Here is a 54,429-nt window from a genome sequence, read left to right as displayed (position 1 = left end):
CGATCGTCTTCGGCTGCCAGGCGCCGGACACGGGCAACGCCGAGATCCTCGCCCACTACGGCACCGAGGCGCAGAAGGAGCGCTACCTGCGCCCGCTGCTCGACGGCGAGATCTTCTCCTGCTACTCGATGACGGAGCCGCAGGCGGGCGCCGACCCGAAGGAGTTCACCACCCGGGCGGTACGGGACGGCGACCAGTGGGTCATCGACGGCTGGAAGTACTTCTCGTCCAACGCGAAGACCGCCGCCTTCTTCATCGTGATGGCCGTGACGGACCCGGACGGCGACCCGTACAAAAGCATGTCGATGTTCCTGATCCCGGCGGAGACATCCGGCATCGGCATCGAGCGGAATGTCGCGCTCGCCGGTGAGCCCGAAGAACGGGGTTCTCACGCACTGGTGCACTACGAGGACGTACGCGTGCCCGCGGACGCGCTGCTCGGCGGGGAGGGTCAGGCGTTCGTGATCGCGCAGACCCGGCTCGGCGGCGGGCGGATCCATCACGCGATGCGGACGATCGGGCTCGCGGGCAAGGCGTTCGACATGATGTGCGAGCGGGCGCTGAGCCGGCACACCCAGGGCACGGTCCTGGCCGACAAGCAGTTCGTGCAGGGGCACATCGCCGACTCGTGGGCGCAGCTCCAGCAGTTCCGGCTGACCGTGCTGCACACCGCGTGGAAGATCGACAAGTACAACGACTACCGCAAGGTCCGCAAGGACATCGCGATGGTGAAGGTGCTGCTGCCGGGTGTGCTGCATGACATAGCACACCGCGCGATCCAGGTGCACGGCGCGCTGGGCGTCAGCGGCGACATGCCCTTGTTCCGGATGCTGCTGGGCGCGAGCGTGCTGGGCATCGCGGACGGGCCGACCGAGGTGCACAAGGTGACGGTCGCCCGGCAGGTGCTGCGGGACCACCGGGCCGGCGAGGACCTCTGGCCGAGCGGATATCTCCCGAAACGGCTGGCCGCGGCCCGCGCCAAGTACGCCGAGTTCCTGGAGCCGGACTCGAAGGCGGAGGCACGGTGATCGACGTCGAGCGGCTGGCGGCCTGGCTGGACGAGTCCGGTCTCCCCGGCAAGGGCGAGCCGGTCGAGCACCGGTACGTGTCGGGCGGCGCGCAGAACGAGATCTACGAGGTCCGGCGCGGCGAACTGCACTGCGCCCTGCGCATCCCGCCGCCCACCGCGCCGCCCGCCCGCGACGAGGGCATCCTGCGGGAGTGGCGGATCACCGAGGCGCTGAACGGCACGGACGTCCCGCACACCGAGGCGATCGCCGTCTGCACGGACGCCGCCGTCCTAGGCCGCACCTTCTACCTGATGGAGTTCGTCGACGGCTGGTCGCCGATGGGGCAGCGCGGCTGGCCGGCACCGTTCGGCACGGACCTCACCGCACGGGCGGACCTGGCCTACCAGCTCGCCGAAGGGGCGGCCTTGCTCGGCCGGGTGGACTGGCAGGCGAAGGGGCTGCACGACCTGGGCCGCCCGGACGGATTCCACGAGCGGCAGGTCGACCGCTGGACCCGCTACCTGGAGCGGGCCAAGGGCCGCGAGCTGCCCGGCTTCGAGACGGCCGCCGCCTGGCTGCGCGCCCACAAGCCCCTCGACTACCTCCCGGGACTGATGCACGGCGACTACCAGTTCGCCAACGTCATGTTCCGGCACGGCGCCCCGGCCCGTCTCGCCGCGGTCGTCGACTGGGAGATGGGCACGATCGGCGACCCCAAGCTCGACCTCGCCTGGATGCTCCGCGGCTGGCCCGAGGACACCGGCGCCCCCGAGGCGGCCACCGCGTCCTACGTCGACCTGTTCGGCATGCCGTCGCGCGCGCAGTTGATCGAGCACTACGCGCAGGTGTCCGGCCGTCAGGTCGACGACATGGACTACTACGACGTCCTCGCCCAGTGGAAACTCGCCATCGTCCTGGAACAGGGCTTCCAACGGGCCGGTGACAATGAGAAGTTGCAGGCCTTCGGCCCGATGGTGCTGGAGCTGATGAAGTCCGCGGCGGACCTCGCGGAGACAACCGCCTACGGAGCCTGAGCCGCACGCGAGCACCGCGGCCGTACGTCGACGGCCGCGGTCCTCTCACCTCGCCGTCACCACCGCCCTCACAGTCCCAGCGACTTGGCGATGATCACCTTCATGACCTCGCTCGTTCCGGCGTAGATGCGGGTGATCCGGGCGTCGGCGTACAACCGCGCTATCGGGTACTCCGTCATGTAGCCGTAGCCGCCGAAGAGTTGCAGACAGCGGTCGACCGCACGGGCCTGCGTCTCCGTGCAGAAGAGTTTCACCTTGGCCGCGTCCGCGCCGGAGAGTTCGCCGGCCACGAGATCGAGGACCGCACGGTCCAGCATGGCCTGGGCGGCCTCGATCTCGGCGGCCACGGCCGCGAGTTCGAACTTGGTGTTCTGGAAGGCCGCCACCGGCCTGCCGAAGACCTCGCGCTCCTTGACGTAGCCGATCGTCGTGTCCAGGGCGGCCCGTGCCTGCGCGACCGAGCCGACCGCCACCGTCAGCCGCTCCTGCGAGAGGTTGTGGCCCAGGTAGCCGAAGGCCGCGCCCTCCTCCCCCAGCCGGTTGGCCACCGGGACGCGCACGTCGTCGAAGGCCAGCTCGACGGTGTCCTGGACCTTGATGCCCAGCTTGTCCAGGACCCGTCCCCGGGTGAAGCCGGGCATGCCGTCCTCGACCACCAGCAGCGTCAGTCCCGCACGCCGGTCGGCGGGGTCCGCCGACGTCCGCGCGACGACGATCACCAGGTCGGCGAGGAGCCCGCCGGTGATGAAGGTCTTGGCGCCGTTGAGGAGGTAGGTGTCGCCGTCGCGTACGGCGGTGGTGCGGATGCCCGCCAGGTCGGAGCCGGTGCCGGGTTCGGTCATGGCGATGGCGGTGAGCAGCCGGCCGGCGGCGAGGCCGGGGAACCAGCGCTGCCGCTGTTCCGCGTCGGCGTAGGCGAGGAAGTAGGGCAGGATGACGTCGAGTTGAGTGCGTACGGTACCCAGGGTGACCAAGGCCCGGGACGCCTCCTCCTGGAGGACGACGTTGTAGCGGTAGTCGGCGATGCCCGACCCGCCGTACTCCTCGGGGATCGCCATGCCGAGGACGCCCAGCGCGCCCAGCCGCTCGAAGAGCTCACGGGGCAGGCGGCCCTCCTGCTCCCAGGAGGTGTAGTTCGGGACCACCTCCTTGGCCACGAACTCCCGGACCAGCGTGCGGAATTCCTCGTGGTCGGCGGTGAAGATCTGTCGGCGCACCGAAACCCCCGGTCAGTCGATGAGTTCGACGAGGGTGGCGTTGGCGGTGCCGCCGCCCTCGCACATGGTCTGCAGGCCGTAGCGGATCCCGTGGTCGCGCATGTGGTGGACCATGCGGGTCATCAGGACGGCACCGGACGCACCCAGCGGGTGGCCGAGTGCGATGGCGCCGCCGAGCGGATTGAGCAGGGCCGGGTCGGCGCCGGTCTCGGCGAGCCAGGCGAGCGGGACGGGCGCGAAGGCCTCGTTCACCTCGAAGACACCGACCTCGGAGAGGCCGACACCGGCTTTCGCGAGCACCTTCTCCGTGGCCGGGATCGGGCCGGTCAGCATGAGCACCGGGTCGGCGCCGACCACCGCGCCCGAGCGGTAGCGGGCGACCGGGGTGAGCCCCAACTCCCTTGCCTTCGCCGGGGTGGTGACCAGGAGGGCCGCCGCGCCGTCCGAGATCTGGGAGGCGTTGCCCGCGTGGATGAGGCCGTCGTCGAGGAAGGCGGGCCTGAGCCGTGCCAGCTTCTCGGCGGTGGTGCCGCGCCGTACGCCCTCGTCGGCCTTGACCCCCTCCACCGCCACGATCTGCGCCTCGAAGGCACCGCTGTCCTGCGCGGCTGCGGCGCGTTCGTGGGACAGGGCCGCGAACTCGTCCAGGCGGGTGCGCGTGAAGCCCCACTTCTGCGCGATCTTCTCGGCGGAGAGTCCCTGGTTGAAGGAGAAGTCGTGGTAGCGGGCGAGGACTTGGGGCCCGTATGGAGTCCCGGTGGCCCGTGCCGAGCCGAGCGGCACCCGGCTCATGACCTCGACCCCGCCGGCCACGACCACGTCCTGCTGGCCGGACATGACGGCGTGCGCGGCGAAGTCGAGGGCCTGCTGGCTGGATCCGCAGGCCCGGTTCACGGTGGTGCCGGGGACGGTCTCGGGCCAGCCGGCGGCGAGGACGGCGTAGCGGCCGATGTTGCTGGACTGGTCGCCTACCTGGGAGACGCAGCCCCAGACGACGTCGTCGACGAGTGCCGGGTCGAGGCCGGTGCGTTCGGCAAGGGCGTTCAGGACGACGGCGGAGAGGTCGGCCGCGTGCGCACCGGACAGGCCGCCGTCGCGTTTCCCGACCGGGGTGCGGACGGCCTCGACGATCACTGCTTCGCGCATGAAGGGTCCTCCGTTGCGGGCTTGCGGAACCAGCGGCCGGTGAAACGCGGTTCTCGCTTCTCGGCGAAGGCGGCGTAGGCCTCGGTCACGTCGGTCGAGGCGAAGTTCGCCGTCTGGGCGCGGGCCTCGGCGGCGAGCGCCTCGCGCAGGGTGCGGCCGGTGCCCTCGTTGAGGAGCGCCTTGGTCTGTGCGAGGGCGACCGGCGGCCCGGCCGCCAGCCGGTCGGCCAGGTCGGCGACGTACGCGTCGATCTCGTCGGCGGGCACCACCCAGGTGACGAGGTTCAGCGACCGGGCCTCCTCGGCGTCGATCGTCTCGGCCAGCAGGGCGAGTCGTTTGGCCTGCTGGAGGCCGGTGAGCCGGGGCAGGAGCCAGGAGCCGCCGCAGTCCGGGGAGAGGCCCCGGCGGGCGAAGATCTGCGAGAACCGGCTCTCCGGCGTGGCCACCACCAGATCGCAGCCCAGCGCCAGGTTCCACCCCGCGCCGACCGCCGCGCCGTCGACCTTGGCGACGGTCGGCACCGGCGACTCGTGCAGCAGCAGGGCGACCTCGTTGAGATCGCGCACCTTGTCCAGGGGGTGCCGGGTGTCGGCGGCGCCGCTCGTGAGATCGGCGCCGGAGCAGAAGGCTCCGCCGGCGCCGGTGAGGACCAGGGCCCGTACGGCGGGGTCGTGGGTGGCCTCGGTGAGCGCCTGCCGCAGCAGTCCCCACAGTTCTCGGTCGACGGCGTTCCTGCGGTGCGGGCGGTTCAGGGTGAGGGTCCGTACGGCACCGCTGTCGCCGGTCAGGAGGGCGGGCGGGGCGCTCATCCGCCGCTCCCGGACTCCGGGTCAGCGGCATCGCCACTCCTCGGCTCCCGGTCGCCGACACCGCCGCTCCCGGACTCCGGTTCCCGGACGCCGAGTTCGGCCAGAATCCGCTCGGTGTGCTCGCCGAGCGCGGGGACTGCGCCCATCGGCGGGTCGTAGCCGGCGATGACCGGGGGTGGCAGCAGTGCCGGGACGGGTCCGGCGGGGGTGTCGATGCGGCGCCAGCGGTCGCGGGCCGCGAGGTGGGGGTGGGCGAGCACGTCGTCCGGGGTGTTGTAGCGGGAGTTGCCGATGCCCGCGTCGTCGGCGCGCCGCTGGACGTACACCAGTTGGTGACGGCCGCACCAGGCGCCGATCTCGGCGTCGAGCAGGTCGCGGTGGGTGACGCGGTCGGGGTTGGTGCGGAAGCGGTCGTCGGCCGCGAGGTCGGGGCGGTCCAGCAACTCCAGTGCCAGGCGCTGCCATTCGCGGTCGTTGGTGGTGCCGAGGACGACCGTGTGACCGTCGGCGGTGCGGTAGGCGCCGTACGGGGCGACGGCGGGCGAACTCATGCCGAGCGGCTGCTGCCAGTGGCCCGCGTGCCGGGTGTAGGTGAGCGGATAGCCCATGAGCTCGGCCATGGTGTCGAACATGCTCACCGCGACGGCTCCGCCCCTCTCTCCGCGGCGCTCACCGGCGTACAGCAGCGCCACGATCGACAGGGCCGTGTAGAGGCCGGTGCTGGCGTCCGCGATGGGCGGGCCCGGTTTGGCCGGGGCACCGGGGTGGCCGGTGATGGCGCAGACGCCGGACTCGGCCTGGACGAGGAGGTCGTAGGCGCGTTTGTGGGAGAGCGGTCCGCCGGGTCCGTAGCCGTCGATCTCCACGGCGATCAGGTCGGGGTGGCGGGTCGCCAGGTCGTCGGGGGCCAGGCCGAGTTTGGCCGTGGTGCCCGGGGCGAGGTTGGAGACCAGCACGTCGGCGCGGTCGAGGAGGCGGTGCAGGATCGCCGTCCCGGCCTCGGACTTGAGGTCGAGGGCGATGGACTCCTTGCCCCGGTTGACCCAGACGAAGTGGGCGGCGAGGCCGCCGACCACGTCGTCGATGTGGCGGGCCGAGTCGCCGCCGTCCGGGTTCTCCACCTTGATCACCCGGGCGCCCAGGTCGCTCAGGACCCGGGTGCACAGGGGCGCGGAGACGGCCTGTTCCAGGGCCACCACCATCACGCCGGAGAGGGGTCCCTCGGTCATCAGATCACCAGGCCGCCGTCGACCGGCAGGACCTGGCCGGTGACGAAGGAGGCCGCGTCAGAGGCGAGGAAGACGAAGGCCCCGGCGACCTCGTCGGGTTCGGCCCAGCGGCCGAGCGGGATGCGGGCGAGCATGGTGGCGGCGAACTTCTCGTGGGTGCGGATGGTCTCGGTCATGGGAGTGGCGGCCAGCGGTGCGAGGGCGTTGACCTTGATCTGCCGCCTCGCCAGCTCCCTGGCCATGGACTTGGTCATGCCGATGACCGCCGCTTTGGCGGCCGAGTAGTTGACCTGGCCGAGGGTGCCGGTCAGGCCCGCGGACGAGGTGACGTTGACGATGCGTCCGGTGCCGTCGGTGGGCAGGTACGGGAGGGCGGCCTGGGAGCAGGTGAAGGTGCCCAGGACGTGGATGTCGAGCAGGCGGCGGAAGGCGTCCTCGTCGAGGTCGGGGAACATGGCCGGCGCGGTGACGCCGGCGTTGTTCACGAGGATGTGCAGGGTGCCGTCGGCGAGGTCGGCGGCCCGGGAGACGGCGTGCTCGGCGGCGGTCCGGTCGCGGACGTCGAGGGGCGCGCTGTCGGCGGTGCCGCCCGCCGCCGTGATCTTCCCGGCGACGGCCGCGGCGGCGGTCGGATCGACGTCGGTGACGAGGACGGCGGCGCCGGCCCGGGCGAGCGCGTGGGCGACGGCGGCGCCGATGCCGCCCGCGGCTCCGGTGACCAGCGCCGAGCGTCCCGTGAGGTCGAACAGCTCGTTGCCGTACGCCACTACTTGCTCGCCGCCGCTACGGCCGCGCGGGCCCGGGCGCGGAACGCCTCCAGCTTGTCGACGGGTTCCTTGAGCTGGCGGCTGCGGGCCCGGATGCTGACGTCGTGGCCCGCGGCGGCCCGGCGCAGGGCGCCGACCGTGGCCTGGTCGCGCGGGATGTGCGAGAACGGGTCGAAGGAGTACCAGCGCATGGCGTTCTCGTGGGTGATCTTCACGGTGTCGGCGTCCGGGACGGCGAACTCGTCGAGGACGCCGTGCAGTTGCTCGGGGGCGTCGGGCCACAGCGAGTCGCTGTGCGGGTAGTCGCCCTCCCAGCAGATGTTGTCGATGCCGATCTCGTGCCGCAGCTTCACGCCGAGCCGGTCGGTGATGAAGCAGGTCAGGAAGTGCTCGCGGAAGACCTCGGAGGGGAGCTTGCCGCCGAAGTCCTGGAGGGTCCAGGCGGCGTGCATCTCGAAGGTGCGGTCGACCCGCTCCAGGAAGTAGGGGATCCAGCCGGTGCCGCCCTCGGAGAGCGCGATCCTCAGGTCCGGGAAGTCCTTGAGGGTGCGGGACCAGAGCAGGTCGGCGGCGGCCTGGACGAGGTTGATGGGCTGGAGGGTGATCATCACGTCGGGCGGCGAGTCGACGGCCGGGATGGCGAGGCGGCCGGAGGAGCCGATGTGCACCGACAGGACGGTGTCGGTGTCGCAGGCGGCCTGCCACACCGGGTTCCAGTAGGGGTCGTGGAAGCTGGGGTAGCCGAGGGCGGCGGGGTTCTCGGGGAAGGTCATCGAGTGGCAGCCCTTGGCGGCGACCCGGCGCAGTTCGCCCGCGCAGAGTTCGGCGTCCCAGATGGCGGGCAGGGCCATCGGGATGAAGCGGCCCGGGTAGGCACCGCACCACTCGTCGATGTGCCAGTCGTTGTAGGCGCGCACCAGGGCGAGGGAGAAGTCGGAGTCCTCGGTGGCGAACATGCGGGCCGAGAAGCCGGGGAAGGACGGGAAGTTCATCTGGGCGAGGACGCCGCCGGCGTTCATGTCCTTGACGCGTTCGTGGACGTCGTAGCAGCCGGGGCGGATCTCGTCCATGCCCTGCGGGTCGAGGCCGTACTCCTCCTTGGGCCGCCCGGCGACCGCGTTGAGGGCGGCGTTTCCGACGGTGTTGTCGCGGAACTGCCACACGTCGCTGCCGTCCTCGCGGTGGACGAGCTTGGGGGCGTCGTCCAGGTACCGCTTCGGGAGGTGGTTCACGAAGATGTCCGGCGGCTCGATGACGTGGTCGTCGACGCTGATGAGGATCAGGTTGTCCTTGTTCATGCGAGGTCCCTTTCGCTGTGAAGCCGGTGGGTGCGGGTCAGTCCGAGGCGGGGAGGGGTTTGGCGGCCTTGAGGGTCATGGGGACGCCCGCGCAGGCGAGTTCGCCGGTGCCGGGGCTGGTGCAGAGCAGTTCGAGGGTGTCGTCGGCGTCGGTGTAGCGCTTGCCGAGGATGGTGACCGGGTCGCCGGTGGTGGCGGGCGGGGGCGGTGCGGTGGCGGCGGGGACCATGGGGGCGCCGCCGCAGGTCAGGGCGGGCTGGCGGGCAGCGGGGGCGCGGACCACGACGACGCGGGTGGTGCACACCGTGCTGGCGAGCTGGTCACCGGGGCGCAGCGTCGGTGCTGGTGAGGTCATGGTTCGGGTCCCTTTCGGACAGGCGGTCGGCGAGCACGGCGAGGTCGTAGGACTGGCGGGCCATCCAGAACCGCAGGAAGCCGGTGAGCGAGTAGCGCAGGAACAGCGCGGCGCCGACGACCGTCCCGGCGATGCCGCCGAGGCCGAGGGCGAGGGCGTCACGCTGGTCCAGCGGGTTCTGGGTGTTGTGCGAGACGAAGTACGCCGACACCGCGAGGACCAGACCGACGGCCATCAGGGCGGCGCCGAGGCGCAGCCACAGGCCCGCGCGGGCGGCGGCCGGGTCGGGGATCCGGAGGTCGGCCAGCTCGCGGACGAAGCGGTCCGCACGGGAGTCGGTGGGCGGCTCGGTGGGTGTCATGCGGAGCTCCCGAGGTAGAGGGCGGACAGTTCGTCGCGCAGCCCGCCGTCGGGGCGGCCCTGACGTTCGATGCGGCCGCGCACGAGGACTGCGGCGTGGTCGGCGATGCCGAGGACGGCGGCCGCGAACTGCTCGACGACCAGGACGGCGACGCCCTGCCGGGCGATCTCGGCGACCTGTTCGTAGAGCCGGGAGACGACCAGCGGGGCGAGTCCCATGGAGAGTTCGTCGAGGAGCAGCACGGCCGGGTCGGTGGCCAGGCCCCGGGCGAGGGCGAGCATCTGCTGCTCGCCGCCGGAGAGCGTCCCCGCCGCCTGGCCCGGCCGCTTGCCGAGGACCGGGAAGCGGGCGTAGGCGATCTCCTCGATCTCCGCGCGGGTGCGGCCGGTGAAGGTCATCATGAGGAGGTTGTCGCGGACCGAGAGGCTGGGGAAGACCCCGCGTCCCTCGGGGATGAGGCAGACCCCGGCCCGGGCCAGGTCGCGGGGGTCGGCGCCGGTCATGTCCCGCCCGCCGAGCAGGAGTTGCCCGGAGAGCGGCGGGTGGAGTCCGGCGGCGACGTGCAACGTGGTGGTCTTTCCGGCGCCGTTCGGGCCGAGCAGCGCGACGACCTGCCCGGCGCCGACACCCAGGTCGACGCCGTGCAGGACGGTGATGCCCTCGTGGGCGGCGCGCACGGCGCGCAGTTCGAGCAGAGCGTTCACACGTCCCCCAGGTAGGCCGCGAGCACCGTCTCGTCGTTGCGGATCACCTCGGGCGGCCCTACGGCGATGACCTTCCCGAGGTCGAGCACGTACACCTCGTCGCAGACGCCCATGACCAGCCCCATGTCGTGTTCGACCAGGACGACGGCGGTGCCGTCGGCGGCGAGCGAGCGCAGCAGGGCCGCGAACCGTTCGGTCTCCTCGCCGTCCTGCCCGGCGGCGGGCTCGTCGAGGAGCAGCAGCGCGGGCCGTACGGCCAGGGCGCGGCCGACCTCGACCAGGCGGGCGACGCCGGTGGGGAGGTTGTCGGCGCGGGTGTCGGCGATGCCGGTCAGGCCGAGCCTGTCGAGCAGTTCGTCGGCCAGGAGTGCCGCCCGCCGTCGTCCGGGGCCGAGTTCCGCGGCGACGAGGAGGTTGTCGCGCACGCTCAGCCGGCCGAAGAGTTCGAGGCGTTGGAAGGTGCGGGCCAGTCCGTGCCGGCAGCGGCGGGCGGGGCCGAGGCGGGTGACGTCACGGCCGTCGAGGGCGACCCGGCCCGCCGAGGGGCGGCGCAGTCCGGACACCACGTCGAACAGGGTGCTCTTCCCGGCCCCGTTGGGTCCGATCAGGCCGGTGATCCGGCCGCGGTCGGCGCTCATGCCGACCCCGTCCAGGGCGCGGTTGCCGCCGAAGGCGACGGTGACGCCGCTAACGTCCAGCAGTGGCACGGGCCAGCACCTCCCCGTCCTGGGGCCGCCAGGGCCGGCGTACGCCCCACCACTCGACCGGTACGTCCGCCTCGGCCTCCGGGGCCTGCCGTGCGGCGGCCCAGGCGCGCAGGGCGAACGCGACGACCAGGGAGCCGGTCAGGAACGTCCAGCCGTCGATCGCGTCGGCCAGCCGCAGTACCCAGCCCAGGGCCAGGGCCGCGAGCAGGACGGGCAGCGCGATCACGTCCCGCCCCAGGGGCGCCCATTGGCGGCGGAGGCGGGCGATGATCCCCTCGGGGCTGTGCCCGAGGCCCATCCCGGCCAGGGCGGGCAGCAGGGCGACGACGTTCTGCGTCCAGGAGGCCATGCCGGTCAGGATGTTGGGGCCGAGGTAGGCCGTCCCGGCGAACAGGCCGTTGCCCACCGCGCCGAGGCCGCCGATGACCGCGACGAGGAAGATCGGGAGTCCGGCGACGAGGTTGAACTGCTCGGCGGTGATGGAGCGTTGCTGCATGCCGTAGAGGGCGCCGCCGAGTCCGGCGAGGCCGGCCGAGAGCGCGAACACGGCCACCTTGGTCAGCAGCAGGCTGCCGCCGAGGGTCGCGTACGCGGCCTCGCTGTCCCGGAGCGCGATCAGGCGCCGCCCGAAGCCGCCGCGCCGCAGCCGGGCGACGGCGAGCGAGGCGAGGCCGAGGCAGACGGCGGCGAGGACGGTCAGCTCGGCGGCGGAGTCGAGGTGCAGGCCGAACAGGTCGGGCCCGCTCATCTCCACCGAGCCCTGGTCGAACAGCGAGATGCGCGCGCCGAGCAGGTGGAAGGCGGGGAGGGTGAAGATCCACCGGTCCAGGACCACCGCGAAGGCCGCGGTGCCCAGGGCGAGATACACGCCGGAGAACCGCAGCGCGGGTACGGCGATCAGCGCCCCGGCCGCCCCGGACACGGCGACCGCAGCGGCCAGCGCCCACAACTGCCCGTGCCCGCCGAGGTGTCCCCAGACGACGGCGCCGATACCGGCCATGCTCAGCTGGCACAGGGAGATCTGCCCGGCGTACCCGGCGAGCGGAACGTACGACAGGGCGACGATGCCGAGGGAGAAGATCGGTCCGTAGGTGACGAGGTCGGCCTCGTCCAGGACGGTGGCCAGGACGAGGCCGAAGGCGACGGTCGACGCGGCGAAGACGGCGGTGCCGCGCAGGCTGGGCGCCGGGACCTGGACGAGCCGCCGGTCGCGGTGGCGCAGGCCCGGGTGGCGGAACAGGAGCAGGGCGAGGAAGAGGAGCAGGGCCGGGGCGGCCAGGCGCAGGCCGGGCAGGTAGGGGTTCTGCGGGAGGTAGCCGGCGAGGTAGCTCTCCATGCAGCCGACGACGACCGCGCCGGCGAAGGTGAGCGGCAGGCTGCGCAGCCGGCCGAAGACGGCCGCGGTGTAGGCGCTGACGATCAGGAGGGAGAGCTGGGAGGCGTCGAGGGCGACGGTGGGGGCGATCAGTATGCCGCCGATCGCGGCGAGTTGGGTGCCGAGGATCCAGGCGACGCGGCTCGCCCGGACCGGGTCGGCGCCGGTGAGCCGCACCAGGGCGCGGTCGTCGACGGTGGCGCGCATCTCGGCGCCGGTCCGGGTGTGGTTGAGCAGGAACCAGAGGCCGGCGGCGACCGCCACCGCGACGGCCATGGTGATCGCCTGGTGCCAGGTGAGGGTGGCGGGGCCGAGGTGGAAGGGCCGCTTGTCGGCGAGGAACACCGACAGCGGCCGGGGCACGTCGGGGTCCCAGATCCAGCGGGCGGCGGCGATGGCGCCGCTGAGCAGCGCCACCGTCATCACCAGCCGTTCGGCCTCGCCGAGCCGTTGCACGGGCCGCATCAGGACCCGTTCGACGGCGAGGCCGAAGGCGGGCGCGAGCACCAGGAGCACCAGGGCCAGGGCCACCGGGACCGGCCAGCCCCAGCCGACGGTGAACTGCCAGTAGCAGAAGGCCGCCAGCATGCCCGCCGCCCCGTGCGCGAAGTTGAACACGCCGGTGGTGACGTAGGTGAGCACCAGGCCGCTGCCGATGACCGCGTAGATGGCGGCGGTGCTCAGTCCGACGATCCCGAAGGTCAGGAACTGCTCCATCTACTTCACATCGCTCATGCTCTTGCCGACGTCGGCGAGGGTGAGCGGCTTTCCGTAGCTGCCCTTGAACTTGTAGGCGGACTCGTTGCACCGGTAGGCGCCGGTGTCGGGCCCGAAGTCCGCGGGCTGCCAGCCCTTGGCGGTGGCCTTCTCGATGTTGAAACAGGTCAGCGGTGCACCCGGGGTGGACAGGTCGACCGGGGCGAGCAGTCCGCCGCCGGTCCAGGCGTTCTCCTTGGTCGCGGCGCGGTAGACGCATGTGCGGGTGAGGTCGTCACCGCAGGAGGAGGCGGCCTTGGCGAACAGCAGCCAGGCGGCGAAGCCGCGGACTCCGGGCAGCGTGATCTGGGCGCTGGGAGCGTACTTCTTGAACAGGGCGGTCAGTTGCCCGGTCGCGGCGTTGCCGGCCGCCTTCTCCAGCGGGTAGACGCCGCTGAGGTCGGCGAAGTTGTTCTGGTAGGCGAGGGACGTGCCGGCCAGTTGCAGGAACGCGGGCCCGTAGGCGTTGTTGTTGGCGTCGATCCAGTCGAGCTTGTAGTTCATGCCGGTGAGGATCTGTTCCAGCTTGGCCAGGCTCGCGAAGTCGCCGTTGAACACGAGCCCCTTGACGCCCTTGCTCTTGATGGACTGGGCGTAGGGGGTCCAGTCCGAGACACCGGACGCCGGGTACAGGTCCTGGTAGGTGACCTTCCCTCCGGCGGCCTTGACGGTCTCCACGGTCTCGGCGTTGAGGACCTTCGTCACCGGGGCGTCGCCTGCGATCGTGCCGACGGCGTCCGCCGACTTCGGGTAGGCCTGCTTCAGCAGCCAGTCGTAGTAGCCGATGTAGCGGGCGTAGCCCGCCCCGCCCGTCTCGTTGAGCTGAAGGTCCGAGCCTACGTTCTGGACCTGGCTGACCTGCGCCGGGAAGTCGGGCAGCAGGCACTTCAGCCGGTCCTGGACACCGAGGGCGTCCAGGGCGGAGCCGCCGCCGACGAGTGCGAAGTCGTCCTTGCAGGCCTCCAGCATCCGCGGCCGCACCTCGGTCAGCTTGGAGTCACGGGTGGTGGCGACGAGCTTGCGGCCGTTGATGCCTCCCGCCGCGTTGCACCAGGAGGTGAACACCTTGGCGGTGTCGACGAATTCGGAGTTCTTGGTGAAGCCGACGTCGGAGAAGACGCCGACGTCGATGCTGTCGGCGGTGACGCCCTGGGCGGTCGCGCTCTTCGCGTCGCCGGGTCCGCAGACGTTCTTCAGGTCGCCGAAGTCGCCGCCCGCGGCCTGCTGGGCGGCCTTGGTGGGGGTGGCGTCGCCGTCGTCCGACGTGCCGGCGCTGTCGTGGCCGCCGCATCCGGCGACGGCGAACAGCGCTGCCGCCGCGAGGGCGGCGGGGATTGCCTGGACTCTCACGGGGTTCCTCCTCGGTGGTGTGCCCCGGGCTGCCGCATGCCGTCCGCGCTCAGTCGGCCGGCACGGCGAAGGTCTTGAGCTCGAGGAACTCCTCGAGGCCCGCGACGCCCATCTCCCGGCCTATGCCGGACTGCTTGAACCCGCCGAACGGGGCGTCGGCGGCGAAGTAGTTGCCGCCGTTGATGCTGAAGGTGCCGCTGCGGATCCGGCGGGCCACGGCGGTCGCCCGCTCGGCGTCGGCGCCGAGCACCGCGCCGGACAGCCCGTACACCGAGTCGTTGGCGATCCGGACGGCGTGGTCCTCGTCGTCGTAGGCGATGACGGCGAGCACCGGTCCGAAGACCTCCTCCTGGGCGATCTCTGCGGCCGGGTCGACGCCCGCGAGCAGGGTGGGCTCGTAGAAGAAGCCCTCCCCGTCGACGGGCCGGCCGCCGGTCACCAGGCGGGCGCCTGCGGCGACGGCCCGCTCGACCATGCCGTGCACCTTGGCCCGCTGCTTCTCGCTGATCAGGGGGCCCATGTGGGTCTTGGGGTCGGCCGGGTCGCCGTACCTGACCTTGCCGAGCATGGTCGCGACCAGGCCGACGATCTCGTCGTGCCGCTCGCGCGGGACCAGCAGGCGTGAGGTGAGGGCGCAGCCCTGCCCGGAGTGCGAGCAGATGGTGAAGGCGGCGAACATCGCGGCGTTGGCGAGGTCGGCGTCGTCGAGCAGGATCATCGCGGACTTGCCGCCGAGCTCCAGGAAGACCCGCTTCAGGGTGGCGGAGGCGGCGGCCATGATCGCCTTGCCGACCGGGGTCGACCCGGTGAAGGTGATCATGTCGATGCCGGGGTGGGTGGTGAGCAGTTCGCCGGTCTCGGGTCCTGACGAGGTCAGGACGTTGACGACACCCGGGGGGATGCCGGTCTCCTCGGCGATGATCCGGCCGAGCGCCAGGGTCGTCCACGGGGTGTCCGGTGCGCCCTTGAGTACGACCGTGCAGCCGGCGGCGAGCGCGGGTGCGAGCTTGGCGAGGGCCAGCTGGTTGGGGAAGTTGTACGGCAGGATGGCCGCGACGACTCCGGCGGCCTCCTTCTCGATCCAGCGTCGGTGGCGCCGCCCCCGGCTCTCCAGGACGGGCAACTCCTCGCGGAAGGGGTGGTGTTCGAGGAGATCCGCGTAGTACTTGACCATCTCGATCGGCTCGTCGAGCTGGGGTCCGTGGGTGAGGGAGCGGGGTGCGCCCACCTCGGCGATGGTCAGGTCGCGCAGTTCCTCGCGGTGCGTGTGCAGCGCGTCGTACAGCCGGCGCAGGCAGCGCAGCCGCAGCTCGCGGTCGCGCATCCAGTCGGTGGTGTCGAACGCGCGGCGGGCGGCCGCCACCGCCGCCTCGACATGACCGGTGTCCGCGTCGGATGCCGTCCCCAGCACCTTCCCGGTGGACGGATCGACGGTCTCGAACGTGCGCTCCGCGCGCACGAGCCGCCCGTCGATCAACAGCCGGTCCTCATGGAAAAGACTCACGGCTCCCCATCTCTTCTGGGTGTCACAGGTCCTGCCTGCCTTGGCCCTGCCTGCGGTGGAAAGTAGCTTCTCATTAGATGAGAAGCAACCATCCGCACAGGAGAATTGGGCAATCGGACGGGAGCGGGAGGAATCATGCCCGGTCAGGGCGGAGGAACGGCGATCGCCGGGCCCGAAGGGCCGCGCCCAACGGTTGACGCCGCAGCGGCGCGGGTGAAAATCTGAAACTCGCATCCGAGAATCCCATTCTCGGAAGAGTCCTCCGAGGGAGCCCGCATGCCGCCTCGTCTGCCTCCGCTGCCGGACGACCAGTGGGACGACCGGACCCGTGAGGTGCTCGCCGCCCTGCTCCCCCGGCGCATGCGGAACGCCGAGGCGGCCGGCAACGCGATGTCCACGCTCGTCCGCCACCCCGACCTGACCGCGGCCTTCCTCCCCTACAGCACCTACCTCCTGGTCGGCTCCACCCTCCCCGACCGGCTGCGCGAGCTGGTCGTCCTGCGGGTCGCGCGGCGCCGGGACTGCGCGTACGAGTGGGCCCATCATGTCCTCGCCGCTCAGCAGTGCGGCATCACCGAGGCCGAGATCGAGGCCGCAGGGCAGGGCAAGGCGGACGATCCGCTGGAGAGCACGGTGCTCCGGGCCGTCGACGAACTGGAGACCGGCTCGGACATGTCGGACGGCACCTGGGCCGCGCTCGCGGAGCACCTCGACGAACGCCAGCTGATGGACCTGGTGTTCACCGTCGGGACGTACGCCCTCATGGCGACGGCCTTCAACACCTTCGGCATCCGGCCCGAACACGACGCGCGCGAGCGTGCGGAAAGGAGGCGGGCCCGTGACCACTGACACGACCACCGCCGACCTCGTCGAGATCCAGCAGCTCCTCGCCCGCTACGCGGTGACCATCACCCGAGGCGACCTCGACGGGCTGCTCGCGGTCTTCACCCCCGACGGCAGCTACAGCGCGTTCGGCGACACCTACCCCCTCGCGGAGTTCCCCGCGCTCGTCGCGGCGGCCCCCAAGGGGCTTTTCCTCACCGGCACGCCCGCCGTCGAACTGTCGGGCGACACGGCGACCGGCACCCAGCCGCTCTGCTTCGTCGAGCACACCACGCACGACATGCGCATCGGCTACTACAACGACACCTACGTCCGCACCGCCGACGGCTGGCGGCTGCGCACCCGGGCCATGACCTTCATCCGGCGCAGCGGCGCCCATGACTCGGGGCGCCCGCACGCGTTCGGGCGCCCGGCCGTATGAGCGCGTTCACCACGGCGGCGGAGTTCCGCACCGCCCTGCGCGCCTGGCTGGACGAGCACGACCTCACGCCCGGCCCCGACCACTCCCTGGACGCGCAGGTCGCCCAGCTGGCGCGGGTGCGCCGAGCCCTGTTCGACGCGGGCTGGATGCGGTACGGCTGGCCGGAGGAGGTCGGCGGCCTCGGCGGACCGGCGGTCCTGCGGGCGGTGCTCGGCGAGGAGGTCGCCACCCGCGGCCTCGCAGAGCCCGGTATCTACTCGATGGTCGAGGTCCTCACCCCCACCCTCGTCTCCTACGCCCGCCCCGAACTGGCCTCGGACATGGTCCCGTTGCTGCTGAGCGGCCGGGAGCAGTGGTGCCAGGGCTTCTCCGAGCCGGGCTCGGGCAGCGACCTGGCCTCCCTGACCACCCGGGCGGTCCCCCGGGACGACGTCTGGGTGATCAACGGGCAGAAGGTGTGGACGAGCCTCGCCCAGTACGCGGCACGCTGCGTCCTGCTCACCCGCACGGCCCCCGGCCACGACGGCATCACCGCGTTCTTCGTCGACATGGACACCCCCGGCATCACCGTGCGGCCCCTGCGCACGATGCACGGCGTCGACGAGTTCGCCGAGGTCTTCTTCGACGAGGTCGTCGTGCCCGCCGACCGGATGCTGGGCCGCCCCGGCGACGGCTGGCGGCTCGCCATGGACCTGCTCCCGCACGAGCGCTCCACCTGCTTCTGGCACCGGGTCGCCCACCTCTACACCCGCCTCGACCGCCTCCTGGACGAGACCGACGCCACGGACGCGGCGGACGACGCGGCCCTGGGCGCCGCCTACCTCGCCCTGCACACCGTCCGCTGCCGCTCCCACGCCACCCAGCACCGGCTCGCCACGGGCGCCCGGCTCGGCCCGGAGACCTCGGTCGACAAAGTGCTGCTGGCCACCGCCGAGCAGCAACTCTTCGAGATGGTAAGGGACTTGCTGCCCGGAGTCCTGGAACTGACCGAGACGCCCTGGCGGTCGGAGTACCTCTACGCGAAGGCGGCCACCCTCTACGGCGGCACCGCCGAGATCCAGCGCAACATCATCGCCCGCCGACTGCTCGACCTGGGGAGGGAGTGACGATGGACCCCGCCGAGCTGGAGCTGCTGACACAGACGCTCCGCAAGACGATGACGACCACCGCCCCGGGCCCGGCCCTGGACGCGGCACTGGCCGGGCTGGGCTGGCGCGAGCTGCTGGCCGAGTTCCCGGGGCCGGCCGTCGCGACGGTGTTCCGGCTGCTGGGCGAGACGGGGGCGCACGCCTCGGCGCTGACGGACGTGGTGGGTTCGGCGACCCTGCCGTACGCGGGCGGCCGGTGGGTGGTGTGGGAGTACGGAGCCGCTGTGCCGGGCGCCGGTCTGGACGAGGAGCTGCCCCTGCGGCCGGTCGCGGCACCCACTGGCGATCCCATCGCGCTCGCCACCGGCCGGCGGGCGGTCGGCTGGTGGCTGCTCGGCACCGGCCACGCCATGCTGGCGCTCGCCCGGGGGCACGCCCTGGACCGGGTTCAGTTCGGCCGCCCGCTCGCCGCGTTCCAGGCGGTACGGCACCGGCTCGCGGAGACCATGGTGGCGCTGGAGGGAGCCGAGGCCGTCCTCGCGGCGGCCGAGGACGACCTGGGTGCGCTGCTGGCCAAGGCGGCGGCCGGACAGGCGGCGCTGACCGCGGCCCGGCACTGCCAGCAGGTGCTGGGCGGGATCGGGTTCACCGCCGAGCACCCGCTGCACCGGCACGTCCGCCGGGCCGTCGTCCTGGACGGACTCCTTTGCAGCGCCCGCGAGTTGACACGTGAGGCCGGGGCGCTGGTGCGCTCACGCGGCACCGCGCCCCGGCTGGTTCAGCTGTGACTCACCGGGGCGGCTGCCCGGGTCGGTCGCGGTTCACCGGAGCGGGCGCCCCGGACGGTCGCGGATCACCCGGAGCGGGCGCCCCGGTCGGTCGCGGTTCACCGGAGCGCCCGCCCCGGCCAGTCGCGAGTCACCGGAGCACACGCGCCGGTCGGTCGAGGTTCACCAGGGCAGTCGTCCGTTGACGTCGAAGTAGCCGCCGGTCGGGCCGTCCGGGCCGATCTGGGCCATCCGGACGATGATCTCGGCGCCCTGCTCGACGGTCTGGGTGCCCGTGTTGCCGTTCAGGTCCGTCTTGGTGAAGCCGGGCTCGACGGAGTTGATCCGCAGGGCCGGGAACGCCTTGGCGAACTGCACGGTGAGCATGTTGACGGCCGTCTTGGACGTCGGGTAGGCGATGCCCGGATAGAAGTGCGCGGGGTGGTCGGGATCGGAGAGCGCCGTCAGCGAGGCCAGACCGCTGCTGACGTTGACCACGACCGGCGCGGCCGAGCGCTGCAGCAGGGGCACGAAGGCGTGCAGGACGCGGACCACGCCGAAGACGTTGGTCTCGAAGGTGGTGCGCATCTGGTCGGCGGTGACGGTCTCGGCCGTGGGCACGCTGTTGTCCGGGGTCCGGCTCTCGATCCCCGCGTTGTTGATCAGGACGTCGAGTCCGCCGTCGGCCGCGACGGTCTTGGCCGCGGCCTCGACGGAGGCGTCGTCGGTGACGTCGAGCAGGACGAACCGGGCGCCCAGTTCCTCCGCGGCCAGGCGTCCGCGCTCGGCGTCCCTGGCCCCCACGTACACGGTGTGACCTGCGGCGATGAGCTGGCGGGCGGTTTCGTAGCCGATGCCCTTGTTGGCTCCGGTGATCAGTGTTGTCGTCATGTCCCCACCCTGCGCCCCGCCCGCCGGGTCAGCCAGCAGATCCTTCTTCCTGGGACTGCCGGTACCAGGCACGGCGGCGGCCGACGGTGTTGACTGGGGGGCATGACGGCGACGGAACTCGGGCAGGCGCTGCGGCGCTGGCGGGACCGCGTCGCCCCGGACGCGGCGGGGCTGCCGCCCGGCGGCCGGCGGCGCGCGGCCGGGTTGCGGCGCGAGGAGCTGGCGCTGCTGGCCGGGATCTCGGTCGACTACGTGACGCGCCTCGAACAGGGCCGGGCGGCCAATCCGTCCGTGCAGGTCGTCGAGGCGCTGGCGCGGGCGCTGCGGCTCTCCGCCGACGAGCGGACGTATCTGTTCGGGGTGGCGGGGCTGGTGCCGCCGGGTCCCGACATGGTGCCCGGGTACATCACGCCCAGCGTGCAGCGGCTCCTCGACCGGCTGGCCGGCACTCCGGTTGCGGTCTCCGACGCGGCGATGACGCTGCTGGTGGCCAACCCGATGTACGGGGCGCTGATGGGTGACCCGTCCGAGCTGCGCGGCTTCCAGCGCAACGGCGTGTGGCGGAACTTCCTGGGCCGGCCGACCCGGGTGCGGCACACCCCGGAGGAGCGGCGTGCCTTCGAGACCGGCATGGTCGCCGAGCTTCGGGCCACGGCGGCCCGCTATCCCGGGGACCGCCAACTGCGGCGGCTGATCGCCGAGTTGCGTGCCGGGAGCGAGCGGTTCGCCGAGCTGTGGGACGCGGGGGTCGTCGGCCGGCTCGAGGCCTCGCGCAAGACCATCGAGCACCCGCAGGTGGGGCTGCTCACCCTGGACTGCGACCAGCTCCGGGTGGAGGAGCACGACCTGCACATCCTCGTGTACTCGGCCGAGCCCGGCACCGAGGACGCCGAGAAACTGGCGCTGATCTCGGTGCTCGGCACGCAGAGTCTGGCCGAGCAACACTGAGGCGTCGCCTGCGCGCGCTGACGGTGCCATCCCCTGACGGTTCAGCAGGACAGGAGTGATCGCGATGCCCATGCCGCCCCACCCGCCGAAGAACCCGTCGAGCCCCTTCGCGTCCTTCGGCGGCCACCATGTGGGTGTCCGCGTCCCCGACTACGACGCGGCGAAGGCCTGGTACACGGAGAAGCTGGACTTCCGGGTGCTCCAGGAGTGGCCCTACGGTGAGCTGAAGCTCGCGTACCTCTGCCCGCCCAACGACGAGACCTTCCACGTGGAGCTGCTGGCCGGACCGGTGCCCTTCCCGAAGGAGGTCCTCGACGACCTGGGAGTCAGCCTCCAGCACGGCGGCTACCAGCACATCTGCGTCCATGTCGACGATGTCGACGCAGCACGTGCGGAACTCGCCCGCCGCGGCGTCGACCTTGTCGGTGAGCCTTTCGAGATCGAGGACATCAGCCGTCGGCTGGCGTTCTTCCGTGACCCGTGGGGCAACATGATCGAGCTTTCCCAGAGGCTGCCCGGTGCCGGTTCCTAGGCGCTACCGGGTGATGGCCTCGAAAAGGAAGAGGCCCTGATCCACCAGTTCCTCCCGTGAGATCGCCAGCTCTCCGTTGAACCAGCTCAGCAGCATTTCGCTGACCGCGCCGACGACGGCCACGGACAGGGTGGCGGGGTCGATCCGGGAGTCATGGACCCCTTCCCTCAGGAGGGATTCCACGAGACCGCTCATGCGTTGGAGGCCCAGCCGCCGTTCGCGCGCCGTGAGCGGACCGGCCCCCAGGGATTCCGTGAGTTTGACGCGCCCTTTTCTCGGGTCTTCGAGAGAAAGCCCGACAACCGCGTCGATCACGTTCCGAGCCCGGTCGCGCAGCGGCTGGTCCGTGGTGATCGCCTCGGCGCACCGGGTGATCTGCTCCTCGTAGATGTCCCTCATGAGCGCCGCCATCAGATCGTCGAGGGACGTGAAGCTCTCCGCGAAGTACCTGTCCTTCACTTCGGCATGGCGGAGTACCGCGCGCATGGAGGTGTGGGCGTATCCGCGGCTGGAGAAGAGTTCGAGGCCGCTTTCCATGAGGCGCCGACGGCGGAGCGCAACGCGCTCCTCGCCCGTGGCTCCGCCGTATGTCCTCATGAGGTGCACCTCTCCGTGAGGCTTTTCCTTGAGGCGTCCCGCTCACGGCTCCCGCCGTCCGCCCATCTGGTGACAGATTACCCCAGATAGGTGTAATGTCGCATGTACTCAGTCGTGAATCATGAAAGCGCACCCCAGAGCCGCCTCCAGGCGCCAGGGGCGTCGCACAGGTGGCCCACCCGCAGGTTCGCCGCGCCGGGCCACTACGCAGGAATCGTTTCGAACACCACGGAGTGTCGTGGCCCCCAGGCCATCCCGTGGGGAGATTTCACCATGGATCCCAACCATCTCTTCATCGGCGGACGCTGGGTACAGGCGTCCGGCGACCGTCACATCAACGTCGCGTCCGCGAGTACCGGCGATCATCTCGGTGCCGTGCCGGACGGTTCCCAGGACGACGTCGACCGGGCGGTCGCAGCCGCTCGTGCCGCGTTCGACGCACCGGCCGGGTGGGCCTCCTGGGGCTCCGGACAACGGGCCGCCGCCATGATCCGTCTCGCGGCCGCGCTCGACGCGAGGAAGGAGGCGACGTCCGCGGCCGTCAGTGTGCAGAACGGCATGCCGATCACCGTCGCCCGGTCCTTCGAAGGTGTGGTGCCGTCGGCCCTGCTGCGCTACTACGCGGGTCTGGCCGACAGCACGACACCCGAGGAACTGCGCACCGGACTGCCCCGGGGCACCACCCTGGTCCGCCGGGAACCCGCGGGCGTCGTAGCCGCCATCATGACCTGGAACTTCCCGCAGACCATCGCCTTCTTCAAGGTGGCCCCGGCGCTGGCGGCCGGTTGCGCGGTCGTCCTCAAGCCGGCTCCGGAGACGGTCCTCGACTCGGTGCTGCTGGCGGAGGCTGTCGAGGAGGCGGGCATCCCCGACGGCGTGATCAACATCGTGCCGGGCGGCCGTGACACCGGCGCGTGTCTGGTCTCCCATCCCGGCGTGGACAAGGTGTCGTTCACCGGATCCACCAGAGCGGGGCGTCACGTGGCCGCCGCGTGCGCCGAATTGCTTCGGCCGGTGACCCTGGAACTGGGCGGCCGCTCCGCCGCCGTCGTCCTCGACGACGCCGATCTCGCCGCCAACGCACAGCAGTTCTTCATGGCCACTCTGCTCAACAACGGTCAGACCTGCTACGCGAGCACCAGGATCCTGGCCCCCCGAAGCAGGTACCGGGAGGTGGTCGAGTTCTGTACGGCGATGGCCCGTGGCCTTGTCGTCGGTGACGCGCTCGACCCCGGCACCGAGATCGGCCCGCTCGTCAGCGAGCGCCAGCGCGAACGGGTCCTGCACCACGTCAAGACCGGCCTCAACGAAGGGGCCCGGCTCACCACCGGAGGCGGCCGGCCGCCCGGCCTCGACCGAGGCTGGTTCGTCGAACCCACCGTGTTCGCGGACGTGGACAACGCGTCGATCGTCGCGCAGGAGGAGATCTTCGGCCCGGTCCTCACGGTCACGCCCTACGACGGCGAGGACGAGGCCGTGCGCCTGGCGAACGCGTCGGAGTACGGCCTCGCCGGCACCGTGTGGACCTCGGACCTGGACCACGGAGCCCGGGTGGCCCGCCGACTGCGGACCGGCACCGTCGGGCTCAACGGCTATCTGCCCGACCTCGCCTCCCCCTACGGGGGCAGGAAGGCCAGCGGACTCGGCAGCGAACTGGGTCCCGAGGGGCTGCACGCCTACCAGCAATTCCAGTCGATCTACCACCCCTGATGCCCGCGGGGTGAGGGAACCACCATGAATTCCACCGGAACCGAAGGATTCGACTACGTCATTGTGGGCGCCGGCAGCGCTGGTTGCGTCCTCGCGGACCGCCTGAGCCGCGACGACCGCGTCCGCGTGCTGCTCCTCGAAGCGGGCGGCCCCGACACCGACGAACTCCTCCACATCCCGGCCGCGCTCGGCATGCTCTTCGGCTCGCAGAGCGACTGGAGCTACCGGACGGTCGAGCAGCCCCGGCCGGAGCGCACCTTCTTCTGGCCCCGGGGCAGGACACTGGGCGGCTCGTCCTCCACCAACGTCATGATCTACGCCCGGGGCAACCGGCACGACTACGACAGCTGGCGTGACGAGCACGGAGCGAAGGGCTGGGGCTACGACGACGTCCTGCCCTACTTCAAGAAGTCCGAGTCGAACAACCGCCTGGGCGAGCCCTACCACGGTTCGGACGGCCCCCTGCACGTCGAGGACCGCGTCTACACCCACGAACTCTCCCAGTCCTGGCTGGAGGCCGCCGTGACATGGGGACTGGACCGCAACGACGACTTCGCGGGCGCGTCTCCTGCCGGCGCCGGCCTCTACCAGGTGACCTGCCATCACGGGCGACGCTGGTCAACGGCCGATGCCTACCTGCACCCGGCCCTCGGCCGACCCAATCTCACGGTACGCACCGGCGCCCTGGCAACCAGGATCACGCTCGACGGGCCACGCGCGACCGGCGTCACCTACCTCCAGGACGGACAGGAGCGGACGGCCCACGCCGACCGGGAGGTTCTGCTCAGCGGCGGGGCCGTCAACTCGCCCCAGCTGCTGCTCCTTTCGGGCATCGGCGATCCCGACGAGCTGCACGAGGTGGGGATGGACGTACGGGTCCCCCTGCCCGGGGTCGGGCGCAACCTCCAGGACCACTTGATGACTCCCGTGGTGTGGGAGACCCGGAACTCCACCGACCTCGTCCGGGACCTGCTCACCCCGGACAACCTCGAACGGTGGCGTGCTCACGGCGACGGCCCGTTCGCCTCCAACTACGGTGAGGTCGGCGCGTTCCTCGACGTCACGGACGGCCAGGAGGGTCCTGACGTCCAGCTGATGGGCGGGGCCACGGCACTCATCCTCAGCGGTGAGGAAGGAACCGACCGGCCCGTGTTCACGGTGAACTGCGTCCCCCTGCACCCGCGGACCCGCGGCACCGTCCGGCTCGCGTCGGCCGATCCTCAGGCCCCACCGCTGATCGATCCCCGGTACTTCGACGTGCCCGAGGACACGTCGGTCATGGTCGCCGGACTCAGAGCGGTCCTGGGCATCGCCCACTGCGCACCCTTCGCCGACTACCTGGCGCGGTCGTACCTCCCGGCCGGTGACGACCTGGACCGTCTCGACGACCTGAGCGACGCGGCTGTCGAAGAGCACGTGCGCAGGTGGAGTGCCACGGCCTACCACCCCGTGGGCTCCTGCGCCATGGGAACCGGACACGACTCCGTCGTCAGTCCGGAGCTGGAGGTCTGCGGGGTCGAGGGACTCCGTGTCGTCGACGCCTCGGTCATGCCGGCCCTGACCAGTGGGAACACCAACGCGCCCACCATCATGATCGCCGAAAAGGCGGCCGAGATGATCGCGGAGCAGCCCCACTGATCCCTGTCACCCCACCCCCATAGCACCCCTACCGCAGCTTCTCCTTCATCTCGTCCAGCTTCGCCAGGATGGGATAGCCGCTGACGCTGAGCGCGTTGCCGTGGCCGGTCTGGTGGATGTCGAAGACGGACTGGATCGCCGCGTAGAAGCCCTGGACGTCCAGGGTCTGGTTGACGGCGCGTTTGGCCTGGCGCAGCCCGAAGGCGGGCATCGCGGCGATCCGCTCGGCGAGTTCCCGGGTGGCCGTGTCCAACTCCTCGCGCGGGACGACCCGGTTGACCATGCCGACCCGCTCCGCCTCCTCGGCGGTCAGCGGGCGGCCGGTGAAAAGGATCTCCTTGGCCTTGCGCGGACCCAACTCCCAGGTGTGACCGTGGTATTCGACGCCGCCGATGCCCATGGTGACGACCGGGTCGGAGAACAGGGCGTCCTCGGCGGCCACGATCAGGTCGCAGGGCCAGCACAGCATCAGCCCGCCGGCGATGCAGCGGCCCTGTACGGCGGCGATCGACGGCTTGGGGACGTTTCGCCAGCGCAGCGTGTACTCCAGGTAGCGGCGGTTCTCGGCCCGGTAGATCCACTCCAGGGTGATCTCGTCGGGGCCGGGCCAGCGGTCCTTGAGGTCGTGCCCGGCGGAGAAGTGCTTCCCCTCGGCGCGCACCACGATCACCTTGACGTCCGGGTCCTCGGCGGCCCGGGTCCAGGCCGCGTCGAGTTCGTCGAGGAGGGCGGCGTTCTGGGCGTTGGCGGCCTCGGGCCGGTTGAGGGTGAGGGTGGCGATGCCGTCCTTCACCTCGTACAGGATGTGCACGGACGTCTCCTCAGCGTCGGGGCAGACCGAGCACCCGCTCGGCGATGATCGTGCGCTGGATCTCGGACGTGCCGCCGGCGATGGTGCCGCCGAAGCTGCGGGCGAAGCGGTTGAACCAGCTGGCGGAGTCGTCGTCGAAGCTCATGTGGAAGTACGGCGCGGTCCGCGCCGGATGGTCCAGGCCGTCGGAGCCGCTCGCCTCCAGGACGTGCTCCAGGGCGTGTTGGGCCGCCTCCGAGCCGAACACCTTCAGCACGGACAGCGCGGGTACGTCCTGCTCGCCGCGGGCGGCGCGGGCGAGTGCGGCCGAGCCGAGCAGCCGTAGCGCCTGGAGGTCCATGACGAGGGTGGCGTACCAGTCCCGCTGTACGGCGTCGGTGGGCCGGAAGTCCCTTACGACGGCCTCCAGTCGCTCGGCCTCGCCCAGCCACATCAGGGTGCGTTCGTGCCCGAGGGAGCCGTTCGCGACCCGCCAGCCCTGGTTGAGGGGGCCGACGAGGTTCTCGGCGGGGACCCGGACGTCGTCGAAGAAGACCTCGTTGAAGTCCCGGTCGTCGGGGCTGGTGTAGGAGGCGAAGGGGCGGCGGGACACGCCGGGGGTGTCGGTGGGGACGAGCAGGACGCTGATGCCCTTGTGCTTGGGGGCGTCCTGGTCGGTGCGGACGAAGGCGAGGAGTACGTCGGCGTCGTGGGCGCCGGACGTCCAGACCTTCTGGCCGTTGACGGTGAAGTGGTCGCCGTCGAGGTCGGCGCGGGTGCGCAGGGAGGCGAGGTCGGAGCCGGCGCCGGGCTCGCTCATGCCGAGCGCGGCGGTGAGCTCGGCGCGCAGGATGGGCACGGCCCAGCGCCGTTTCTGCTCCTCGGTGCCGAAGGTGAGCAGGGAGGCGGCGATGATCCCGACACCCTGCGGGTTGAAGCTGTGGCAGATCCGGCGCCGGGACAGCTCCTCCCGGTGGACGTACTGCTGGACGACGGTGGCGTTGCGACCGCCGTACTCGGGCGGGTTGCCGGGCAGCAGCCAGCCCTCGTCGAACTGGAGGCGCTGCCAGCGTCTGGCCCACTCGGGCAGGTGCGCGGTGGAGCGGGAGCGTTCGGCGGCCTCGGCCTCGGTCGGCAGGTTCGCCTCCAGGAAGGCCACGAACTCGGCCCGGAAGGCCTCCACTTCGGCGTCGAAGGAGAGTCTCATGCGACCTCCTCGGCGACCGAGTGCTCGGTGATGAACGCCCGGTGCTCGGCGGCCCCGCCCAGCATCAGCTCGCCCGCCTTGGCCCGTTTGACCGCGAACTGCAGGTCGTTCTCCCAGGTGTGCCCCATCGCGCCGAACAGTTGCACGGCGTTGCGGAACACCAGGGCCTGGCACTCCCCCGCCGACGCCTTGGCCATCGAGGCGGCCAGGCGGCGGCGCGGGTCGTCCTCGGCGATGGTGAGGGCGGCGAAGTAGGCGAGGGCGCGGGCCCGTTCGACGGCCACGTGCATGTCGGCCGCCTTGTGCTGGACGGCCTGGAAGGAGCCGATGGGCGCGTCGAACTGGCGTCGGCCGCGCACGTGGTCGAGCACCAGGTCGAGGGCGCGGCGGCAGGCGCCGACCATGGTCAGGGCCATGCCGGTGAGCGCGATGTCCCGGGCGCTGTCCGGATCCGCCCCGCCACGGTCGCTTCCGCCCACCCCGACCCGCTCGAAGGTGACGTCGGCGAGGTGCAGGACGGGGTCGAGGACCGGGGTGCGTACGGCGGTCGCCGCGGCGGCCGGTACGACGAAGACGCCCGCGTCGGTGACCACCGCGAAGCGGTCGGCCCGGTCGCCGTCCAGTACGTGGCGGGCGGTGCCGTCGAGGACCCAGCCGCTGTTCGCGGGCCGCGCGGTGACGCCTTCGTAGACGGCCGTGCCGGACTGGCCGGGGTCGCCGAACCCGGGTGCGATCGGGGCGAATTGGGTGAGCGTCGCCAGGTAGGGCGTGGGGTCGGTGGCCCGGCCCAGCTCCTCCAGGACGATCGCCAGTTCGACCGCGTCGGCCGGGTCGGTCAGCTCGGTCCAGCCGAGATCCGCGTACACGCGCCACAGCGGGGCCGGGTCGGCGCCGTCGTCCACGACGGCCCGCACCAGCGCGGGCGGGCACTCCTTGAGGACGGCCTTGTGCACGGTGTCCTGCCACAGCCGTTGCTCGGCGTCGAACTCGAACAGCATCCGAACGGCCTCCCGGCGATGAGAATGCGATTCTCTTCAGATGGAACTCGAAGTCTCCTCCAGATCTCCAACGGTGTCCAGACTGGATACAGATGCTTGTCGGTGGGCTGCAGTAATGTTCTCCTCATGGCACAGAAGGCGGAGCAGCCCGTGAGCACACCGACCGAGGAACCGGCCTGGAAGCAGCGCGCGGTCGAGCGTTCCACCCAGGCGGCGAAACGCCGGGCGGAGCAGAGGGTGGAGCGGTTCCTCGACGCGGCCCAGGCGATCATGGCGGAGAAGGGCACGACGGACTTCACCGTGCAGGAGGTCGTCGACCGGTCCAAGCAGTCGCTGCGCAGCTTCTACCAGCACTTCGACGGCAAGCACGAGTTGCTGCTCGCCCTGTTCGAGGACGCGATGAGCAAGTCAGCCGACCAGTTGCGGACGATCGCGGCCGAGCAGTCCGCCCCGCTGGACCGGCTCAGGGTGGTCGTCCAGGAGCTGTTCGAGAGCTCGCGCCCCGACCCGACCGGCCGCCAGCGCCCGCTGTTCAGCGACTTCGCCCTGCGCCTGCTGGTCTCCCACCCGGCCGAGATGCGGGTGGCGAACGCACCCCTGCTGACGCTGTTCACCGAGCTGATGCAGGAGCTGGAGGACGCCCACCTGCTGCGCGAGGGCTTCAAGCCCAAGCGGGTGGCGGCGCTGACCATGCAGACCGTCATGTTCAACGCCCAGTCGAGCGGCCAGGACGCGGCCCACCCGCTGACCGCCGACGAGATCTGGGACTACTGCGCCAACGGGATCACCAGCGACTGAGCCGGGCGAGAGCGCCATTCTCATATCTGGATAGTGGGACTACCCTCACGGGCATGCCACTTGCCGTGAGTGAACTCTGGGACGACCTTCGGCACTGCCTCGACCTCCGGGGGCACGACGAGGAGTCGGGCCCTGTCTACGAGGCGGGCAACCAACGACTCGGCTACCACCGCCTGTTCGGCGGGCAGTTGCTGGCCCAGTTCGTCCGGGCTGCTCAACTGAGCTGCCCGGACAAGGGCGTCAAGTCCCTGCACGCGCTGTTCGCGCGGGCGGGCCGGCCGGAGGAACCCGTCCGTTACGAGGTGGCGCGCCACCACGACGGCGGTTCCTTCGCCGCGCTGACCGTCGTCGCCCGGCAGCCGAAGGGTGTGGTGGCCACCGCTTCGGTCTCCCTGCACGTCCCGGAGGACGGCACGGCCCGGCAGACGGTCCCGCCCGTGCCCGCCCGGCCCGGCCCCGAACACCGCACGGATCTGCACCCGATCCCCTGGGAGACGCGGGCCGCGACCGACCTGGACACCCCGCTCTCCGAACCGCCCGAGTACGACGTGTGGATGCGCCTCCCGGCCACCGGGGCGGCCGAACTGGCCCCGGCCCTCACGGCGTACGCCACCGACCTGACGCTCATCGGCACGGCTCTGCGCCCCCTCATCGGTGTCACCCAGCACGACTCCGGCACGGCGTTCACCTCCGCCGTCACCTCGCACACGGTCTGGTTCCACCGCCCGTTCGACGCCGACGGCTGGCTGCTGCTGCGCCAGCACAGTCCGGTCCTGGCGCACGGCCGCTGCTTCGGCCGGGGCGACGTCCTCGCCGAGGACGGCTCCCTCGTCGCGTCCTACGCCCAGGAGGCCCTGCTGCGCTTCACACGGGAGTCGGCATGAGGCCGTACCGGGTCGTCCAGTGGGCCACCGGCACGATCGGCGCCCGCTCGCTGCGCGGGATCATCGAACACCCCGGCCTCACCCTGGCCGGCGTGTACGTCCACACACCGGCCAAGGCGGGCCGCGACGCGGGCGAGTTGTGCGGGACCGGCCCGACCGGAGTCACCGCGACCCACAACGTCGAGAGCATCCTCTCCCTGGACGCCGACTGCGTGCTCTACGCGCCGCTCACCTGCGATGTCGACGAGGTGTGCCGCCTGCTGGCGTCGGGGGCCAACGTGGTGACCACGCGGGGCGAGTTCCATCATCCCGGGAGCATGGATCCCGGCGTGCGCGAGCGGGTCGAGGAGGCGTGCGCGCGGGGTGGCAGCTCGATCCACAGCACGGGCAGCAGTCCCGGGTTCATCACCGAGGCGGTACCGCTGGTGCTGACGTCCCTGGCGCGGCGCCTCGACGGCCTGACCATCGACGAGTACGCCGACCTGTCCCAACGCCCCTCCCCCGAGTTGCTGTTCGGGGTGATGGGCTTCGGCGTGGCACCGGCGGCGTTCGACGAGCGGCGGCTGTCCGGGGCCCGCACCAGCTTCGGCCCGTCGCTGCGACTGGTCGCGGACGCACTGGGGCTGCCTCTCGACTCCCTGGAGGCTTCGAGTGAGTTGGCGACCACGCGCCGCCCGGTACGCATCGCCGCGGGCGAGCTGGCCGCCGGCACGGTCGCGGCCCAGAGGCTGGTGGTGACCGGAGTGCGGTCGGGCCGTCCGCTGCTGCGTTTCCGGGCCACCTGGTACTGCACCAGGGACCTCGATCCCGCCTGGGACCTCGGGGACACGGGCTGGCATCTCTCGGTCGAGGGCGACGCCCCGCTGGAGGTCGGCATCCGGCTGCCGGTGCCGCTCGACCGGATGGCCGAGGTGTCACCGGCCTACACGGCGAACCGCGCGGTCAACGCCGTGCCGGTGGTGTGCGAGGCGGCACCGGGGATCCGTACGACGCTCGATCTGCCGCAGGTGACGGCGGCACCGACGTGACCCGCCCGCCGGAGCCGCGCCGCCCCCGCTGCCGGTCTCAGGGCGCCGGTACCTCCACCACCATCGCCGAGCCCATCCCGCCCCCGGCGCACATCGACGCGACGCCGATCCCGCCGCCCCGGCGGCGCAGTTCGTGCACGAGCGTGACGAGCATGCGGGCGCCGGTGGCGGCGACGGGGTGACCGAGGGAGCAGCCGCTGCCGTTGACGTTGACCCGGTCGGGGTCGAGGTCGAGCAGGCGGACGGCGGCCACGGTCACCGAGGCGAAGGCCTCGTTGATCTCGTAGAGGTCGACGTCCGCGGTGGTGAGGCCGGCGCGGGCAAGCGCCTTGGGGATGACCTTGACGGGTGAGAGCCCGGTCTCCGCGGGGTCCACGCCGACGGACGCCCAGGACCGTACGGTGGCCAGCACGGGGAGTCCCTGGGCGGACGCCGTCGCCCCGCTCGCGACGACCAGGGCCGCCGCCCCGTCGTTGCCCCCGCAGGCGTTGCCCGCGGTGATGCTGAAGCCGTCGATCTCCGGGTGCAGCGGTTTGAGGGCGGCGAGCCTCTCCAACGACGTGTCGCGGCGCGGGTGTTCGTCGACCGCGAAGCGGCCGTGCGGGGTGTCGACGGGGACGGTCTCGGCGTCGAACCGGCCCTCGTCGATGGCGCGTACGGCGTTTCGGTGCGAACGCAGCGCCCAGGCGTCCATCTCCTCGCGGCTGACGCCGGCGCGCTGGGCGACGTTCCAGCCGATGGTGATCGACATGTCGTTGTTGGGGGCGTCCGGGCGGTCGGGATGGGTGGGCGGCATCCAGGGCTCGACCCAGGCGCCGTCGACACGGAAGGCCGACTTCGGGGCCGTGGAGGCGGAGTTGACGCCTCCCGCGATCACCAGCTCGTCCATCCCGGCGCGGATGCTCGCGGCGGCGTCGGCGACGGCGGCCAGGCCGGCGGCGCAGTGCCGGTTGACGGCCGCCCCCGGGATGCCGGTGAGGCCGGTGGTCAGAGCGGCGTGCCGGGCGAGGACGCCGCCGCCGTAGAGGCCCTCACCGAGGATGACGTCGTCGACGCGGTCCGGGTCGAGCCCGGCCGCGGCGGCCCCGACGATGTGGTGGGCCAGTTCGAAGGCGGTGGTGTAGCGCAGGGTCCCCTTGCGGGCGGTGCCGACGGGGGTGCGCAGGGCGGACACGATGACTGCCTCGGGCATGGAGGTCTCCAACTCGGCGGGCCGGACAGGGATCTCAGCACACTGCGAGAATGCTACTCTCCTCATACTAGAACCATGTATCCCTGGGAGGGGAGTCGCGATGCGGGTTCAAGGGGCGTCGGCGGTCGTGGTGGGCGGGGCCGGAGGTCTGGGCGAGGCGACCGTCCGTCGGCTGCACGCGGCGGGAGCGTCCGTGGTCGTCGCCGATCTCGCCGACGAGAAGGGCAAGTCGCTGGAGGAGGAGCTGGGGGTCCGGTACGTGCGGACGGACGCCACCGACGAGGGCCAGGTGCGTGCGGCGCTCGGGGAGGCGGAGTCGCTGGGCCCGCTGCGGATCTCGGTGGACGTGCACGGCGGTCCGGCGAGCGGCGGCCGGCTGGTCGGCAGGGACGGCGAGCCGCTGGACCTCGCCGGGTTCCGGCGGACCGTCGACATCTATCTGACCGGCGTCTTCAACGTCCTGCGGCTGGCCGCCGCCGCGATGGCCCGACAGGAACCGGTGGATGAGGACGGCGGCCGGGGGGTCGTCGTCAACACCGCGTCCATCGCGGCGTACGAGGGCCAGATCGGGCAGTTGCCGTACGCGGCCGCCAAGGGCGGGGTCGCCGCCATGACCCTGGTGGCCGCCCGCGACCTGTCCCCGCTCGGCATCCGGGTCGTCACCGTCGCGCCGGGCACGTTCCTGACGCCCGCCTACGGCAAGGCCGGCGACCAGCTGGAGGAGTACTGGGGGCCGCAGGTCCCGCACCCCCGGCGGATGGGCCGCTCCCCCGAGTACGCGGCCCTCGTCCAGCACATCTGCGAGAACGACTATCTCAACGGCGAGGTGATCCGCCTGGACGGGGCGCTGCGCTTCCCTCCGAAGTGAGCCCCGCCCTGGGGTCGCCGGTCACTTCTCCCGGTTCGTGAGGCGGGCCAGGGTGTCCCGGAAGTCGTCGGTCTGGAAGGACTGTTCCTCGGCGGTCGTGGCGTAGTCGAGGGTGGCGAGGACCGCGCGTTCCAGGTGCAGGTTGAGGATGCGTTTGGTGCTCTCCGCCGCCTGCCGGGGCAGTCCCGCGATCCGCTTGGCGCAGGCGGTCGCCTCGGCGAGCGGGTCGGCCACCACATGGTTGGCCAGGCCGAGGGCGACGGCCTTCTCGGCCGGGATACGGGCGCCGGTGAGCGCGTACTCCTTGGCGAGCAGCAGGCTGGTGTGCAGGGGCCAGGTGAGCGGGCCGCCGTCGGCCGCGACCAGGCCGACCTGGACGTGCGGGTCGGCGAGGTAGGCGGATTCGGCCATGTAGACGATGTCGCTGAGCGCGACCAGGCTGCAACCGAGGCCCACGGCCGGGCCGTTGACGGCGGCGACGACGGGGACCCGGCAGCGGACCATGCCAAGGACCAGGTCCCGGCCGTGCGCGATGGTCCTGGCCCGCAGGTCGGGATCCTGCCTGATCTCGTCGAGGTAGTCGAAGTCGCCGCCCGCCGAGAACGCCTTTCCCGCCCCGGTGAGTACGGCCGCCCGCGCGTCCCGGTCGTCGGCGAGCCGGGGCCAGAGCCGGGCGAGGCCGGTGTGCAGCGGGTCGTTGACGGCGTTGAGCGCGTCGGGCCGGTTGAGGGTGATGATCCGCAACGGCCCGTCCGCGCGGACCTCGATCTCCGCAGGCATGCCGTACATGTGCTGACCGTCCGTCATGTCAGGCTCCCAGTCCGAGGATCCGCGAGGCGATGATGTTCTTCTGGATCTGCGAGGTGCCGCCCATGACGCTCTGCGCGCGGCTGTAGAGGTAGGTGTGCAGGAGCTCCGGGTCGTCGGTGCCGCCGACGGCCAGGGCCGCGTGGCCCACCGTCTGTTCGGTCCAGGTCATGAGGAGCTTGTCCAGGGAGCCCTCGGGGCCGTGGGAGACGCCGTCGAGCTGCTCGGAGAGCCTGCGGCGCACGTGCAGGCGCAGCATCTCCGTCTCCACGATCGCCCAGGCGAGCTCCGGCGGCGGGGTGCCCGGGGTGCGGGCCACGAGGTCGCCGACGATTTTGCCGTACCGGGCGGAGAAGCCGAGGGTGGAGGGTTCGCGTTCGTGTCCGACGACGGTCATGGCCAGCGCCCAGCCCTCCCCCGGCGCGCCTACCATCTGGTCGTCCGGCACGGTCGCACCGTCGAACAGGACCTGCCCGAACTCCTTGGTCACCCCGCTCATCATCTTCAACGGGCGCTGCTCCACGCCGGGTTGGTCCATGGCGACGACGAACGCGGAGATGCCCCGGTGGCGGGGTGCGTCCGGGTCGGTGCGGGCGAGGAGCAGGCACCAGTCGGCGACGTCGGAGTAACTGGTCCAGATCTTGTGGCCGTTCACCACGTAGGTGTCGCCGTCGCGGGTGGCGGTGGTGGTGAGGGAGGCGAGGTCGGAGCCGGCGCCGGGTTCGCTGAAGCCCTGGCACCAGCGCTCGGTGCCGTCGATCATGCCGGGCAGGAAGCGGCGGCGCAGTTCCTCGCTGCCGTGCCGGCCGAGGCCCTGGACGAGGTAGCCTAGGCTGGGGCGGGCCGGGGCCCCGGCGCGGACCAACTCCTCGTCCAGGATGACGTCGTAGACCGGCGGGAGGTCGTGGCCGCCGTACCGCTCGGGCCAGGAGAGGCCGAAGAATCCGGCCGCGTGCAGGGCGCGGTGCCAGTCGCCCTGGCGGGCCCAGTACGCGTCGCCGGACGTGGGGAAGGCGCCGGCGTGCTCGGCCAGCCAGGTGCGCAGGCGGTCGCGGAAGGCGGCCTCCTCGGGCGAGTCACGAAAGTCCACGGTCGATCTCCTCCAGGCGCACGGGGAACAGGTCGGCGGACGTCAGCGCCCGGCGCAGATGGACATGGGCGAGGCACTCCCAGGTGTTGCCGATGCCGCCGTGCACCTGGACGGCGGTCTCGCAGACGGTGCGGGCGGCGCGGGCGCAGTAGAGCTTGGCGATCCGGGCGGCCCTGAGTGCCTCGGCGGGCGGCAGTTCGTCGACGGCCCAGGCCGCGTGCCGCAGGACGCTGACCGAGCCCTCGATGAGGGCCAGCCCTTCGGCGAGGAGATGGGCGACGGCCTGGTAGGAGCCGATCGTCCGGCCGTACTGTTCACGGATCCTGGCGTAGTCGCAGGCGAGGGTGTGCGCGCCACGGGCCGCGCCGACGAGGTCGGCGGAGGTGGCGACGAGGGCCAACGTCCGCCAGCGGTGGGCCGCTTCGGCGGTGACCGTGCCGATCTCCTCGGAAGTGCCGCATAGTTCGGCGGTGCGGCGGGTCAGGTCGGCGCCGGGGGCGAGGGGGCCGATCCCGGTGGACAGCACCCGGTTGCCCGCGAGGGCCACGGCGTGTCGCATGCCGCGCGTGTCCCAGGCCCGTCCGGCCGCCGCCACGGTTGCCGAGGAGAGGTCGGGAACCAGGTCGTCGGCGAGCAGCGGCCCGAGGATCGGTACGTCGACCAGTCCGCGCCCGAACTCCTCAACCACCAGGGCCACTTCGACCCCGGAGGCGCCGTCCGAGCGCAGCGCCCGCCAGGCGGTGGCCTCGACCGCCTTCTCCAGCCGGGCGACCCGGTCGGCGTCGTCCAGTGCGAGGACCGAGCCGGGCCCCAAGTCGTCGGCCAAGCGGGCTGCCGCGTCCCGGAGTTGGCGCTGCTCAGCTGTCAGCCGTACGTCCATCGCGCTCCTTGGGAAGCTCTTCGTTGTGAAGCTCGTCCTTGACCAGCCGTTCCTTGAAGGCCTGCTCCTTGAGGACCTGCTCTTTGAGGGACTGCTCTTTGAGGACCCGCTCTTTGAGCACTCGTCGCAGCACCTTCCCCGAGGGCAGGCGCGGGATCTCGGTCACGAACTCGACGCGGCGCGGCCGTTTGTAGGAGGCCAGCCGGCTGCCGACCAGGTCGACGAGTTCGGCGGCCTCGACGGGCGCGGCCCGCCGCACCGCCGCCACGACAGCCTCCCCGTCGGCGCCGTCGGGGACGCCGAACACCGCGCAGTCGGCGACCGCCGGATGACCGTGCAGGACGGCCTCGACCTCGGCGGGGGCGACCTGGAATGCCCGCACTTTGATCATCTCCTTCGAGCGGTCGGTGAGGTACACCCAGCCGTCCGCGTCGACACTGCCGACGTCACCGGTGCGGTACCAGCCGTCATGGAGGACGTCGGCCGTGGCCTCGGCCGGGAGGTAGCCGGCCATCAGGGACACGGAGCGCACCTCGATCTCCCCGGTCACGCCCGGTCCGACCGGCTCCCCGGTGTCCAGCGAGACGACCCGCAGGCGCACCCCGGGCACGGGACGGCCGGGCGTGTCCAGCCGGGCTCCGTCGAGCGGGTTGCAGGCGATGACCGGCAGTTCGCTCGCCCCGTACGCGGGTATCCAGCCGACGCCCGTCCGCCGGGTCACCGTCTCGGCGATGCTCGGGGTCACCGGGGTGGCGCCCCACATGATGTAGCGCAGTGAGGACAGATCGTAGGACTCCAGCTTCGGGTGGGAGGCGAGGGCGAGCGCGATCGGGGCGACGGCCATCTCCACGGTGATCCGGTCGAGTTCGATGTGGTGCAGCAGCCGGTCCAGGTCGAACCGGCGGTGCAGCCGCAGCCGGGCGCCGGTTTCGAGGGCCGTGACGATGTTGAGCAGGCCAAGGATGTGCGAGGGCGGGGTGGCGATCTGCATCCGGTCGCGGGCGGTGAGGCCGAGGGCGTCCCGCCAGTGGCGGACGGCGGCGGCCAGCGAGCCGTGGGTGTGCCGGACGGCCTTGGGCATCCCGGTGGTGCCCGAGCTGAACACCAGCACCGCGTCGGCTTCTCGGTCCACGGGCACCTCTCGCGCCCGTCCCGTCACGATCGGCTCGTCCAGGTGCAGCATCGGCATCAGACCGTCGAGTACCGGATGGTCGCCGACGGCATGGTCCGGCTCGGTGACGGCCAGGGCGTGCTCCACCTCGCCCCGCTTCCAGGCCGGGCTGAGCAGGACCACCGCCGCGCCCAGCCGCCAGACGGCCTGTACGGCGATCACGAACTCGGGCCGGTTGGACGACATCAGCGCCACCCGCTCCCCCGCCCGCAGGCCCCGCCGGGCCAGTGTCCCGGCCAACCCGTCCGCGAGCGCGGTCAGCTCGGCTCGGCTGTACTCCCGGTCGTCGAAGACCAGCGCGGCCCGTTCGGTCATCTCTCGCTCCCGCCCGTTGAGAGGGTCCCCTTCACCAGGTGAGAATAGTATTCTCGTTTGGACAGAACCTTGATACCAGAGCTTGAGGAGGGCGTCCATGGCGAGCCCGGCCCTGTTCCGGCGTGCGACCGTCGTCAAGATCGTCCAGGAGACCGCCGACGCCCGGACCTTCGTGCTGGACCCGCACGACGGCCCGTTCACCTATCTGGCCGGCCAGTTCTGCGTGTTCCGGGTCCGGGTCGACGGGCGGGACCTGCTGCGTTCGTACTCGATGTCGAGCGCCCCGGAGTCCGACGCCGAGCTGACGACGACGGTCAAACGCGTCCCGGGCGGCAGGGTCTCCAACTGGCTCCTCGACCGGATCGGCGAGGGCGACGAACTCGAACTGACCGAGCCTCGCGGGAAGTTCTGTCTGCGCCCGGCCGGGACACCGCTCCTCGGATTCAGCGGCGGCAGCGGTATCACCCCGATCCTCTCCCTGGCCAAGAGCGCCCTCGCCGGCACCGGGCGGAGCGTCCGCCTGCTCTGCGCCGACCGCGACCGGGACGCGGCGATCTTCCGCTCGGTGCTGGAGGAGTTGTCCGCCCGGTACCCCGGGCGGCTGACGGTCGTACGACACCTAGATGCCGAACGCGGGTTCCTGGACCCCGACGCCATACGGGAGTTCGTCGGGGCGGACACCGACGCGGACGCGTACGTGTGCGGGCCGGAGCCCTTCATGGAGCTCGTGGAGGCGGTGCTGCCCGGTCCGGGGCGGGTCTTCAGCGAGCGCTTCGGCGGCGGTGCGGCCGTACCCGCGGTCAACGGCACCAAGGCGCCGGAGGACGCCGGGACCGTCACCGTCCTCCTGGGCGGCGCCCGCGTCTCCGTGCCCAAGCACCCGAACGAGACCCTCCTGCAGAGCGCCCGCAGGGCCGGTCTCACCCCGCCGTTCTCCTGCGAGGCGGGCAACTGCGCCACCTGCATGGCCAGGGTGACGGAGGGCAGCGTGACGATGCGGGTGAACGACGTCCTCACCGAGGAGGAGGTCGCCGAGGGATACGTGCTCACCTGCCAGGGCGTGCCGGACGAGGGGTCAGTCACCGTCCACTACGAGTGAGCCGTGTTCGCCGAGGCGGGGCGGCGGCCGGAACTCGGGCTGGTATCCGGCGACCCGGACCGGGCTGCCGACCAGCCGGAAGCCGCCCGCACGCACGATCATCTCCGGGGTGGCGTCCAGCGCCTCGGGCAGGGTGCGCACGGCTGCCGCCGGGACGCCGAGCGGGCGCAGGCGCGCCTCCCAGCCCTTGGCCGTGTCGGCGGCCAGGGCCCGGGTGACGGCGGCGAGGACCTCGTCGCGGCGGGCGGCCCGCTCGGCCATCGTCGGGAAGCCGTCGATCCCGGCCTCGGCGGCGAAGGCCCGCCAGAAGCCGTCGTGCGTGACGAACAGCGCCAGGTACCCGTCGCCCGTGGGGAAGAGCTGGGCCGGTACGTAGTAGGAGTGGGCACCGTGGGGCATGCGGCGGGGTTCGACGCCGTCGTTGAGGTAGGCGGCGGCGCGGTAGTTGAGCTGGGCGAGCATCACGTCCCGCAGGGCGACCTCCACTTGGCCGCCGCGTCCGGACACGATCTGCGCGAGCAGTCCCAACGCGGCGGTCAGAGCCGCCGAGTTGTCGGCGGAGGAGTAGCCGGGCAGGGTCGGCGGACCGTCGGGGTCCCCCGTGAGCGCGGCGACGCCGGTCGCGGCCTGGATGACGTAGTCGAAGGCCGGGTCGTCGCCCGCGTCCAGCCCGTAGCCGGTCACGGCCACGCAGACGATCCGTTCGTTGAAGCGGCGCAGAGCGTCGTAGGTGAGGCCCAGGCGCCGGATCACCGACGGCTTGAGGTTCACCAGCAGTGCGTCCGCGTCGGCGGCCAACTCGCCGAGCCTGGCCTGCCCTTGCCCGGTCGTGAGGTCGAGGCGGATGCTGCGCTTGTTGCGGTTGATGCTGGCGAAATAGGCGTCGCCGACCTGCCGGGAGAGGTCGCCGCCGGGCGGTTCGATCTTGGTGACCTCGGCGCCGAGGTCGGCGAGCAGCATGGTGGCGAAGGGGCCCGCGAGGATGTGGCCGACCTCCAGGATGCGCAGCCCGGCCAGCGGTCCGGGGTTCACCGGAACTCCGCCGCGAGGCTGGCGATCATCTCCCGGGTACGGCGTTTGGAGGCGACCAGTTCCTCGCGGCCGTCGCCGAGGGGCAGCAGGCGTACGGACAGGTCGGTGACGCCCGCGTCCGCGAACCGCCGGAACCGGGCGGCGACGGCCGCCTCGTCGCCGGCCGCGCACAGGTCGCCGACGTCCTTGGCATCGCCGTACTCCAGCAGCCGCTGGTAGTTGGGCGAGATCTCCGCCTCGCCGAGAATACGGTTCGCGCGTTCCCGTGCCGCGTCGACCTCGGAGGGCCGGCACAGGCAGACCGGGATACCTGCGACGATGCGCGGTGCCGGACGTCCGGCGGCCTCGGCGGCCCTGGTGATGCGGGGGACGACGTGTTCGGCGACGGCCCGCTCGTCGGCCATCCACAGCACCGTCCCGTCGGCCCGCTCGCCCGCGAGGGCCAGCATGACCGGGCCGAGGGCGGCGAGCAGGACCGGCAGGGGTGCGACGGGACCGAGGTCGAGCGGGTTGTGCACGGTGTAGGTGGCGTTCTCGACGTCGACGGGGCCGGGGCCGCGGCGGGCCGCGTCCAGGATGTCGAGGTAGTCCCGGGTGAGCCCGGCCGGGCGCTCGTAGGGCAGGCCGAGCATGTCCCGGACGATCCAGTGGTGCGAGGGGCCCACCCCCAGGGCGAGCCGCCCGCCGGTGGCCGCCTGCGTGGACAGGGCCTGGCGGGCGAGCGCAATGGGGTGCTGGGCCTGGAGCGGTACGACGGCGGTGCCCAGCTCGATCCGCGAGGTGCGCGCGCCCATCAGCGCGACGGCGGTCAACGCGTCGAAGTCCGTGGGGATCTGCGGGATCCAGGCGGTGTCCAGTCCCGCCGACTCCGCCCACTCCACGTCCGCGAGCATCCGAGCCGCCTTGCGGGCGGAGTCGCCCCGCTCGGGCCCGATCATCACACCGATCCGCACGTTCCCTCCAGCTGTCCGGGTGCGGGCCCCGCTCCTGCGAAGAGCCGGGAAAAGTCAGGGGATTCAGGGGGATTCAGGGAGCCGCCGTGAGCGCGCGCACCTCGGCGACCACGACGTCCAGCGGGGTACCGGTGGGGAACACCCCCGCCGCGCCCGCGGCCTTGAGCCGCGGCACGTCCGCGGGCGGGATCGTGCCGCCGACGACGACAGCGATGTCCCCGGCGTCCGCGGCCCGCAGCGCCTCGACGGTCCGTGCCGTCAGCGCGAGATGCGCGCCGGAGAGCATGCTGAGGCCGACCATCGCCACGTCCTCCTGGACGGCGGTGGCCACGATGTCGTCGACGCGCTGCCGGATGCCGGTGAAGACGACCTCGAAGCCCGCGTCACGCAGGGCCCGCGCCACGATCTTGGCGCCCCGGTCGTGGCCGTCCAGGCCGGGCTTGGCGATGAGCACGCGGATCCCCATCAGAACACCACCGGCTGCCGGAACTCGCCCCACACGTTCTTGAGCGCCGTGACCATCTCGCCGACCGTGCAGTAGGCGTTGGCGCAGTCGATCAGGGGGCCCATGAGGTTGTCGGTGCCCTCGGCGGCCCGGGAGAGGGCGGCCAGCCGGGCCCGGACCTCGGCCGGATCGCGTTCGGCCCGGACGCGGGCGAGGCGTTTGAGCTGGGTCTCGCGGCCCCGCGCGTCGAGTTCGTAGGTGGCGATCTCCGGGGCGGGCTCGTCCGCGTCGACGTAGCGGTTGACGCCGACGACCGGGCGGGTGCCGGCCTCGACGTCCTGGTGGATCCGGTAGGCCTCGTCGGCGATGAGCCCCTGCAGATAGCCGTCCTCGATGGCCCGGACCATGCCGCCGTGCGCCTCCAGGTCGGCCATGATCTCTACGATCCGCTCCTCGGTGGCGTCGGTGAGGGCCTCGACGAAGTAGGAGCCGCCGAGCGGGTCGGCGACCCGGGCGACGCCGGTCTCGTGGGCGAGAACCTGCTGGGTGCGCAGGGCGAGGGTCGCCGACTCCTCACTGGGCAGGGCGAACGGCTCGTCCCAGGCGGCGGTGAACATCGACTGGACCCCGCCGAGAACGGACGCGAGCGCCTCGTAGGCGACCCGGACCGTGTTGTTGCGGGCCTGCGGGGCGTACAGCGAGGCGCCGCCGGCCACGCACCCGAAGCGGAACATGGCCGCCTTGTCGGACGCTGCGCCGTACCGCTCACGCACGAGGGACGCCCAACGCCTTCGCCCCGCACGGTACTTGGCGATCTCCTCGAAGAAATCGCCGTGCGTGTAGAAGAAGAAGGAGACCTGCGGGGCGAACTGGTCGATCGTCATCCGGCCGCGCTCCAGCACGGTGTCGCAGTACGTCACCCCGTCGGCGAGCGTGAACGCCATCTCCTGCACGGCGTTGGCGCCCGCGTCCCGGAAGTGCGCGCCGGCCACCGAGATCGCGTTGAACCTCGGCACCTCGGCGGCGCAGAACTCGATGGTGTCGGCGATCAGTCTGAGCGACGGCTCGGGCGGCCAGATCCAGGTGCCCCGGGAGGCGTACTCCTTGAGAATGTCGTTCTGGATGGTGCCGGTGAGCTTCGCCCGGGGGACTCCCCGGCGCTCGGCGGCGGCCACGTAGAACGCGAGCAGGATCGCCGCCGTGCCGTTGATGGTGAAGCTGGTGCTGATCCGGTCCAGCGGGATGCCCTCGAACAGCACCTCGGCGTCGGCCAGCGTGTCCACGGCCACCCCGACCCGGCCGACCTCCTCGCTCACCTCGGGGTCGTCGGAGTCGTAGCCGCACTGGGTGGGCAGGTCGAGCGCCACGGAGAGGCCCGTCCCGCCCTGTTCCAGCAGATAGCGGTAGCGCCGGTTCGACTCCTCGGCGGTGCCGAACCCCGAGTACTGCCGCAGCGTCCACAGCCGCCCCCGGTACCCGGACGCGTAGTTGCCGCGCGTGAACGGGAACGCACCCGGCACGGGCGGCTCGGCACCCCGGTCCGCCGGTCCGTAGACCGGCTTCAGCGGGATGCCGGACGAGGTCTGCACGAAGTCATCCATCGCCCGGATACGCTACTTGCACAAAAAGAGAATGCCAATACCGCAGGCGAGAATTATCCTGCCCTCTACAAGCAGCCCTGCTGAAGCGCCCCTTTAGGGGCGCGGGGAACTGCGCGACCAGCCCCCACGGCCCGCAGCCGCGCACAACCCGCAGCCACCCCCCACAGAGCGCTTCGACCTCACTCCTCCGCCACCGCCGCGCACAGCCCCCCGTCCACGACGACATCCACGCCCGTCACGAAGCTCGCCTCGTCCGACAGCAGGAACGCGGCGACGGCCGCGACCTCCTCGCACCGGCCGACCCGCCCCAGCGGCGTGCTCTCGACGAGCTCCCGTACCGACGCGTGCCGGGCCATCTCGAACCGCGTCTGCGGGGTGTCGATCGCGCCGGGCGACACCGAGCACACCCGGGCGCCCACCGGACCGAGCCGCACCGCCTCGGCGCGGACGAAGCGGTGCACGCCGTAGGTGGCCCACGGGTACGCCCAGGCGGGGTCCTCGATCGCCGGCCCCACCGCCTCGCGGACCCGGTCGAGGAACTCCTCCTGCAACGGGTCGTCGAGGACGGCCGCGACCGCCGGGTCGGGGTCGACGTGGGCAATCAGCGGGGACACGGAGGCCAGGTACACGAACGCCGTCCCGGCGCCGGCCAGCGGCCGCAGCGCCTCGGCGACCAGCGCGGTCGCGACGAAGTCGGCCTGGAGCATGCCCCGCCAGTCGGCCTCCTCGGGAGCGACGCCCTCGGCGTGCGCGACGGCCCGGAGCGTGCCGAGTTCCCCGGCCCGGGCGGCCAGCCGGGCCATGTCGTCGCGGTCGGCGGTGTCGCCCGCGAACGGTTCGGGGACGGCCCGGCCGCCGTGGCCCGACAGGTCCTTCGCGAACGCGGCCACGGCGGCCTCGTCACGGTCGACGAGCAACAGCACGTCCACCATGTCGGCCAGGCGGCTCGCGCATGCCTGCCCCGTCCCGCGACCGGCACCGGTGGCAATACCTACCGTGGTCATGCGCCACTCCTCACTAGAGACACTCGTCACAGGACGAGTGTCTCTCGGGTGGCGGCTTCCGGGCTCCGGCGGGGCCCGGAGACCGCGTCAGGACGTGCACACGCTCTTGAGCCGGTCGGCCGCGGCGTCGATCCGGCTGGAGTCGGGATGGGTGTCGCCGTTCAGGATCGCCTTGTTGTAGTCCTTGATCGCCTCGTTGAGGTCGTCGACCGCCTTGTCGACCTTGCCGTGGTCCTTGTTGTCCCCGTTGCCGTCCGTCTTGTCGTTGATCTTGTCCAGGTTCTTCTCGATGACGGTGATGGACTCCTCGGTGCGCGTGGGGTCCTGGATCGCGTCGGCGCCGGCCTTGTTGATGGCGGTGACGCTGTCCGCGATCGAGTCGGCGTTGGACAGGCAGTCCAGCGGGTTGTCGGGATCGCATCCGGTGGCGAGGGCGGCGGTCAGGGCGACGGCGGCTGCGGTGGTGGCGAGGACGGTGAAACGGCGGCGTCGGTCGACGGCCATGGGGTCGGTCCCTTCTGACGGCGGCGCGCTCGCGGCCACCGGCGGAATTCCTCGGCACGAGAGCCAGGTGCTCTCGATCTCTGCCGACCACGATCCCGTCCGCCGCCCGACGCGACGATGGAGCGGGCTCCCGGATCCCGGGTGTAGCCCGCTCCACCCCGCACGTCCGTGCGTCCGTGCGCCCGCAGGTCAGACCGTCTGCGGGACCGGGGTCTCCGCCTCGCCGAGCCGCCTGCTCCTCGGCACGAGCGCGACCAGCAGCGTCCCGAGGGCGCAGCATCCGACGACCAGCCAGAGACCGTTGGTGAAGCCCTGGTCGAGGTAGAACTGCGTGCCCTTGAGGACCACCCCGTGCTGGGCCATGACCACGAAGGCCAGCTGGGAGACGATGATCTGGGCAACGCCCTGGGCGAGGGTCTGGGCGCCGTTGGCGAGGGCCTGCTCGGCGGGCGTCACCACCTCGATGATCATGATGGGGACGACGGCGACGACCATGCCGGTACCCAGGCCCGCGACCACGCCCCAGCCCACGATCTGGGGGCCGTTGTGGTGCAGGTGGGTGCCGATGCCGTAGCCGACGACCGTGCACACGGAGCCGACGGCCAGCAGGATCCGGGCGTCCACGCGACGGGCGACCCAGCCGGTGCCCACGGCCCCGACGATGATCATCGCGCTGATCGGGCTGGTGACGATGGCGTTGTGGGTACCGGACCAGCCGAGGCCCTCGGAGACGTGCGGGATGTTCGGCATCAGCACGAGCAGCTGGATGACCACGCCGACGGCGCTGAGCGAGCCGGCCGCCACGGAGGTGGCCAGCAGCACGGTCCACACCGGCCGGCGCCGGGTCATGGCCGGCGGGAACAGCGGCTCGGCCACCCGGCGCTCGACGAGCAGGAAGGCGATCAGCACGACCACCGCGCCGACGACGAAGCCGATGAACTTGCCGCTGCCCCAGCCCCAGTCGGCCCCCTCTCCCACCGCGTACACGAGTCCGGTGACTCCGGCGCCGAGGAGGAGTCCGCCGGTCCAGTCCATGCGGCCCGTGCTCTGCCGGACCGGGCTCTCCGGGACGAAGAGGGCGACCATCGCGAAGCTGACGGCGGTGCTGACGGCCATGAACCAGAGCACGCCGCGGAATCCGTAGTCGTCGAGCAGCCAGCCGGCCAGGAACGGTCCGCCGAAGGCGACCAGGCCGACGCCGCCGGCAAGGATGCCGCTGGCGATGCCGACCCAGCGGCGCGGGAAGATGTCGCGGGTGATGGCGTACCCGATGGGCATCGTGGCCGCGTAGACACCGGCGAGACCGCGTCCGATGAGCAGGGTGCGGTAGTCGGTGGCGACGGCGGCGAGCAGGTCGCCGGCGAAGCCGAGCCCGGTGGCGATGAGCAGGACGCGCTTCTTCCCGAACAGGGCGGCGCCCTTGACCATGAACGGCAGGAAGAAGGTGCCGGTCAGCAGGGTCATCAGGGTGAACCAGGCGATCTGGGTGGTCCTGAAGTGGATCGCGACGTCGGCCTGGGCGATGCCGGACAGCGCGGCGACGAGCGACACGAGCTGGACCGTCCACAACAGCGCGACGACGACGAGCACGTTGCGTGTGGTGGAGCGGGATCTGTCGTCCGCCTGTGGCGGAACGGTCTGCGTCTGGGACATGGGGGCCTTCCGTGGACGGTCGGGGGCGCGGGAAGCCGCCGCGGGCAGACACGGCCTGAAGCGCCTTGCCGGAGGGGAGATCGGACGGGCACAGCGGTGAGCCGGCCGATCCGGAACGCCGACGTATCTCGTCGGCCCGTGCGAAGCGCGGGCTGCGGAGTGGGCCCGGCTTCGGACGTAACGTAGACCTAACGGTCGGTACAATCAATCCTTCGGACAGGAGAATTTCCGACGAGGACGGCCACTTCCCCACCAACAGAAAAATGCCGCGCGAAGGGAACAATTCGCGCGGCATGGAGAGAAGCGGGAAGACGGAAAGGACGGGGCGTCAGATCCCCGCCGTACGGGTCACGACGACGCGGCCCCCGTCCCGAGCTGTCCGAGCTGGTGCTTGAGGAAGGCCCCGGTCCAGGCCATCAGGTCGGCGGGGACGTAGTAGCCCTTCTCGTCGTTGATGGCCTCCCAGTTCGCGGCCACGTCCTCGATCGAGGCCGGGCCGCCCTCGTGGGCGTAGCCCTCCGTGGAGGCGAGGAAAACGCGCGCGAAGCGGCCCGCCCCGGCGGTGTAGATCTCGCCGTTGACCGGGCAGCTCTCGTGCGCGAGGTAGGCGACCATGGGCGCGACGGCGTCCGAGGGCATGTACGGCATGCCCGGGGCGGCCTCGGCGGGCTCCTCCTCGGGGCCGCCGCCCATCCGGGTCATGGCGGCCGGCGCGATCAGGTTGACCTTGATGTTGTGCGGCTCCCCCGCCAGCTTCGCACTGCGGGCCATGCCGACCGTGCCCGCCTTGGCGGCCGCGTACGACAGGTTGTTGTCCATGCCGAACATGCCGCTGGAGGTGGTCAGGACGACCCGGCCGTAGCGCTGGTCCACGAAGTGCGGCCAGGCGGCGCGCATCGTGTTGAACGAGCCGACGAGGTGCACGGCGAGGTGGCGCTGAAGGTTCTCCGCGTCGATGTCCGGCAGGCCCGCGTACCGGATGATCCCGGCGTTGTTGACGAGGACGTCGATGCGGCCGAAGTGCTCGATCGCGGTGTCGACGATAGCCTGTCCGCCGGCCGGCGTGGAGACGTCGTGGGTGTCCGCGACGGCCTCGCCGCCCGCCGCGGTGATCTCGTCCACGGCCTTCTGCGCGGGACCGGCGTCGGCGCCGTCGCCCTCCATGGAGCCGCCCAGGTCGTTGACGACGACCTTCGCCCCGCGTGCCGCCAGGAGACGGGCATGGGCCCGGCCGATGCCACGGCCCGCGCCGGTGACCACGGCGACGCGTCCTTCGAAGCTCAACTTGCTCATGCCTGACTCCTGTTGTGCGGCGGTTGGGTGCGGGATACGGAACGCCGGTCCCGTCCGGGCGGCCGGAACCGGCGGTTGGTGCGAGGCCTTGAGGCCGCTCCGGCTACCAGGTGACCGGCAGCTCGCTGATGCCGAAGGCGAGCGCGTCGGACGGCCGGAAGACGAGGTCGGCCCGGTCGACGGCGAGGCGCAGGGTCGGGATGCGCCGGTACAACGTGCCGTAGACGACCTGGAGTTCGATCCGGGCGAGCTGCTGGCCGAGGCACTGGTGGATGCCCCAGCCGAAGGCGTGGTGGTGGCGCGAGTCCCGGGTGAGGTCGAGCTTCTCCGGGTCGGGGAACGCCTGCGGGTCCCAGTTGCCGGCCGGCAGCGGGACGACGATGCCGTCCCCGGTCTTGATGTCGGCGCCCTCGAACTCGAAGTCCTCGGCGGCGATCCGGCGCTGCCCGAACTGGGCGACGGTCAGATAGCGCAGGATCTCCTCGACGGCCGGCGCCGCGTCCTTGGTGTCCTCGACCTCGCGCAGCCTGGCCAGCTGCTCGGGGTTGTCCATGAGCAGCGCGGTGCCCACCGTGATCATGGTCGCGCTGGTCTCGTGACCGGCGATCAGCAGGATCATGGCGAGCAGGGTGGCCTCGGGGAGGGTGAGGTCGCCGTCGTTGATGCGCGCGGCGAAGTCCGAGAGCACGTCCTCGCCCGGCTTCTCCATCTTCGTCTGGAGCAGCGCCGCCAGGTAGCCGCCGAGCGCCTCGTTGGCCCGGTTCTGCTCCTCGGTGGTCTTGTCGCTGCGGGTGGCGAAGGACGCGTGCTCGTGGAAGAACTCGTGGTCGTCGTACGGCACTCCGAGCAGCGCGCAGATCATCAGCGACGGCAGCGGCAGCGACAGCGCGTGCACCAGGTCCACGGGCTTGGGGCCGGCCAGCATCTTGTCGATGAGCTCGTCGGTGATCCGCTGGATCTCCGGGCGCAGCGCCTCCATCCGGGGGCGGGTGAAGGGCCGCGTCATCATGCGGCGGATCCGCGTGTGGTCGGCGCCGTCCGCGTTGAAGATGGTGAGCGGGTGCAGGTGCGCCGTCTCCGCCATGGCCCGGTTCGGGTAGGGGAAGCCGGCCTGTTTGTCGTCCGAGCTGACCCGGGGGTCGGACAGGATGGCGCGCTGTGCCGCGTGGCCCGTGACGAGCCAGGGGGTGCTGCCGTCCCAGATCTGCCCCCGGCTCACCGGGCCCGTCTCGTTCAGGGCGCGCAGCCCGGGCGGCGGGGCGAAGGGGCACTTGGCGTCCCGGTCGTCCTGATAGTGGTAGACCTGCTCGTCGGGGGCGGTTCGGACCTCTGCCTCGGCCATGAGTTCTCCTACGGTGATGGGGTGGGGGGAAGGAGCGAGCCCGGGACGGGCTATTCCTCGATGCGGATGGCGAGCGCCGGGCAGACCGCGGCCGCGTTGCGGACCTCGTCGGCCAGTTCCGCGGGCGGGTTCTCGTTGAGCACGACGACGATGCCGTCGTCCTCACGCTGGTCGAACACGTCCATGGCGGCGGCCACGCACTGTCCGGCCGCGACGCACTTCTCCTCGTCGACGACAACCTTCATGGGATCTCTCCAGCTCGTTCAGGGGGTGGGGGTGGGGGTACGGAAGGCGTCGACGATCTCCTGTCGGCGCATCCGGGCCTGCTTGGGCATGTTCCAGCCGAGGACGCCGGTGACGACGCCGTCCAGCCGGTAGCGGGCGACGAAGCGACGGGCCATCAGATCGCCCTCGACGACGTCCACTTCGGCCTCGGGCGGGAGGAACCCGTGCACCTGGAGCTTGGCGTCGAACTGGTCCGTCCAGAAGTACGGGACCGGCGCGTAGGGCCGGTCGTCGCCGAGGATCGCCGCGGCCACCGCCATGGCCTGTTCGGTGGCGTTCGTGCGGTTCTCCAGGCGGACCGGGCGGCCGAGCCACTCGTGGTGCCAGCGGGCCACGTCGCCGACGGCGTAGACACCGTCCGCGGCCCGGCAGCGGGGGTCGCAGAGCACGCCGTTGTCCAGCCGCAGCCCGCTGTCCGCGAGCCAGTCCGTGGCCGGGACGGCGCCGATCGCGACGACCACCACGTCGGCCGGCAGCGTCTCGCCGCTGCCGAGCCGGACGCCCGCCACCCGGCCCGCGCCGTCGTCGGTGAGCCCGGTGACGCCGTTGCCCAGGCGCAGCCGGACGCCGCGTTCGGTGTGCAGGTCGGCGAGGACGCCGGAGACCAGCGGGCCCACCTGGAGGGCCATGGGCGCGTCGAGGGGGCCGGTCAGCGTGACGTCCAGGCCGAGCTTGCACGCGGTGGCCGCGATCTCGGAGCCGAGGACGCCTTCGCCGACGACCACGAGGCGCCGGCCCGCGAGCAGGTCCTTGCGCAGGGCCAGGGCGTCGTCGAGGGTGCGCAGCACGTGCACCCCGGCGAGCGCGTCCTGGCCGGGCAGCCGCCGTGCCCGTACGCCGGTGGCGATCACCACGGCGTCGGCGGACAGCTCGCGGCCGGACTCGGTGCGCACGGTGCGGGTCGCCGGGTCCAGTGCGACGGCCGGGTCGCCGAGCAGGAACTCGGCGTCCAGCGTGGACAGGACGTCCTCGGTGCGCAGCGCCGCCCGGTCGGGTTCCCACTCTCCGGCGAGTACCTGCTTGGACAGCGGGGGGCGGTCGTACGGCGCGTGCGGCTCGTCGCCGAGCACCGTGAGGGCGCCGGTGTACCCCTTGCGCCGCAGCGTCTCCGCGGTGGTCAGTCCGGAGGCGGAGGCGCCCACCACCAGCACGCGGCCGGGGGCCGTCATGCGAGCACCTCGCCGGCCGTGTTCCCCCTGGTGATGTCGTCGATCGTCATGCGTGACTCCGTTTGGGTCTGTGGTGCGGTGTCCGTCTCTGAAAAATAGACCGACCGGTCGACAGAATCAATTCGGTCCACATAAGGACACGGACACCGCGAACGTGCGGGTCGTACGGCGGCGGGGCTCAGACGAGGTAGCGCCCGCCGTTGGCGCTGAGGCTCTGGCCGGTCACGTAACCGGCCTCCTCGGAGGCGAGGTAGGCCACCGCGTAGGCGATGTCCTCGGGCTGCCCGGCCCGCTTCATGGGCATGGTGGCCGCGGCCGCCTCGACGTCGACCGGTCCCTCGCGCACCAGCGGGGTGTCGATGAAGCCCGGCGGGACGTGGTTGACGGTGATGCCCTTGTCGGCGTACTCGATCGCGAGGGCCCTGGTGAGGCCGATGACGCCGCCCTTGGAGGCCGCGTAGTGGGCCATGGCGGGGGCGCCGGTCTGCGCGGACGAGGACGAGATGTTGACGATCCGCCCCCAGCCGGCCGCCAGCATGTCCGGCACCAGCTCCTTGGTGACCAGGAACGGCCCCTTGAGGTTGATGCCGATCATCCGGTCCCAGGCGGCCTCGCTGATGCCGGTGAAGGGGATGTAGGCGGTGGTGCCGGCGTTGTTGACCAGGATCGTGACGGCGCCCAGTTCCTCACGGGTCCGGGCCGCCGCGGCGGCGACGGCATCGGCGTCGGCGGCATCGCCGGCCACGGCGATCGCGGTGCCGCCCGCCTCCTGGATCTCGGCCACGGTCTTCTCCGCGCCTTCGGCGTTCAGGTCCCAGACGGCCACCGCCGCGCCGCGCGAGGCGAGGACGAGCGCGATCGCCCGTCCGATTCCGCGGGCGCCGCCGGTGACGACCGCGACCTTTCCCTGCAGTGTCATGCGTGCTCCTTGTATGCCTGGTGCGGGTGCCCTGCGGCTCCCGTCACTCGCCCAGCGCCTGGCGCGCCGCGGTACGGGCCCCCACCGCGCGGGGGAAGCCCGCGTAGCCGGCGGAGTGGTAGATGACCTCGGCGATCTCGTCCTTGGTCAGTCCGTTGGTCAGCGCGACCCGGACGTGCGTCTTCAGTTCGGTCTCGGCGCCCAGCGCGATCAGGAGGCCGAGCGTGACCAGGCTGCGGTCCCGGGGCGCGAGCCCCTCGCGGGCCCAGATCGCGCCCCAGACGCTGGTCAGGCCGATGTCGACCAGCTCCTCCCCGAGACGGCCGTCGCGGAGGTCGACCTCTCCCTCCGGGAAGACCCCGGGCAGGGCCGCGCGCATGGCCTTCCAGCCGTCGGCTCGCAGATCGGCGGTGGTCCCGGACCCGGACACGGTGGGTTCCTGGACGTCCTCGGTCGTCATGTGCGACTCCTCTGCCACGACATTGTGCGGTTCGCCTGAGCGAAAGTTAATTCAAACGGTCGGTACAATCAATCCATCGCGCCGATCCGGCCGTCCGCACCCCGGACCGAGCCCGCCGTGCGGCGAGATCTCCGGGGGAAGCCCAAAACCCGCACCCCCGGACCATTGATCGGGCCCATCCCCTCCCCTACGCTCGGCCTGAATATTCGACCGACTGGTCGAAACATCATTCAAGGCGCACGCGGGAGCAGCGGCCCCTGTCACGTTGGAGGGCAGATGAGCGAATCGACGAAGGCGCCGGAAGCGGCGCCCGACGCCCACGCACAGGCACCTGAGCAGGGCGTCGGCGTGGTCGACGTGCTGGTGATCGGCGCCGGTGTCACCGGCATCTACCAGCTCTACCGGGCCCGCGAGGCCGGCTTCTCGGCCCAGCTGATCGAGGCCGGCACCGGTGTGGGCGGCACCTGGTACTGGAACCGCTACCCCCAGGCCCGCTTCGACTCCGAGAGCTACACCTACGGCTACCTCTTCTCCAAGGAGCTGTGGGAGGAGTGGGAGTGGTCGGAGCACTTCGCCGGCCAGCCGGAGATCGAGCGGTACTTCAACCACGTGGTCGACCGGTTCGACCTGCGCCGTCACATCTCCTTCGGCGCCAAGGTGACCTCGGCCGTCTGGGACGAGGCGGCGGGCACCTGGACGGTGCGGACCGAGGACGGCACGGAGCGCCGGGCGCGGTTCGTGGTCGCGGCGACCGGCATCCTCTCGGTGCCGTTCGTCCCGGACATCCCGGGCCGTGCGGACTTCCGCGGTGAGCAGCACCACACCGGCCGGTGGCCGAAGGAACCGGTGGACTTCGCCGGCAAGCGGGTGGCCCAGATCGGCACCGGTTCGAGCGGCGTGCAGATCGTCCCGGCGATCGCCGACGAGGTGGCCTCCGTCACGGTGTACCAGAAGGTCGCCGACTGGCTCACGCCGCTGAACAACCGGCCGATCACGGCCGAGGAGCAGGCGGACCTGAAGGCCAACTTCGAGTCCATCCGCGACACGCTGAACACCTCGGTGAGCGGCTTCCTGCACCAGATCACGATGCGCTCGGGCCTGGAGGACACCCCGGAGCAGCGGCAGGAGTTCTACGAGCAGAAGTGGAACAGTCCCGGTTTCACCAAGCTCTCCGAGCACTACTACGACATGACCACCAACCCCACGGTCAACGAGGAGTTCTGCGCGTTCATCGCCGACAAGATCCGCTCGATCGTCGAGGACCCGGCGACGGCCGAGAAGCTGATCCCGAAGGGGCACGGCTACGGCGGCCGGCGGCCCCCGTTCGGCACCGGCTACTACGAGGCGTACAACAAGCCGAACGTCCACCTCGTCGACATCAACGAGACGCCGATCATCCGCATCACCGAGACCGGCATCGAGACCGCGGAGGGCGTGCACGAGGTCGACATCATCATCTGGGCCACCGGCTACGACTTCGGCACCGGCGCCCTGAACCGGCTGGGCGTGCGGGGCCGCGACGGGCTCGCGCTCAAGGACCACTGGGCGGACGGCCCGTCGACGTACCTGGGCGTCGCGACCGCCGGCTTCCCCAACTTCTTCTTCCCGGGCGGACCGCACGGCGCGCTCGGCAACAACCCGCGCTACTCCGGCGACCAGGTCGACTACGTGATGGACGTGCTCGCGCACGCCCGTAGCCGCGGCCACGACGTCGTCGCGGTCACCGCCGCCGCGGAGGAGGAGTGGACGAACCTGGTCAACGACAGCGAGGGGCAGTCCTCCTTCCTCAAGAGCAGCTACTTCTACGGGGCGAACATCCCCGGGAAGGCGATCAAGCAGCTGCTGAACCCGACCGGCCGGTGGAAGCTCCAGGAGCTGATCAACGAGTCCGTGGAGAACGACTTCCCCGCCTTCTCGTTCGCCAAGGCGGAGAAGCAGGGCTGAACACGGCGGCGCCCGTGCCGCCGGTCCCGTCACGGGGCGGGATCGGCGGCACGGGCGCTCGGCGCTGCCTGGTCGTCGTGCCCGGCTACTGGAAGGACGTGACCCGCTTGCGGAACTTCCACGCCCCGTCCACGAGGACCACCGTGTCCTCGTAGGACCCGACGAGCTGGACGGCCCAGCCCTGCTCGCCGCGTGCGTAGAACACCAGGTTGCTGCCGGCCGTCACCTCCTCTCCGGGGGGCGAGGTGAGGACGGTGTTGCCGACGAGGTGCAGCTGCGGGGCCTGCGGCTTGAAGGCTCCGTAGGCCTCGCGGATCGCCGCACGGCCCTGGAAGGTGCCCTGGCCGGCGATCTCGGAGACGCCGTCCTCCGTGAACAGGTCGGCGACGCTGCCGGCGTCGCCCGCGTCGATGGCGTGCGCATAGGCCGCGATGACGGACTGCACACCCGCCAGGGCTTCTTCGGCGGAGATGGTCATGTGTCTTCTTCTCTCAGCAGGGGCGAAGGGTGGGAGTGGACGGGGACGCGGACTACGCCTGGAAGACGGTCACGCGCCGCTGGATCAGCCAGGTGCCGTCGACGTGCCGCAGGGTGTCCTCGTAGTGGCCGACGACCTGCGGCGCCCAGCCCGACTCGCCCCGCAGGTGGAAGACCACGTCGCTGGACGCGGTCGCCTCGTCGGGCCCGGAGGCGGTGACGACGGTGTTGCCCACCAGGTGCAGCTGCGGCTGCGTGGGAGCCCAGCCCTTGAAGGCCTCGCGCAGGGCGTCGTGCCCCCGCACCGGGTCCATGCCCGGCAGCTCCAGGATCCCGTCGGGCGCGTACAGCGCGACGATGTCGTCGGTGCGGCCGGTGTCCTGGGCCTGGGTGTGCGCGCCGATCACGGCACGGACCCCGGCCGCGACCCACGCCGGTGTGGATTCGCTCATTGCCTCTCCAAGTGCTAGTCGTTTCGACCAGTCAGTCTATTGATCCTTGCGGGCAATATGAAGCCCAAATTCCAAGCCGTCGCACTAGTTGACCACTCGGTACATTAGAAATAGCATGCGGCCACGACCGTCGACGGGGACCGTCGTCTAAGGAGGCGTTTTATCGTGACGAAGCGTTGGAAGCAGCGGCCGCCGGGATCGACGTGGGGCGATTTCGGCGAGGACGACGAACTCGGGCGCATCAACCTGCTGACCGCCGAGAAGGTGCTCCAGGGTGTGCGCGAGGTGGAGCACGGGGTCACCTTCAGCCTGAGCCTGCCGCTGGACTATCCGGGCGGGACCGCCCTCAACCAGCGGCGTTACCCGCCGATCCTGAAGCCCACCGAAGACCTCGCGCACAACCAGGACGTCTTCTACAACGTCGTCGCGCGCGACCAGATCGACCCGTCCCTCATCGACGTCTGGTCCGACGACGTGGTGACCCTCTGGCTGCAGTACTCGACCCAGTGGGACTCCCTCGCCCACCAGGGCGCCGAGTTCGACGCGGACGGAGACGGCGAGGCCGAGCCGGTCTACTACAACGGCTTCCGCCCCGGCACCGATCTGGTGGGGCCGCGGGAGGACGCCAAGGGCGACGGCAGCGGAAGCGTCAGCTTCGCCCGCCACCTCGGCCTGGAGAAGATGGCGGAGCACGGCGTCCAGGGCCGGGGCG

At 71.6% G+C, this 54,429-nt stretch carries 55 protein-coding genes (2 of these 55 running past the window's edge); 17 read left to right on the top strand and 38 right to left on the bottom strand.

All coding sequences use genetic code 11. The features are described 5' to 3' along the window. A protein-coding gene (locus tag ACGF5O_RS36285; RefSeq protein WP_393814160.1) for an acyl-CoA dehydrogenase family protein crosses the window boundary here: on the top strand, positions 1-1,028 show its 3' portion. The gene continues 280 nt to the left of window position 1, outside the view; 1,028 of the gene's 1,308 nt are visible here — the last part of the coding sequence; its start codon lies beyond the left edge, outside the window; the stop codon is at positions 1,026-1,028. Further along, on the top strand, positions 1,025-2,044 hold the full coding sequence (locus tag ACGF5O_RS36280) for a phosphotransferase family protein (protein ID WP_393814159.1): 1,020 nt from the start codon (positions 1,025-1,027) through the stop codon (positions 2,042-2,044). Before ACGF5O_RS36285 ends, ACGF5O_RS36280 begins: the two co-directional genes overlap by 4 nt. Positions 2,045-2,112: 68 nt before the next feature. Here the strand turns inward: ACGF5O_RS36280 and ACGF5O_RS36275 are convergent, their stop codons facing one another. From ACGF5O_RS36275 to ACGF5O_RS36215, 13 genes are read right to left on the bottom strand one after another with little or no spacing between them, the layout of a single operon-like run. After that, entirely contained in the window at positions 2,113-3,261 is a 1,149-nt protein-coding gene (locus ACGF5O_RS36275; protein ID WP_393814158.1) for an acyl-CoA dehydrogenase family protein, read from the bottom strand. Positions 3,262-3,273: 12 nt separating this feature from the next. Further along, a complete protein-coding gene (locus tag ACGF5O_RS36270; RefSeq protein WP_393814157.1) occupies positions 3,274-4,407 on the bottom strand; it encodes a thiolase family protein in 1,134 nt (377 codons plus the stop codon). Then, positions 4,392-5,216, bottom strand: a complete 825-nt coding sequence (locus ACGF5O_RS36265; protein ID WP_393814156.1) for an enoyl-CoA hydratase/isomerase family protein — start codon at positions 5,214-5,216, stop codon at positions 4,392-4,394. Before ACGF5O_RS36265 ends, ACGF5O_RS36270 begins: the two co-directional genes overlap by 16 nt. Next, positions 5,213-6,445 carry a CaiB/BaiF CoA transferase family protein gene (locus ACGF5O_RS36260; protein ID WP_393814155.1) on the bottom strand — a complete coding sequence of 411 codons (1,233 nt, stop codon included), beginning with the start codon at positions 6,443-6,445 and terminating at the stop codon, positions 5,213-5,215. Before ACGF5O_RS36260 ends, ACGF5O_RS36265 begins: the two co-directional genes overlap by 4 nt. After that, the gene (locus ACGF5O_RS36255) at positions 6,445-7,212 is read right to left on the bottom strand and encodes an SDR family NAD(P)-dependent oxidoreductase (RefSeq protein WP_393814154.1); all 768 of its coding nucleotides are present in this window, start codon (positions 7,210-7,212) and stop codon (positions 6,445-6,447) included. Before ACGF5O_RS36255 ends, ACGF5O_RS36260 begins: the two co-directional genes overlap by 1 nt. Then, a complete protein-coding gene (locus ACGF5O_RS36250) occupies positions 7,212-8,510 on the bottom strand; it encodes an amidohydrolase family protein (RefSeq protein ID WP_393814153.1) in 1,299 nt (432 codons plus the stop codon). Before ACGF5O_RS36250 ends, ACGF5O_RS36255 begins: the two co-directional genes overlap by 1 nt. 37 nt (positions 8,511-8,547) lie before the next feature. Next, the gene (locus ACGF5O_RS36245; RefSeq protein ID WP_393814152.1) at positions 8,548-8,865 is read right to left on the bottom strand and encodes a hypothetical protein; all 318 of its coding nucleotides are present in this window, start codon (positions 8,863-8,865) and stop codon (positions 8,548-8,550) included. Then, positions 8,831-9,226, bottom strand: a complete 396-nt coding sequence (locus tag ACGF5O_RS36240; protein ID WP_393814151.1) for a hypothetical protein — start codon at positions 9,224-9,226, stop codon at positions 8,831-8,833. The genes ACGF5O_RS36245 and ACGF5O_RS36240 overlap by 35 nt, the downstream gene beginning before the upstream one ends. Continuing rightward, positions 9,223-9,930 (bottom strand): ABC transporter ATP-binding protein, encoded by a 708-nt coding sequence (locus ACGF5O_RS36235; RefSeq protein WP_393814150.1) that lies wholly within the window; start codon positions 9,928-9,930, stop codon positions 9,223-9,225. The genes ACGF5O_RS36240 and ACGF5O_RS36235 overlap by 4 nt, the downstream gene beginning before the upstream one ends. Further along, positions 9,927-10,637 (bottom strand): ABC transporter ATP-binding protein, encoded by a 711-nt coding sequence (locus ACGF5O_RS36230; protein WP_393814149.1) that lies wholly within the window; start codon positions 10,635-10,637, stop codon positions 9,927-9,929. The genes ACGF5O_RS36235 and ACGF5O_RS36230 overlap by 4 nt, the downstream gene beginning before the upstream one ends. After that, positions 10,618-12,729 (bottom strand): ABC transporter permease, encoded by a 2,112-nt coding sequence (locus ACGF5O_RS36225; protein ID WP_393814148.1) that lies wholly within the window; start codon positions 12,727-12,729, stop codon positions 10,618-10,620. Before ACGF5O_RS36225 ends, ACGF5O_RS36230 begins: the two co-directional genes overlap by 20 nt. Further along, the gene (locus tag ACGF5O_RS36220; RefSeq protein ID WP_393814147.1) at positions 12,730-14,118 is read right to left on the bottom strand and encodes an ABC transporter substrate-binding protein; all 1,389 of its coding nucleotides are present in this window, start codon (positions 14,116-14,118) and stop codon (positions 12,730-12,732) included. A gap of 49 nt (positions 14,119-14,167) precedes the next feature. Then, on the bottom strand, positions 14,168-15,622 hold the full coding sequence (locus tag ACGF5O_RS36215) for an aldehyde dehydrogenase family protein (protein ID WP_393814146.1): 1,455 nt from the start codon (positions 15,620-15,622) through the stop codon (positions 14,168-14,170). A gap of 276 nt (positions 15,623-15,898) precedes the next feature. Here ACGF5O_RS36215 and ACGF5O_RS36210 point away from each other — a divergent pair, with 276 nt between their 5' ends. Genes ACGF5O_RS36210 through ACGF5O_RS36195 form a run of 4 tightly spaced genes read left to right on the top strand, consistent with a single transcriptional unit; the run spans position 15,899 to position 18,762 of the window. Beyond that, positions 15,899-16,471 (top strand): carboxymuconolactone decarboxylase family protein, encoded by a 573-nt coding sequence (locus ACGF5O_RS36210; protein WP_393814145.1) that lies wholly within the window; start codon positions 15,899-15,901, stop codon positions 16,469-16,471. After that, complete coding sequence (locus tag ACGF5O_RS36205; protein WP_393814144.1) at positions 16,461-16,886, top strand: nuclear transport factor 2 family protein; 426 nt, start codon at positions 16,461-16,463, stop codon at positions 16,884-16,886. The genes ACGF5O_RS36210 and ACGF5O_RS36205 overlap by 11 nt, the downstream gene beginning before the upstream one ends. Further along, positions 16,883-17,992, top strand: a complete 1,110-nt coding sequence (locus ACGF5O_RS36200) for an acyl-CoA dehydrogenase family protein (protein WP_393814143.1) — start codon at positions 16,883-16,885, stop codon at positions 17,990-17,992. Before ACGF5O_RS36205 ends, ACGF5O_RS36200 begins: the two co-directional genes overlap by 4 nt. A gap of 2 nt (positions 17,993-17,994) precedes the next feature. After that, positions 17,995-18,762, top strand: coding sequence for an acyl-CoA dehydrogenase family protein (locus ACGF5O_RS36195; RefSeq protein WP_393814142.1), 768 nt, complete (start codon positions 17,995-17,997; stop codon positions 18,760-18,762). 162 nt (positions 18,763-18,924) lie between these two features. Here the strand turns inward: ACGF5O_RS36195 and ACGF5O_RS36190 are convergent, their stop codons facing one another. After that, a complete protein-coding gene (locus ACGF5O_RS36190; RefSeq protein ID WP_393814141.1) occupies positions 18,925-19,632 on the bottom strand; it encodes an SDR family oxidoreductase in 708 nt (235 codons plus the stop codon). Positions 19,633-19,734: 102 nt separating this feature from the next. On the opposite strand from ACGF5O_RS36190, the gene ACGF5O_RS36185 reads away from it, so the two are divergent. Further along, positions 19,735-20,580 (top strand): helix-turn-helix transcriptional regulator, encoded by an 846-nt coding sequence (locus ACGF5O_RS36185; RefSeq protein ID WP_393814140.1) that lies wholly within the window; start codon positions 19,735-19,737, stop codon positions 20,578-20,580. 64 nt (positions 20,581-20,644) lie between these two features. Beyond that, positions 20,645-21,112, top strand: coding sequence for a VOC family protein (locus ACGF5O_RS36180; RefSeq protein ID WP_393814139.1), 468 nt, complete (start codon positions 20,645-20,647; stop codon positions 21,110-21,112). Between the two features lie 3 nt (positions 21,113-21,115). Here the strand turns inward: ACGF5O_RS36180 and ACGF5O_RS36175 are convergent, their stop codons facing one another. Beyond that, positions 21,116-21,709: a TetR/AcrR family transcriptional regulator gene (locus ACGF5O_RS36175; protein ID WP_393814138.1), complete on the bottom strand. Its 594-nt coding sequence runs from the start codon at positions 21,707-21,709 to the stop codon at positions 21,116-21,118. 273 nt (positions 21,710-21,982) lie between these two features. Between ACGF5O_RS36175 and ACGF5O_RS36170 the strand changes: the two genes are divergently transcribed. Next, positions 21,983-23,419, top strand: a complete 1,437-nt coding sequence (locus ACGF5O_RS36170) for an aldehyde dehydrogenase (protein WP_393814137.1) — start codon at positions 21,983-21,985, stop codon at positions 23,417-23,419. 24 nt (positions 23,420-23,443) lie between these two features. Continuing rightward, positions 23,444-25,057: a GMC family oxidoreductase gene (locus ACGF5O_RS36165; protein WP_393814136.1), complete on the top strand. Its 1,614-nt coding sequence runs from the start codon at positions 23,444-23,446 to the stop codon at positions 25,055-25,057. Positions 25,058-25,085: 28 nt separating this feature from the next. Here ACGF5O_RS36165 and ACGF5O_RS36160 read toward each other — a convergent pair whose 3' ends face one another. Genes ACGF5O_RS36160 through ACGF5O_RS36150 form a run of 3 tightly spaced genes read right to left on the bottom strand, consistent with a single transcriptional unit; the run spans position 25,086 to position 28,052 of the window. Next, positions 25,086-25,868 carry an enoyl-CoA hydratase gene (locus ACGF5O_RS36160; protein ID WP_393814135.1) on the bottom strand — a complete coding sequence of 261 codons (783 nt, stop codon included), beginning with the start codon at positions 25,866-25,868 and terminating at the stop codon, positions 25,086-25,088. A 10-nt stretch (positions 25,869-25,878) separates the two neighbouring features. Beyond that, the gene (locus ACGF5O_RS36155; protein WP_393814134.1) at positions 25,879-27,054 is read right to left on the bottom strand and encodes an acyl-CoA dehydrogenase family protein; all 1,176 of its coding nucleotides are present in this window, start codon (positions 27,052-27,054) and stop codon (positions 25,879-25,881) included. After that, complete coding sequence (locus ACGF5O_RS36150; protein WP_393814133.1) at positions 27,051-28,052, bottom strand: acyl-CoA dehydrogenase family protein; 1,002 nt, start codon at positions 28,050-28,052, stop codon at positions 27,051-27,053. Before ACGF5O_RS36150 ends, ACGF5O_RS36155 begins: the two co-directional genes overlap by 4 nt. Before the next feature lie 126 nt (positions 28,053-28,178). Between ACGF5O_RS36150 and ACGF5O_RS36145 the strand changes: the two genes are divergently transcribed. Genes ACGF5O_RS36145 through ACGF5O_RS36135 form a run of 3 tightly spaced genes read left to right on the top strand, consistent with a single transcriptional unit; the run spans position 28,179 to position 30,762 of the window. Next, positions 28,179-28,850 (top strand): TetR/AcrR family transcriptional regulator, encoded by a 672-nt coding sequence (locus ACGF5O_RS36145; RefSeq protein WP_393814132.1) that lies wholly within the window; start codon positions 28,179-28,181, stop codon positions 28,848-28,850. Between the two features lie 53 nt (positions 28,851-28,903). Further along, positions 28,904-29,734: an acyl-CoA thioesterase gene (locus ACGF5O_RS36140; RefSeq protein ID WP_393814131.1), complete on the top strand. Its 831-nt coding sequence runs from the start codon at positions 28,904-28,906 to the stop codon at positions 29,732-29,734. Beyond that, complete coding sequence (locus tag ACGF5O_RS36135; RefSeq protein ID WP_393814130.1) at positions 29,731-30,762, top strand: dihydrodipicolinate reductase; 1,032 nt, start codon at positions 29,731-29,733, stop codon at positions 30,760-30,762. The genes ACGF5O_RS36140 and ACGF5O_RS36135 overlap by 4 nt, the downstream gene beginning before the upstream one ends. Before the next feature lie 37 nt (positions 30,763-30,799). Here ACGF5O_RS36135 and ACGF5O_RS36130 read toward each other — a convergent pair whose 3' ends face one another. Continuing rightward, entirely contained in the window at positions 30,800-31,954 is a 1,155-nt protein-coding gene (locus ACGF5O_RS36130; protein ID WP_393814129.1) for a thiolase family protein, read from the bottom strand. 100 nt (positions 31,955-32,054) lie between these two features. On the opposite strand from ACGF5O_RS36130, the gene ACGF5O_RS36125 reads away from it, so the two are divergent. Continuing rightward, positions 32,055-32,822: an SDR family NAD(P)-dependent oxidoreductase gene (locus ACGF5O_RS36125; protein ID WP_393814128.1), complete on the top strand. Its 768-nt coding sequence runs from the start codon at positions 32,055-32,057 to the stop codon at positions 32,820-32,822. 21 nt (positions 32,823-32,843) lie between these two features. Here the strand turns inward: ACGF5O_RS36125 and ACGF5O_RS36120 are convergent, their stop codons facing one another. From ACGF5O_RS36120 to ACGF5O_RS36105, 4 genes are read right to left on the bottom strand one after another with little or no spacing between them, the layout of a single operon-like run. After that, positions 32,844-33,629: an enoyl-CoA hydratase/isomerase family protein gene (locus tag ACGF5O_RS36120; protein ID WP_393814127.1), complete on the bottom strand. Its 786-nt coding sequence runs from the start codon at positions 33,627-33,629 to the stop codon at positions 32,844-32,846. Between the two features lies 1 nt (position 33,630). Next, positions 33,631-34,719: an acyl-CoA dehydrogenase family protein gene (locus tag ACGF5O_RS36115; RefSeq protein WP_393814126.1), complete on the bottom strand. Its 1,089-nt coding sequence runs from the start codon at positions 34,717-34,719 to the stop codon at positions 33,631-33,633. Continuing rightward, positions 34,706-35,599, bottom strand: coding sequence for an acyl-CoA dehydrogenase family protein (locus ACGF5O_RS36110; RefSeq protein ID WP_393814125.1), 894 nt, complete (start codon positions 35,597-35,599; stop codon positions 34,706-34,708). The genes ACGF5O_RS36115 and ACGF5O_RS36110 overlap by 14 nt, the downstream gene beginning before the upstream one ends. After that, entirely contained in the window at positions 35,577-37,085 is a 1,509-nt protein-coding gene (locus tag ACGF5O_RS36105) for a class I adenylate-forming enzyme family protein (RefSeq protein WP_393814124.1), read from the bottom strand. Before ACGF5O_RS36105 ends, ACGF5O_RS36110 begins: the two co-directional genes overlap by 23 nt. Before the next feature lie 97 nt (positions 37,086-37,182). Between ACGF5O_RS36105 and ACGF5O_RS36100 the strand changes: the two genes are divergently transcribed. Further along, positions 37,183-38,184: a 2Fe-2S iron-sulfur cluster-binding protein gene (locus ACGF5O_RS36100; protein ID WP_393814123.1), complete on the top strand. Its 1,002-nt coding sequence runs from the start codon at positions 37,183-37,185 to the stop codon at positions 38,182-38,184. Here the strand turns inward: ACGF5O_RS36100 and ACGF5O_RS36095 are convergent. The 13 genes from ACGF5O_RS36095 to ACGF5O_RS36035 form a co-directional block, all read right to left on the bottom strand. Beyond that, entirely contained in the window at positions 38,161-39,216 is a 1,056-nt protein-coding gene (locus ACGF5O_RS36095) for a CoA transferase (RefSeq protein ID WP_362596459.1), read from the bottom strand. The two genes, ACGF5O_RS36100 and ACGF5O_RS36095, sit on opposite strands and share 24 nt — an antisense overlap. Next, the gene (locus tag ACGF5O_RS36090) at positions 39,213-40,169 is read right to left on the bottom strand and encodes a TIGR03564 family F420-dependent LLM class oxidoreductase (protein ID WP_393814122.1); all 957 of its coding nucleotides are present in this window, start codon (positions 40,167-40,169) and stop codon (positions 39,213-39,215) included. The genes ACGF5O_RS36095 and ACGF5O_RS36090 overlap by 4 nt, the downstream gene beginning before the upstream one ends. 73 nt (positions 40,170-40,242) lie before the next feature. Beyond that, the gene (locus tag ACGF5O_RS36085; RefSeq protein WP_393814121.1) at positions 40,243-40,635 is read right to left on the bottom strand and encodes a cobalamin B12-binding domain-containing protein; all 393 of its coding nucleotides are present in this window, start codon (positions 40,633-40,635) and stop codon (positions 40,243-40,245) included. Beyond that, entirely contained in the window at positions 40,635-42,215 is a 1,581-nt protein-coding gene (locus ACGF5O_RS36080) for a methylmalonyl-CoA mutase family protein (RefSeq protein ID WP_393814120.1), read from the bottom strand. Before ACGF5O_RS36080 ends, ACGF5O_RS36085 begins: the two co-directional genes overlap by 1 nt. A 179-nt stretch (positions 42,216-42,394) precedes the next feature. Beyond that, a complete protein-coding gene (locus ACGF5O_RS36075; protein ID WP_393814119.1) occupies positions 42,395-43,219 on the bottom strand; it encodes an SDR family oxidoreductase in 825 nt (274 codons plus the stop codon). Between the two features lie 87 nt (positions 43,220-43,306). Next, entirely contained in the window at positions 43,307-43,723 is a 417-nt protein-coding gene (locus ACGF5O_RS36070; RefSeq protein WP_393814118.1) for a hypothetical protein, read from the bottom strand. A gap of 189 nt (positions 43,724-43,912) precedes the next feature. Continuing rightward, positions 43,913-45,376: an MFS transporter gene (locus ACGF5O_RS36065; protein WP_393814117.1), complete on the bottom strand. Its 1,464-nt coding sequence runs from the start codon at positions 45,374-45,376 to the stop codon at positions 43,913-43,915. Positions 45,377-45,724: 348 nt separating this feature from the next. Continuing rightward, complete coding sequence (locus ACGF5O_RS36060) at positions 45,725-46,669, bottom strand: SDR family NAD(P)-dependent oxidoreductase (RefSeq protein ID WP_393814116.1); 945 nt, start codon at positions 46,667-46,669, stop codon at positions 45,725-45,727. Positions 46,670-46,772: 103 nt separating this feature from the next. Continuing rightward, entirely contained in the window at positions 46,773-48,011 is a 1,239-nt protein-coding gene (locus ACGF5O_RS36055; protein WP_393814115.1) for a cytochrome P450, read from the bottom strand. A gap of 50 nt (positions 48,012-48,061) precedes the next feature. Further along, entirely contained in the window at positions 48,062-48,256 is a 195-nt protein-coding gene (locus tag ACGF5O_RS36050; protein WP_266423071.1) for a ferredoxin, read from the bottom strand. A gap of 18 nt (positions 48,257-48,274) precedes the next feature. Next, positions 48,275-49,465, bottom strand: coding sequence for an NAD(P)/FAD-dependent oxidoreductase (locus tag ACGF5O_RS36045; protein WP_393814114.1), 1,191 nt, complete (start codon positions 49,463-49,465; stop codon positions 48,275-48,277). 178 nt (positions 49,466-49,643) lie between these two features. Further along, positions 49,644-50,384 carry an SDR family NAD(P)-dependent oxidoreductase gene (locus tag ACGF5O_RS36040; protein WP_393814113.1) on the bottom strand — a complete coding sequence of 247 codons (741 nt, stop codon included), beginning with the start codon at positions 50,382-50,384 and terminating at the stop codon, positions 49,644-49,646. A gap of 43 nt (positions 50,385-50,427) precedes the next feature. Continuing rightward, complete coding sequence (locus tag ACGF5O_RS36035; protein WP_393814112.1) at positions 50,428-50,844, bottom strand: carboxymuconolactone decarboxylase family protein; 417 nt, start codon at positions 50,842-50,844, stop codon at positions 50,428-50,430. A 276-nt stretch (positions 50,845-51,120) separates the two neighbouring features. Here ACGF5O_RS36035 and ACGF5O_RS36030 point away from each other — a divergent pair, with 276 nt between their 5' ends. Beyond that, the gene (locus ACGF5O_RS36030; protein WP_393814111.1) at positions 51,121-52,788 is read left to right on the top strand and encodes a flavin-containing monooxygenase; all 1,668 of its coding nucleotides are present in this window, start codon (positions 51,121-51,123) and stop codon (positions 52,786-52,788) included. 85 nt (positions 52,789-52,873) lie between these two features. Here the strand turns inward: ACGF5O_RS36030 and ACGF5O_RS36025 are convergent, their stop codons facing one another. Both ACGF5O_RS36025 and ACGF5O_RS36020 read right to left on the bottom strand, forming a co-directional pair. Next, on the bottom strand, positions 52,874-53,266 hold the full coding sequence (locus tag ACGF5O_RS36025) for a nuclear transport factor 2 family protein (protein WP_393814110.1): 393 nt from the start codon (positions 53,264-53,266) through the stop codon (positions 52,874-52,876). A 52-nt stretch (positions 53,267-53,318) separates the two neighbouring features. Then, a complete protein-coding gene (locus ACGF5O_RS36020; RefSeq protein ID WP_393814109.1) occupies positions 53,319-53,717 on the bottom strand; it encodes a nuclear transport factor 2 family protein in 399 nt (132 codons plus the stop codon). Positions 53,718-53,882: 165 nt separating this feature from the next. On the opposite strand from ACGF5O_RS36020, the gene ACGF5O_RS36015 reads away from it, so the two are divergent. Continuing rightward, positions 53,883-54,429, top strand: partial view of a cyclase family protein gene (locus tag ACGF5O_RS36015; RefSeq protein WP_393814108.1) — the 5' portion only. It continues 500 nt past the right edge of the window; only the first 547 of its 1,047 coding nucleotides appear in the window; the start codon lies at positions 53,883-53,885; its stop codon lies beyond the right edge, outside the window.

Origin of the sequence: Streptomyces sp. NPDC048291, assembly GCF_043201715.1 — a bacterium.
In the GTDB taxonomy this organism is placed as follows: Bacteria; Actinomycetota; Actinomycetes; order Streptomycetales; family Streptomycetaceae; genus Streptomyces.
This window is presented reverse-complemented; position numbering and strand designations above follow the sequence as displayed.

Coding starts and splice junctions, on each gene's coding strand:
- ACGF5O_RS36195 (WP_393814142.1), top strand. CDS start 17,995: ATGGACCCCGCCGAGCTGGAGCTGCTGACACAGACGCTCCGCAAGACG.
- ACGF5O_RS36245 (WP_393814152.1), bottom strand. CDS start 8,865: ATGACCTCACCAGCACCGACGCTGCGCCCCGGTGACCAGCTCGCCAGC.
- ACGF5O_RS36075 (WP_393814119.1), bottom strand. CDS start 43,219: ATGACCACGGTAGGTATTGCCACCGGTGCCGGTCGCGGGACGGGGCAG.
- ACGF5O_RS36190 (WP_393814141.1), bottom strand. CDS start 19,632: ATGACGACAACACTGATCACCGGAGCCAACAAGGGCATCGGCTACGAA.
- ACGF5O_RS36080 (WP_393814120.1), bottom strand. CDS start 42,215: ATGGATGACTTCGTGCAGACCTCGTCCGGCATCCCGCTGAAGCCGGTC.
- ACGF5O_RS36110 (WP_393814125.1), bottom strand. CDS start 35,599: ATGGACGTACGGCTGACAGCTGAGCAGCGCCAACTCCGGGACGCGGCA.
- ACGF5O_RS36210 (WP_393814145.1), top strand. CDS start 15,899: ATGCCGCCTCGTCTGCCTCCGCTGCCGGACGACCAGTGGGACGACCGG.
- ACGF5O_RS36060 (WP_393814116.1), bottom strand. CDS start 46,669: ATGAGCAAGTTGAGCTTCGAAGGACGCGTCGCCGTGGTCACCGGCGCG.
- ACGF5O_RS36135 (WP_393814130.1), top strand. CDS start 29,731: ATGAGGCCGTACCGGGTCGTCCAGTGGGCCACCGGCACGATCGGCGCC.
- ACGF5O_RS36065 (WP_393814117.1), bottom strand. CDS start 45,376: ATGTCCCAGACGCAGACCGTTCCGCCACAGGCGGACGACAGATCCCGC.
- ACGF5O_RS36035 (WP_393814112.1), bottom strand. CDS start 50,844: ATGACGACCGAGGACGTCCAGGAACCCACCGTGTCCGGGTCCGGGACC.
- ACGF5O_RS36040 (WP_393814113.1), bottom strand. CDS start 50,384: ATGACACTGCAGGGAAAGGTCGCGGTCGTCACCGGCGGCGCCCGCGGA.
- ACGF5O_RS36250 (WP_393814153.1), bottom strand. CDS start 8,510: ATGAACAAGGACAACCTGATCCTCATCAGCGTCGACGACCACGTCATC.
- ACGF5O_RS36050 (WP_266423071.1), bottom strand. CDS start 48,256: ATGAAGGTTGTCGTCGACGAGGAGAAGTGCGTCGCGGCCGGACAGTGC.
- ACGF5O_RS36130 (WP_393814129.1), bottom strand. CDS start 31,954: ATGCCCGAGGCAGTCATCGTGTCCGCCCTGCGCACCCCCGTCGGCACC.
- ACGF5O_RS36120 (WP_393814127.1), bottom strand. CDS start 33,629: ATGACGGACGGTCAGCACATGTACGGCATGCCTGCGGAGATCGAGGTC.
- ACGF5O_RS36155 (WP_393814134.1), bottom strand. CDS start 27,054: ATGAGACTCTCCTTCGACGCCGAAGTGGAGGCCTTCCGGGCCGAGTTC.
- ACGF5O_RS36085 (WP_393814121.1), bottom strand. CDS start 40,635: ATGGGGATCCGCGTGCTCATCGCCAAGCCCGGCCTGGACGGCCACGAC.
- ACGF5O_RS36260 (WP_393814155.1), bottom strand. CDS start 6,445: ATGACCGAGGGACCCCTCTCCGGCGTGATGGTGGTGGCCCTGGAACAG.
- ACGF5O_RS36070 (WP_393814118.1), bottom strand. CDS start 43,723: ATGGCCGTCGACCGACGCCGCCGTTTCACCGTCCTCGCCACCACCGCA.
- ACGF5O_RS36145 (WP_393814132.1), top strand. CDS start 28,179: ATGGCACAGAAGGCGGAGCAGCCCGTGAGCACACCGACCGAGGAACCG.
- ACGF5O_RS36100 (WP_393814123.1), top strand. CDS start 37,183: ATGGCGAGCCCGGCCCTGTTCCGGCGTGCGACCGTCGTCAAGATCGTC.
- ACGF5O_RS36265 (WP_393814156.1), bottom strand. CDS start 5,216: ATGAGCGCCCCGCCCGCCCTCCTGACCGGCGACAGCGGTGCCGTACGG.
- ACGF5O_RS36175 (WP_393814138.1), bottom strand. CDS start 21,709: ATGAGGACATACGGCGGAGCCACGGGCGAGGAGCGCGTTGCGCTCCGC.
- ACGF5O_RS36270 (WP_393814157.1), bottom strand. CDS start 4,407: ATGCGCGAAGCAGTGATCGTCGAGGCCGTCCGCACCCCGGTCGGGAAA.
- ACGF5O_RS36105 (WP_393814124.1), bottom strand. CDS start 37,085: ATGACCGAACGGGCCGCGCTGGTCTTCGACGACCGGGAGTACAGCCGA.
- ACGF5O_RS36225 (WP_393814148.1), bottom strand. CDS start 12,729: ATGGAGCAGTTCCTGACCTTCGGGATCGTCGGACTGAGCACCGCCGCC.
- ACGF5O_RS36030 (WP_393814111.1), top strand. CDS start 51,121: ATGAGCGAATCGACGAAGGCGCCGGAAGCGGCGCCCGACGCCCACGCA.
- ACGF5O_RS36200 (WP_393814143.1), top strand. CDS start 16,883: ATGAGCGCGTTCACCACGGCGGCGGAGTTCCGCACCGCCCTGCGCGCC.
- ACGF5O_RS36150 (WP_393814133.1), bottom strand. CDS start 28,052: ATGCTGTTCGAGTTCGACGCCGAGCAACGGCTGTGGCAGGACACCGTG.
- ACGF5O_RS36240 (WP_393814151.1), bottom strand. CDS start 9,226: ATGACACCCACCGAGCCGCCCACCGACTCCCGTGCGGACCGCTTCGTC.
- ACGF5O_RS36185 (WP_393814140.1), top strand. CDS start 19,735: ATGACGGCGACGGAACTCGGGCAGGCGCTGCGGCGCTGGCGGGACCGC.
- ACGF5O_RS36170 (WP_393814137.1), top strand. CDS start 21,983: ATGGATCCCAACCATCTCTTCATCGGCGGACGCTGGGTACAGGCGTCC.
- ACGF5O_RS36025 (WP_393814110.1), bottom strand. CDS start 53,266: ATGACCATCTCCGCCGAAGAAGCCCTGGCGGGTGTGCAGTCCGTCATC.
- ACGF5O_RS36045 (WP_393814114.1), bottom strand. CDS start 49,465: ATGACGGCCCCCGGCCGCGTGCTGGTGGTGGGCGCCTCCGCCTCCGGA.
- ACGF5O_RS36125 (WP_393814128.1), top strand. CDS start 32,055: ATGCGGGTTCAAGGGGCGTCGGCGGTCGTGGTGGGCGGGGCCGGAGGT.
- ACGF5O_RS36180 (WP_393814139.1), top strand. CDS start 20,645: ATGCCCATGCCGCCCCACCCGCCGAAGAACCCGTCGAGCCCCTTCGCG.
- ACGF5O_RS36020 (WP_393814109.1), bottom strand. CDS start 53,717: ATGAGCGAATCCACACCGGCGTGGGTCGCGGCCGGGGTCCGTGCCGTG.
- ACGF5O_RS36165 (WP_393814136.1), top strand. CDS start 23,444: ATGAATTCCACCGGAACCGAAGGATTCGACTACGTCATTGTGGGCGCC.
- ACGF5O_RS36055 (WP_393814115.1), bottom strand. CDS start 48,011: ATGGCCGAGGCAGAGGTCCGAACCGCCCCCGACGAGCAGGTCTACCAC.
- ACGF5O_RS36140 (WP_393814131.1), top strand. CDS start 28,904: ATGCCACTTGCCGTGAGTGAACTCTGGGACGACCTTCGGCACTGCCTC.